Source organism: Methylobacterium sp. Leaf399, from assembly GCF_001424525.1.
Lineage (GTDB): Bacteria > Pseudomonadota > Alphaproteobacteria > Rhizobiales > Beijerinckiaceae > Methylobacterium.
In genome coordinates this window covers 278,392-333,150 of sequence record NZ_LMQK01000030.1, presented here as the reverse complement: position 1 = coordinate 333,150, position 54,759 = coordinate 278,392, and the positions used below count along the sequence as shown (strand labels likewise).

General features: G+C 69.0%; 55 protein-coding genes and 1 tRNA gene (1 of these 56 only partly in view). 32 read left to right on the top strand and 24 right to left on the bottom strand.

Features of this window, described 5'->3' with window-relative positions:
- Positions 1-273 precede the first annotated feature (273 nt).
- Both ASG40_RS14940 and ispG read right to left on the bottom strand, forming a co-directional pair.
- Complete coding sequence (locus tag ASG40_RS14940; protein WP_055887281.1) at positions 274-2,217, bottom strand: potassium transporter Kup; 1,944 nt, start codon at positions 2,215-2,217, stop codon at positions 274-276.
- A gap of 237 nt (positions 2,218-2,454) precedes the next feature.
- Positions 2,455-3,771: a flavodoxin-dependent (E)-4-hydroxy-3-methylbut-2-enyl-diphosphate synthase gene (ispG, locus tag ASG40_RS14935; protein ID WP_055887278.1), complete on the bottom strand. Its 1,317-nt coding sequence runs from the start codon at positions 3,769-3,771 to the stop codon at positions 2,455-2,457.
- A 456-nt stretch (positions 3,772-4,227) separates the two neighbouring features.
- On the opposite strand from ispG, the gene ASG40_RS14930 reads away from it, so the two are divergent.
- From ASG40_RS14930 to ASG40_RS14920, 3 genes are all read left to right on the top strand, one after another.
- The gene (locus tag ASG40_RS14930; protein WP_443136619.1) at positions 4,228-5,367 is read left to right on the top strand and encodes a patatin-like phospholipase family protein; all 1,140 of its coding nucleotides are present in this window, start codon (positions 4,228-4,230) and stop codon (positions 5,365-5,367) included.
- A 120-nt stretch (positions 5,368-5,487) separates the two neighbouring features.
- Positions 5,488-6,096: a sigma-70 family RNA polymerase sigma factor gene (locus ASG40_RS14925; RefSeq protein WP_055887276.1), complete on the top strand. Its 609-nt coding sequence runs from the start codon at positions 5,488-5,490 to the stop codon at positions 6,094-6,096.
- A gap of 107 nt (positions 6,097-6,203) precedes the next feature.
- Positions 6,204-6,995, top strand: coding sequence for an anti-sigma factor family protein (locus tag ASG40_RS14920; RefSeq protein WP_055887274.1), 792 nt, complete (start codon positions 6,204-6,206; stop codon positions 6,993-6,995).
- Between the two features lie 111 nt (positions 6,996-7,106).
- Here ASG40_RS14920 and ASG40_RS14915 read toward each other — a convergent pair whose 3' ends face one another.
- Positions 7,107-8,117 carry a bifunctional riboflavin kinase/FAD synthetase gene (locus ASG40_RS14915; RefSeq protein ID WP_055887271.1) on the bottom strand — a complete coding sequence of 337 codons (1,011 nt, stop codon included), beginning with the start codon at positions 8,115-8,117 and terminating at the stop codon, positions 7,107-7,109.
- Positions 8,118-8,408: 291 nt separating this feature from the next.
- On the opposite strand from ASG40_RS14915, the gene ASG40_RS14910 reads away from it, so the two are divergent.
- Both ASG40_RS14910 and ASG40_RS14905 read left to right on the top strand, forming a co-directional pair.
- Positions 8,409-8,792, top strand: a complete 384-nt coding sequence (locus tag ASG40_RS14910; protein WP_055887268.1) for a response regulator — start codon at positions 8,409-8,411, stop codon at positions 8,790-8,792.
- A 103-nt stretch (positions 8,793-8,895) separates the two neighbouring features.
- On the top strand, positions 8,896-9,435 hold the full coding sequence (locus ASG40_RS14905; RefSeq protein WP_055887468.1) for a protein phosphatase CheZ: 540 nt from the start codon (positions 8,896-8,898) through the stop codon (positions 9,433-9,435).
- Between the two features lie 47 nt (positions 9,436-9,482).
- Here ASG40_RS14905 and ASG40_RS14900 read toward each other — a convergent pair whose 3' ends face one another.
- Both ASG40_RS14900 and ASG40_RS14895 read right to left on the bottom strand, forming a co-directional pair.
- The gene (locus tag ASG40_RS14900) at positions 9,483-10,382 is read right to left on the bottom strand and encodes a TIGR01459 family HAD-type hydrolase (RefSeq protein WP_055887266.1); all 900 of its coding nucleotides are present in this window, start codon (positions 10,380-10,382) and stop codon (positions 9,483-9,485) included.
- Between the two features lie 118 nt (positions 10,383-10,500).
- A complete protein-coding gene (locus tag ASG40_RS14895; RefSeq protein ID WP_055887263.1) occupies positions 10,501-11,994 on the bottom strand; it encodes an EAL domain-containing protein in 1,494 nt (497 codons plus the stop codon).
- Between the two features lie 259 nt (positions 11,995-12,253).
- Here ASG40_RS14895 and ASG40_RS14890 point away from each other — a divergent pair, with 259 nt between their 5' ends.
- Both ASG40_RS14890 and ASG40_RS14885 read left to right on the top strand, forming a co-directional pair.
- Positions 12,254-12,475: a heavy-metal-associated domain-containing protein gene (locus ASG40_RS14890; protein ID WP_055887260.1), complete on the top strand. Its 222-nt coding sequence runs from the start codon at positions 12,254-12,256 to the stop codon at positions 12,473-12,475.
- A gap of 8 nt (positions 12,476-12,483) precedes the next feature.
- A complete protein-coding gene (locus ASG40_RS14885) occupies positions 12,484-13,848 on the top strand; it encodes an aspartate aminotransferase family protein (RefSeq protein ID WP_055887256.1) in 1,365 nt (454 codons plus the stop codon).
- Between the two features lie 30 nt (positions 13,849-13,878).
- Here ASG40_RS14885 and ASG40_RS14880 read toward each other — a convergent pair whose 3' ends face one another.
- Both ASG40_RS14880 and ASG40_RS14875 read right to left on the bottom strand, forming a co-directional pair.
- Entirely contained in the window at positions 13,879-14,307 is a 429-nt protein-coding gene (locus ASG40_RS14880; RefSeq protein WP_082524090.1) for a hypothetical protein, read from the bottom strand.
- A 20-nt stretch (positions 14,308-14,327) separates the two neighbouring features.
- Positions 14,328-14,582, bottom strand: a complete 255-nt coding sequence (locus ASG40_RS14875) for a hypothetical protein (RefSeq protein ID WP_055887250.1) — start codon at positions 14,580-14,582, stop codon at positions 14,328-14,330.
- Between the two features lie 290 nt (positions 14,583-14,872).
- On the opposite strand from ASG40_RS14875, the gene ASG40_RS14870 reads away from it, so the two are divergent.
- Together ASG40_RS14870 and ASG40_RS14865 are read left to right on the top strand one after the other, a co-directional pair.
- A complete protein-coding gene (locus ASG40_RS14870; protein ID WP_055887247.1) occupies positions 14,873-16,546 on the top strand; it encodes a formate--tetrahydrofolate ligase in 1,674 nt (557 codons plus the stop codon).
- A gap of 55 nt (positions 16,547-16,601) precedes the next feature.
- Positions 16,602-17,309 (top strand): spermidine synthase, encoded by a 708-nt coding sequence (locus tag ASG40_RS14865; RefSeq protein WP_055887244.1) that lies wholly within the window; start codon positions 16,602-16,604, stop codon positions 17,307-17,309.
- 25 nt (positions 17,310-17,334) lie between these two features.
- On the opposite strand, the gene ASG40_RS14860 is transcribed toward ASG40_RS14865, so the two are convergent.
- Positions 17,335-17,586, bottom strand: coding sequence for a hypothetical protein (locus ASG40_RS14860; RefSeq protein ID WP_055887241.1), 252 nt, complete (start codon positions 17,584-17,586; stop codon positions 17,335-17,337).
- A gap of 226 nt (positions 17,587-17,812) precedes the next feature.
- Positions 17,813-18,121, bottom strand: a complete 309-nt coding sequence (locus ASG40_RS14855) for a hypothetical protein (RefSeq protein WP_055887238.1) — start codon at positions 18,119-18,121, stop codon at positions 17,813-17,815.
- Between the two features lie 219 nt (positions 18,122-18,340).
- On the opposite strand from ASG40_RS14855, the gene zapE reads away from it, so the two are divergent.
- A complete protein-coding gene (gene zapE, locus ASG40_RS14850; protein ID WP_082494420.1) occupies positions 18,341-19,555 on the top strand; it encodes a cell division protein ZapE in 1,215 nt (404 codons plus the stop codon).
- Between the two features lie 124 nt (positions 19,556-19,679).
- Here the strand turns inward: zapE and ASG40_RS14845 are convergent, their stop codons facing one another.
- The gene (locus ASG40_RS14845; protein WP_055887233.1) at positions 19,680-20,162 is read right to left on the bottom strand and encodes a peroxiredoxin; all 483 of its coding nucleotides are present in this window, start codon (positions 20,160-20,162) and stop codon (positions 19,680-19,682) included.
- Positions 20,163-20,352: 190 nt separating this feature from the next.
- Between ASG40_RS14845 and ASG40_RS14840 the strand changes: the two genes are divergently transcribed.
- Entirely contained in the window at positions 20,353-20,961 is a 609-nt protein-coding gene (locus tag ASG40_RS14840) for a YqgE/AlgH family protein (protein WP_055887231.1), read from the top strand.
- 201 nt (positions 20,962-21,162) lie between these two features.
- Here ASG40_RS14840 and ASG40_RS14835 read toward each other — a convergent pair whose 3' ends face one another.
- Positions 21,163-21,819 (bottom strand): glutathione S-transferase family protein, encoded by a 657-nt coding sequence (locus tag ASG40_RS14835; RefSeq protein WP_055887221.1) that lies wholly within the window; start codon positions 21,817-21,819, stop codon positions 21,163-21,165.
- Between the two features lie 360 nt (positions 21,820-22,179).
- Between ASG40_RS14835 and ASG40_RS14830 the strand changes: the two genes are divergently transcribed.
- Together ASG40_RS14830 and rpsU are read left to right on the top strand one after the other, a co-directional pair.
- Positions 22,180-23,394, top strand: a complete 1,215-nt coding sequence (locus ASG40_RS14830) for a polyhydroxyalkanoate depolymerase (protein WP_055887218.1) — start codon at positions 22,180-22,182, stop codon at positions 23,392-23,394.
- A 248-nt stretch (positions 23,395-23,642) separates the two neighbouring features.
- Positions 23,643-23,969, top strand: a complete 327-nt coding sequence (rpsU, locus tag ASG40_RS14825) for a 30S ribosomal protein S21 (RefSeq protein ID WP_055887215.1) — start codon at positions 23,643-23,645, stop codon at positions 23,967-23,969.
- A 458-nt stretch (positions 23,970-24,427) separates the two neighbouring features.
- On the opposite strand, the gene ctrA is transcribed toward rpsU, so the two are convergent.
- On the bottom strand, positions 24,428-25,129 hold the full coding sequence (gene ctrA / locus ASG40_RS14820; RefSeq protein ID WP_055887213.1) for a response regulator transcription factor CtrA: 702 nt from the start codon (positions 25,127-25,129) through the stop codon (positions 24,428-24,430).
- Between the two features lie 484 nt (positions 25,130-25,613).
- Here ctrA and fliI point away from each other — a divergent pair, with 484 nt between their 5' ends.
- The 3 genes from fliI to ASG40_RS14805 all read left to right on the top strand — a co-directional run bounded on the left by fliI (position 25,614) and on the right by ASG40_RS14805 (position 28,684).
- A complete protein-coding gene (fliI, locus tag ASG40_RS14815) occupies positions 25,614-26,969 on the top strand; it encodes a flagellar protein export ATPase FliI (RefSeq protein WP_055887210.1) in 1,356 nt (451 codons plus the stop codon).
- An 84-nt stretch (positions 26,970-27,053) separates the two neighbouring features.
- The gene (gene fliJ / locus ASG40_RS14810; RefSeq protein WP_055887208.1) at positions 27,054-27,461 is read left to right on the top strand and encodes a flagellar export protein FliJ; all 408 of its coding nucleotides are present in this window, start codon (positions 27,054-27,056) and stop codon (positions 27,459-27,461) included.
- Positions 27,462-27,634: 173 nt separating this feature from the next.
- Complete coding sequence (locus ASG40_RS14805) at positions 27,635-28,684, top strand: lysylphosphatidylglycerol synthase domain-containing protein (protein ID WP_055887465.1); 1,050 nt, start codon at positions 27,635-27,637, stop codon at positions 28,682-28,684.
- Between the two features lie 142 nt (positions 28,685-28,826).
- Here the strand turns inward: ASG40_RS14805 and ASG40_RS14800 are convergent, their stop codons facing one another.
- From ASG40_RS14800 to flhA, 4 genes are all read right to left on the bottom strand, one after another.
- Entirely contained in the window at positions 28,827-29,408 is a 582-nt protein-coding gene (locus ASG40_RS14800) for a TadE/TadG family type IV pilus assembly protein (protein ID WP_156387739.1), read from the bottom strand.
- Positions 29,405-29,881, bottom strand: coding sequence for a TadE/TadG family type IV pilus assembly protein (locus ASG40_RS14795; protein ID WP_162243323.1), 477 nt, complete (start codon positions 29,879-29,881; stop codon positions 29,405-29,407). The genes ASG40_RS14800 and ASG40_RS14795 overlap by 4 nt, the downstream gene beginning before the upstream one ends.
- A 65-nt stretch (positions 29,882-29,946) precedes the next feature.
- Positions 29,947-30,987: a hypothetical protein gene (locus tag ASG40_RS21535; protein WP_210168795.1), complete on the bottom strand. Its 1,041-nt coding sequence runs from the start codon at positions 30,985-30,987 to the stop codon at positions 29,947-29,949.
- A gap of 207 nt (positions 30,988-31,194) precedes the next feature.
- Positions 31,195-33,333: a flagellar biosynthesis protein FlhA gene (gene flhA, locus ASG40_RS14785; RefSeq protein ID WP_055887197.1), complete on the bottom strand. Its 2,139-nt coding sequence runs from the start codon at positions 33,331-33,333 to the stop codon at positions 31,195-31,197.
- Between the two features lie 187 nt (positions 33,334-33,520).
- Here flhA and ASG40_RS21525 point away from each other — a divergent pair, with 187 nt between their 5' ends.
- Together ASG40_RS21525 and ASG40_RS14775 are read left to right on the top strand one after the other, a co-directional pair.
- Positions 33,521-33,901 carry a hypothetical protein gene (locus tag ASG40_RS21525; protein ID WP_055887188.1) on the top strand — a complete coding sequence of 127 codons (381 nt, stop codon included), beginning with the start codon at positions 33,521-33,523 and terminating at the stop codon, positions 33,899-33,901.
- A gap of 45 nt (positions 33,902-33,946) precedes the next feature.
- The gene (locus ASG40_RS14775; RefSeq protein WP_244472302.1) at positions 33,947-34,672 is read left to right on the top strand and encodes a hypothetical protein; all 726 of its coding nucleotides are present in this window, start codon (positions 33,947-33,949) and stop codon (positions 34,670-34,672) included.
- Positions 34,673-34,808: 136 nt separating this feature from the next.
- Here the strand turns inward: ASG40_RS14775 and ASG40_RS20710 are convergent, their stop codons facing one another.
- From ASG40_RS20710 to dnaK, 4 genes are all read right to left on the bottom strand, one after another.
- Positions 34,809-35,162, bottom strand: coding sequence for a hypothetical protein (locus ASG40_RS20710; RefSeq protein ID WP_156387736.1), 354 nt, complete (start codon positions 35,160-35,162; stop codon positions 34,809-34,811).
- A 185-nt stretch (positions 35,163-35,347) separates the two neighbouring features.
- Positions 35,348-35,998 (bottom strand): class I SAM-dependent methyltransferase, encoded by a 651-nt coding sequence (locus ASG40_RS14765; RefSeq protein WP_055887182.1) that lies wholly within the window; start codon positions 35,996-35,998, stop codon positions 35,348-35,350.
- A gap of 166 nt (positions 35,999-36,164) precedes the next feature.
- Positions 36,165-37,334 carry a molecular chaperone DnaJ gene (dnaJ, locus tag ASG40_RS14760; RefSeq protein ID WP_055887179.1) on the bottom strand — a complete coding sequence of 390 codons (1,170 nt, stop codon included), beginning with the start codon at positions 37,332-37,334 and terminating at the stop codon, positions 36,165-36,167.
- A gap of 130 nt (positions 37,335-37,464) precedes the next feature.
- Positions 37,465-39,381 (bottom strand): molecular chaperone DnaK, encoded by a 1,917-nt coding sequence (dnaK, locus tag ASG40_RS14755; protein WP_055887176.1) that lies wholly within the window; start codon positions 39,379-39,381, stop codon positions 37,465-37,467.
- 364 nt (positions 39,382-39,745) lie between these two features.
- Between dnaK and ASG40_RS14750 the strand changes: the two genes are divergently transcribed.
- Complete coding sequence (locus ASG40_RS14750) at positions 39,746-40,747, top strand: hypothetical protein (RefSeq protein ID WP_055887173.1); 1,002 nt, start codon at positions 39,746-39,748, stop codon at positions 40,745-40,747.
- A 135-nt stretch (positions 40,748-40,882) separates the two neighbouring features.
- Here ASG40_RS14750 and ASG40_RS14745 read toward each other — a convergent pair whose 3' ends face one another.
- A complete protein-coding gene (locus ASG40_RS14745; protein ID WP_055887171.1) occupies positions 40,883-41,602 on the bottom strand; it encodes a response regulator in 720 nt (239 codons plus the stop codon).
- A 248-nt stretch (positions 41,603-41,850) separates the two neighbouring features.
- On the opposite strand from ASG40_RS14745, the gene ASG40_RS14740 reads away from it, so the two are divergent.
- The 4 genes from ASG40_RS14740 (at position 41,851) to ASG40_RS14725 (ending at position 44,662) form a co-directional block, all read left to right on the top strand.
- Positions 41,851-42,132, top strand: coding sequence for an accessory factor UbiK family protein (locus ASG40_RS14740; RefSeq protein WP_055887168.1), 282 nt, complete (start codon positions 41,851-41,853; stop codon positions 42,130-42,132).
- A 301-nt stretch (positions 42,133-42,433) separates the two neighbouring features.
- The gene (locus ASG40_RS14735; RefSeq protein WP_055887166.1) at positions 42,434-42,937 is read left to right on the top strand and encodes a YbjN domain-containing protein; all 504 of its coding nucleotides are present in this window, start codon (positions 42,434-42,436) and stop codon (positions 42,935-42,937) included.
- An 8-nt stretch (positions 42,938-42,945) separates the two neighbouring features.
- Complete coding sequence (gene proC, locus ASG40_RS14730) at positions 42,946-43,749, top strand: pyrroline-5-carboxylate reductase (RefSeq protein ID WP_055887164.1); 804 nt, start codon at positions 42,946-42,948, stop codon at positions 43,747-43,749.
- 133 nt (positions 43,750-43,882) lie between these two features.
- Complete coding sequence (locus ASG40_RS14725; RefSeq protein ID WP_055887161.1) at positions 43,883-44,662, top strand: hypothetical protein; 780 nt, start codon at positions 43,883-43,885, stop codon at positions 44,660-44,662.
- Between the two features lie 14 nt (positions 44,663-44,676).
- Here the strand turns inward: ASG40_RS14725 and ASG40_RS14720 are convergent, their stop codons facing one another.
- Both ASG40_RS14720 and ASG40_RS14715 read right to left on the bottom strand, forming a co-directional pair.
- Positions 44,677-45,489, bottom strand: coding sequence for an AprI/Inh family metalloprotease inhibitor (locus ASG40_RS14720; RefSeq protein ID WP_082524087.1), 813 nt, complete (start codon positions 45,487-45,489; stop codon positions 44,677-44,679).
- Positions 45,486-46,475: a 2-hydroxyacid dehydrogenase gene (locus ASG40_RS14715; protein ID WP_156387735.1), complete on the bottom strand. Its 990-nt coding sequence runs from the start codon at positions 46,473-46,475 to the stop codon at positions 45,486-45,488. The genes ASG40_RS14720 and ASG40_RS14715 overlap by 4 nt, the downstream gene beginning before the upstream one ends.
- Positions 46,476-46,643: 168 nt before the next feature.
- Between ASG40_RS14715 and leuC the strand changes: the two genes are divergently transcribed.
- The 7 genes from leuC to ASG40_RS14685 all read left to right on the top strand — a co-directional run bounded on the left by leuC (position 46,644) and on the right by ASG40_RS14685 (position 52,819).
- The gene (leuC, locus tag ASG40_RS14710; RefSeq protein ID WP_055887158.1) at positions 46,644-48,056 is read left to right on the top strand and encodes a 3-isopropylmalate dehydratase large subunit; all 1,413 of its coding nucleotides are present in this window, start codon (positions 46,644-46,646) and stop codon (positions 48,054-48,056) included.
- An 82-nt stretch (positions 48,057-48,138) separates the two neighbouring features.
- Positions 48,139-48,223, top strand: a tRNA-Leu gene (locus tag ASG40_RS14705).
- A gap of 93 nt (positions 48,224-48,316) precedes the next feature.
- Positions 48,317-48,772, top strand: coding sequence for a DUF6538 domain-containing protein (locus ASG40_RS20705; protein ID WP_244480628.1), 456 nt, complete (start codon positions 48,317-48,319; stop codon positions 48,770-48,772).
- Between the two features lie 165 nt (positions 48,773-48,937).
- Positions 48,938-49,201 carry a hypothetical protein gene (locus ASG40_RS14700; RefSeq protein ID WP_055887155.1) on the top strand — a complete coding sequence of 88 codons (264 nt, stop codon included), beginning with the start codon at positions 48,938-48,940 and terminating at the stop codon, positions 49,199-49,201.
- Between the two features lie 261 nt (positions 49,202-49,462).
- The gene (locus ASG40_RS14695) at positions 49,463-50,353 is read left to right on the top strand and encodes an ImmA/IrrE family metallo-endopeptidase (protein ID WP_055887152.1); all 891 of its coding nucleotides are present in this window, start codon (positions 49,463-49,465) and stop codon (positions 50,351-50,353) included.
- Between the two features lie 110 nt (positions 50,354-50,463).
- On the top strand, positions 50,464-51,507 hold the full coding sequence (locus ASG40_RS14690; RefSeq protein ID WP_156387734.1) for a YihY/virulence factor BrkB family protein: 1,044 nt from the start codon (positions 50,464-50,466) through the stop codon (positions 51,505-51,507).
- A gap of 199 nt (positions 51,508-51,706) precedes the next feature.
- Complete coding sequence (locus tag ASG40_RS14685) at positions 51,707-52,819, top strand: hypothetical protein (protein WP_055887145.1); 1,113 nt, start codon at positions 51,707-51,709, stop codon at positions 52,817-52,819.
- A gap of 426 nt (positions 52,820-53,245) precedes the next feature.
- Here the strand turns inward: ASG40_RS14685 and ASG40_RS14680 are convergent, their stop codons facing one another.
- Positions 53,246-53,722, bottom strand: a complete 477-nt coding sequence (locus tag ASG40_RS14680; RefSeq protein ID WP_055887142.1) for a BLUF domain-containing protein — start codon at positions 53,720-53,722, stop codon at positions 53,246-53,248.
- 264 nt (positions 53,723-53,986) lie between these two features.
- On the opposite strand from ASG40_RS14680, the gene ASG40_RS14675 reads away from it, so the two are divergent.
- Together ASG40_RS14675 and ASG40_RS14670 are read left to right on the top strand one after the other, a co-directional pair.
- Positions 53,987-54,229, top strand: coding sequence for a hypothetical protein (locus ASG40_RS14675; RefSeq protein ID WP_200944268.1), 243 nt, complete (start codon positions 53,987-53,989; stop codon positions 54,227-54,229).
- Between the two features lie 20 nt (positions 54,230-54,249).
- On the top strand, positions 54,250-54,759 hold the 5' portion of the coding sequence (locus ASG40_RS14670) for a methyltransferase domain-containing protein (RefSeq protein WP_055887456.1). The gene runs 135 nt beyond the window's last position; 510 of the gene's 645 nt are visible here — the first part of the coding sequence; it begins with the start codon at positions 54,250-54,252; its stop codon lies off the right edge, out of view.

The following is a 54,759-nucleotide window of genomic DNA, read 5'->3' as shown; positions in this document are numbered from 1 at the left end:
CTCCAGGGATCGCCGCGGGTTCTGCCGCGCTTCGTATAGGCCTTCGCTTCGGGCTCGGCGCTCAGGATGAGGGGGGTGATACGGTGTCCGCTTGAATCAAGCGTGGAACCGTATCACCGAGCCCGCGCGGCGCCTGAGCAAAGCCCATGTCCGCATCACGACGTGATCAACCGGAAATGGTTTGAGCCAGCCGGGACGAGGTTCGGCGATGCGTGCCGGCGGACGTGTCCGACGCGAAGTGCTTTTCCCGAGGCGAAGTGCTTTCGCCCCCGCTCACACCGTCACCTGGGTTCCCACCTCCACCACCCGTCCGGTGGGGATCTGGAAGAAGTCCGTGGCATCGTTGGCGTTCTTGGCGAGCGTGATGAAGATCCGGTCCTGCCAGAGCGGCATGCCCGAGTGGGCGGCCGGGCGGATCGAGCGGCGCGACAGGAAGAACGACGTCGACATGATGTCGAACTTGAAGCCCTGCTTGCGCAGTTGCGCCAGCGCGCGGGGGATGTTGGGCGTCTCCATGTAGCCGAACTTCATGACGATCTTGGAGAAATGCGGCCCGATCGGCTCGATGCGGCTGCGGTCGGCCTCCCCCGAGCGGGGGGTGTCCACCGTCTGCACCGTGAGGATGACGTTCTTCTCGTGCAGAACCTTGTTGTGCTTGAGGTTGTGCAGCAGGGCGGCCGGGGCGATCTCGGGGTCGCTCGTGAGGAAGATCGCGGTGCCGCGGACATGGTGCGGCGGGCTCTTCTCCAGCATCGCCACGAGCTCGACCAGCGGCACGTCGGTCTTGCGGGTCTTCCTGACGAGGATGCCGACGCCGCGCACCCAGGTCCACATCACGATGATGAGCCCGGCCGCGAGCACCAGCGGGACGTAGCCGCCCTCGAACACCTTGAGCAGGTTCGAGAGCAGGAACAGGAACTCGATCACGATGAACGGCATGATCGCCGCCGCCGCCGCGATCGGCGACAGCTTCCAGACCTTCCACAGCACCACGTAGGCCATGCTCGCCGTGAGCAGCATCGTGCCGGTGACCGCGATGCCGTAGGCGGAGGCGAGCGCCGAGGAGGAGCGGAACAGCACGGCCAGGACCACGACCCCGAGCAGCAGCAGCAGGTTCACCTGCGGCAGGAAGATCTGGCCCGAATGCGATTCCGAGGTGTGGCGGATCTCGAGCCGGGGCAGGAGGCCGAGCTGGATCGCCTGGCGCGACAGCGAGAACGCGCCGGTGATCACCGCCTGGCTCGCCGTGACGGTGGCGAGCGTCGCCAGGATCACCATCGGGATCAGCCCCCATTCCGGGACGAGCTGATAGAACGGGTCGGCGGTGTCGGGCTTGGCCAGCACCAGGGCGGTCTGGCCGAGGTAGTTCAGGATCAGGCAGGGCCCCACGAGGCCGAGCCAGGCCACCTGGATCGGGCGGCGCCCGAAATGGCCGAGGTCGGCGAACAGCGCCTCCGCCCCCGTCACCGCCAGGAACACCGCGCCCAGCGCCACCAGCGCCCCGGTGCCGTGCCCGAGGAGGTAATGGACCGCGTACCAGGGATTGAAGGCGGCGAAGACGCCCGGGTTGGCCGCGATATGCGGTACGGCGGCGAGACCGAGCGCCAGGAACCACACCACCATGATCGGTCCGAAGAAGGCCGCCACCTTGCTGGTGCCCCGGCTCTGGACCAGGAACAGGGCGACGATGATCACGATGGTGATCGGCAGGACGTAATGCTCGAAGGCGGGGGTGATGAGCTTGATGCCCTCCACGGCCGAGAGCACCGAGATCGCCGGCGTGATGACCGCGTCGCCGTAGAACAGCGATGCGCCGAGCAGGCCCAGGACGAAGACCAGGGTCGACCCGCCGAGCGCCTTGCGGGCCAGCGCCATCAGCGAAAGGATGCCGCCCTCGCCGTTGTTGTCCATGCGCAGCAGGATGACGACGTATTTGATCGTCACGATCAGGACCAGCGCCCACAGGATCAGCGACGTGGTGCCGAGCACCTCCTCCTCCAGCAGGACGCCGTCGGCGCGGGCCGGGCCGAGGGCTTCGCGGAAGGCGTAGAGCGGGCTGGTGCCGATATCGCCGTAGACGACGCCGACCGAGCCGACGACGAGGGTCCAGAACGGCGTCGGCACGTGCTCGCGCTGCGTCTCCACCGGGTCGACGGCGCCGCGGCCCGCCGCGTCGGGGGGAGCGGCCGCTGGGCTCGGGGCGTCGGGTTGCGTCATGTTCGGAAATCCAGGCTCTGGCCTGCGAGAGATCGGCCCGCAGCACGTGCGTTCGCAGGACACGGGCTTGCAGGAAGTCGGCCGTCGACGGACCGGACCGACGCGGGTTCGTGTCGCGCACGAACGACCGCCGGCCGGGCGTGGCGTCGTCGGCCGGTAGATGCAGTCATGCGATGTGACGACCGAGGGGTCGGTGGCGCCGGAACGACAGGGTCGCGGATCGGCACGTCCGCTGCCCTATTCGGCCGCGCTCCGCGCACCGGAGCCGAACCGGCGTTCGATGTACTCGATCACCACGGTCTCGAAATCCTTGGCCAGCGTCGCCCCGCGCAGGGTCATCGCCTTCTTGCCGTCGATGAAGACCGGGGCGGTGGGGGTCTCGCCGGTGCCGGGCAGCGAGATGCCGATGTCGGCGTGCTTGGATTCGCCCGGTCCGTTGACGATGCAGCCCATCACCGCGACGTTGAGGCCCTCGACGCCCGGATAGCGCTTCTTCCACTCCGGCATCGAGGTGACGATCCAGTTCTGGATGTCGCGGGCGAGTTCCTGGAACGTCGTCGAGGTGGTGCGCCCGCAGCCCGGGCAGGCCGCCACCAGGGGCACGAAGGTGCGGAACCCCATGGTCTGCAGGAGTTCCTGGGACGCCTTGACCTCGACGGTCCGGTCGCCGCCCGGCTCCGGGGTGAGCGAATAGCGGATGGTGTCGCCGATGCCTTCCTGCAGCAGCACGCCGATGGCGGCCGAGGCCGCGACCAGGCCCTTCGAGCCCATGCCGGCCTCGGTCAGCCCGAGGTGGATGGCGTAGTCCGAGCGGCGGGCGACCTCGCGGTAGACGGCGATGAGGTCCTGCACCGCCGAGACCTTGGCCGAGAGGATGATGCGGTCCTTGGGCAGGCCGAGTTCCACGGCACGCTCGGCCGAGGTGAGGGCCGATTGCACCATCGCCTCGCGCATCACCGCGCGGGCGTCGATGGGCCGGGGCAGCTTGGCGTTCTCGTCCATGAGGTGCGTCAGCAGCGCTTCGTCGAGCGAGCCCCAGTTGGCGCCGATGCGCACCGTCTTCCCGTAGCGGATCGCCTGCTCGATGATCGTCGAGAACTGGACGTCCTTCTTCTCCTTGAACCCGACGTTGCCCGGGTTGATCCGGTACTTGGCCAGCGCCTCGGCGCAGGCGGGATGGTCGGACAGGAGCTTGTGGCCGATGTAATGGAAGTCGCCCACCAGCGGCACGTGGACGCCGATTCGGTCCAGGCGCTCGCGGATCTTGGGCACCGCCGCGGCGGCCTCGTCGCGGTCGACGGTGATGCGCACCAGCTCCGAGCCGGCGCGCGCCAGCTGCGCGACCTGGGCGACGGTGCCGTCGATGTCGGCGGTGTCGGTGTTGGTCATCGACTGGACGACGATGGGGGCGCCCCCGCCGACGGTGACCGCGCCTTCGCCCGTGCCGACGGTGACGCCGACGGTGCGGTGGCGCGGCGACGGGCCGGCGATCTCCGGCCCCGTCCCGGTGGGAAAAGTGCCTTCAGGCTGGGTCGTGACGGCCGAGGCTTCCATGGTCTGTCTCTCGGAGGCGTTCATCGTGGACCTTGGGAACGTGGTGAGACCCGCCGCTTCGGACCCTGCCGTTGCAGACAGGAGCCCCCCGGTGTCGCGGAAACCCCGAAATCCCTTCGCAGTGGCGAAGGGCGGTCGCGGTCCCACGCGCTCCCACGCGCTCCCACGGGTCAGCTGAGACGGCCGCGTCCCGGCGTCAAGCCATGGCCGCCCTCCGATGGGCGCATGCCAGGGTCGAGCGCGGTCGCGGCCCGCCGTGGCCGTCCCGTGGCGAAACCCATGTCGCATCCTTGGCGCGTTGTCGAGTTTGGCGTGTGGTCGAGGTTTCGCGGTGCCGTCGGGTGGTCGCCGCCCCCGCCCGCTCGCAGGGCAGGGCTGCGGAACCGCCATGGCGATCCCGTGTTGTCGCTGCGCAGCGAACGATTATGTTGCGGTGCAACATATGAGGGGTTCCGGATGGACGACGTCTCGCAGACCGATTTGCACGACCGCCAGACCGCGATGGCGATCTCCGATTCGATGGGCGACCTCATCACTGCACCCCGCGCGGGGACGCCGGCGACCGGGCCCGTCGAGGGTCTGCGCGGCCCGAAGGTCGAGAAGATGGTGTCCCTCGCCCTCCAGGGCGGCGGTGCCCACGGCGCCTTCACCTGGGGCGTGCTCGACGCCCTGATCGAGGACGGCCGCATCGGCTTCGAGGCCATGAGCGGGGCGAGCGCCGGTGCCATGAACGCCGTCGTCATGGTCGACGGCTGGCTCGAGGGTGGGCCCGACGGCGCGCGGGCGGCCCTCTCGCGGTTCTGGAACGAGGTGAGCCTCGACGGCGACCTGTGGCCGGTCCAGCGCGGGGTGGTCAACGGCTTCCTCGACCTGTGGAAGAACAACCCCGTGGTCGACTTCTGGACCCGGGCGCTGAGCACCAGCCCCTACGTCTCCAACCCCCTCAACGTGAACCCGCTGCGCAAGGCTCTGGCCAAGCACGTGGACTTCGAGCGGCTGCGCGGCGCGGCCACATCGGCCATCTACGTCTCGGCCACCAACGTCTGGACGGGCAAGCTCGCGGTGTTCGAGCGCGAGGTGCTCAGCCTCGACCACCTCATGGCGTCCGCCTGCCTGCCCACCGTGTTCCAGGCGGTGGAGATCGACGGTGTGCCGTATTGGGACGGCGGCTACCTCGGCAATCCGGCGATCTATCCCCTGTTCCAGGGCGCCGAGACCCGCGACGTCGTGCTGGTCCAGATCAACCCGGTGGAGCGGCGCGAGACGCCGCGGACCCGCGAGGAGATCCAGAACCGCCTCAACGAGATCACCTTCAACGCCAACCTGATGCGCGAATTGCGGGCGATCGATTTCGTCGACCGGCTGATCGACGACGGGGTGCTCGGCCGCAACGACTACAAGAGCGTGCTGGTGCATCGCATCGACGGGACGGGTGCCCTCGACGATTACACGGCCGCCTCGCGGCTCGACGCGCGCCTGAAGATGTTCGAGCGGCTGCGCGACACCGGCCGGGCCGCGGCCAAGGCCTGGCTCGCGGAGAGCTACGAGGGCGTCGGCCGCACCTGCACCCTGGACCTTCGCGCCACCTACCAGTGAGGCCGCCAGTGAGACCCGGTACCCGTCGGGCCGACGACGGGCACCGGGTCGGGGGTTGCGGGGATTCACCCAAGGTGGGGGATTAGGCCGGGACGGTCGCGCGTCTATATGGATATGCGCATGGGACCATCCGACCGTCAGCCCGATATCGTCGACCTGCTGGTGCCGATGCGGCGCTACGCCCGGGCGCTGACCCGCGACACGCTTAAGGCGGACGACCTCGTCCACGACGCCATGGTCCGCGCCCTGGAGGCGCGCCCGACCCTGAGGCCCGGCACCAACCTGCGCACCTGGATGATGACGGTGCTGCACAACGTCTTCATCGACGAGCAGCGCCGCAAGCGCGTGGAAGCCCGCCATGCCGATGTCCTCGTCCAGCTGACCGAGGAGGTCGCGCCGCCCGCCCAGGAAGGCCATGTCCGCCTCGCCCAGATCCGCCGGGCCTTCCAGACGCTGCCGGAGGAGCAGCGTGCCGCGCTCCATCTCGTGACCATCGAGGGCATGGCCTACGCCGACGCGGCGGTGGTCCTCGGTATTCCGATCGGCACCTTGATGTCGCGCCTCGGCCGCGGCCGGGCGGCGCTCAGGGCATTCGAGGCGGGCGAGGCGTCCGGTGCGGAGCCGGCGCCGCGACGGGCGCAGGCCGATGTGCCGCGATTGCGCCTCGTGCCGGCATCGGCGCCGGACGAGGCCTTGCCGTCCGGGCGGCGGGCGTCCGGCGAGGGCTGAGGCAGGCCGTCCAGTCAGTGTGGCGAGGACCGAGGACAGGGGCGCCGCCGGATTTCGAGACATCCGGCCGTGAGCGACCCGTCCACACCAGCGAGAGCGAGCAGACCATGACCGAGCCGTCGACCACCGATCCGATCACCGAGCAGGATCTCATCGCCTATGTGGACGGTGAGCTCGCGATCATGCGCCGCCTCGACGTGGAGGCGCATCTGGCACGCCACCCCGACGTCGCCGCCCGGGTGATGGCCGAGCTGCACGACCGCGACGCCCTGCGCGAGGCCTTCGCCCAGCCGCCGACGCCGGGGCCGCAGCGCAACCGCGAGGCGGCGCGCCGCCTCGACCGCTCCCTGGCCTGGGGGCGTTTCACCGACCGCCTGCGCCGCGCCGCCGCCATCGCGATGCTGGTGGGAGCGGGCTGGCTCGCCCATTCCGACGTCGGCGCCTTCGGCATCGCCGACACCCAGGCCTCGCCGATCGACCCGGCCCTGATGGCCGATGCGCAGCAGGCCCGCGAGGCCGCCCGCATCCGCGCGCGCATCGCGTCCCAGCGTCTCGCGCCGGCCTACGACCAAGCCGGGATCGAGGCCGCCACCGGCATCCTCCTGCCGGCGCTGCCGGCGGGATGGACAGTCAAGGACGTCCAGGTGTTCCCGTCGCGGACGGGGGCCGGGATCGAGGTGGCGATCGAGGCCGAGGATCTCGGCGAACTGGCGCTATTCGCCACCCACAGCCCGGACGGCGACGCCACGTCGGCCCCCGTGACCCGCTCGCAGGACGGCGGCACGGCCTATTGGACCGACGGACGCTCGGCCTATCTCCTGAGCGGCGCCGCCGACGGCGAGCGCCTGGGCAAGGCGGCCGCGCGCATGGCCGCCAAGGGCGACCGGCCGCAGCTCTGAGACGGTTTCCGCCTGGATAAAGTGAGAACCGTATCAACCGAGCCCGCGCGGCGCTCGATCGAAGCCCATGTCCGCATCACGACGCAGGTTCAGCACCCGTGACGCACCGCGTCACAGCATCGAGGGCAGCCTGTCCGCCGTGAGGCGAGACCGTGCCTCGGCCGCGTCGCGGTCCATGCGGGCGATCAGGGCCTCGGCGCTCGAAAACCGCTCTTCGCCACGCAGGTAGGCCACGAACTCCACCGTCATCTCCTGGCCGTAGAGGTCGCCGGAGAAGTCGAACAGGTTGACCTCGAGCAGGGGTGCGCCGTCGTCGAAGGTCGGGCGGCGGCCGTAGCTCGCGACCCCGTCGCACACCCGCCCGTCCCGGAGCTTGGCCCGGACCGCGTAGATGCCGTGGGCGAGCCCGCAGGGGCCCAGCGCCATGTTGGCGGTGGGATAGCCGAGGGTGCGCCCGCGCTTGTCGCCGTGGCGGACCTCGGCGGTGACGAACCAGCGATAGCCGAGCAGCGCGTTGGCCCGGGCGACGTCGCCGGAGGCCAGGGCCGTCCGGATCGCGCTGGAGGAGACCGGCACGGGATCCTCGGGCATCGCCACCGCCTCGATGATCCGGCAGCCGAGGCCGGCGGCGGCGCAGAGGGCGGCGAGAATCGCCGGTGTGCCCTCACGGCCACGGCCGAAATGGAAATCGTGCCCGATCACCACGCCCGAGAGGCCGAGGTCGCGCATCAGCAGGCCCTCGACGAAGGCCGCCGCCCCGGTTCCGGCCAGGGCGGCGTCGAACCGGCGCACGATCAGGCCATCGAGCCCGAGCCGGTCGAAGATCCGCTCCTTCGCCCGGCGGTCGCTGAGGTGGAACAGCGTCTCGCCGGGATTGAAGTAAACCCGCGGATGCGGCTCGAAGGTGAGGACGACGGCCGGGCGCCCGTCCACCGCCGCGGTCTCGCGCACCGCCGCGACGAGGGCCCGGTGCCCGCGATGGACACCGTCGAAATTGCCGATCGCCGCCACCGCCCCGCCGAGGCCGGCCGGCACCGGCTCGTCCTCGCGCACCACGAGGAAGGGCGCGCGCCGCATCGGTGCGCCGGGGGAGGGCGTGGCCGTCTCGTCGCCAGGCAACATCGGGTCCGGAAGGGGTAAGGGGGGTCGGCTGGCGCGGAACCTGTCGAAAACCCCCATGGGGGTCAAGCGCGGGACGCCCTCGCGGCGGCGGCGCGTTCGCCGCATCGGCCATGGGTGCGCCCGGAGCGGCCACCGCTCTGTTTTGGCGCGCCCGCGCCCGGAGCAGTTAACCGGTTCGCAATTCCGTCCTCGGTATTGTCGGTCACAAGAGGCGCCGTTGCGGTGCTTCCCCGAAACTCGTGACGGGGCGCGCGCCGCGCCGGCCCTCGTACTGACGGAGCAGAGCAGACCATGGCCCTCGATCTCGGCATGCCGATCCTCGTGGTGGACGACTATCAGACGATGGTCCGCATCATCCGCAACCTCCTCAAGCAGCTCGGCTTCGAAGAGGTCGACGATGCGTCCGACGGCACCGCGGCCCTGGCCCGCCTCAAGAACCGCAAGTACGGCCTCGTGATCTCCGACTGGAACATGGAGCCCATGACCGGCTACGAGCTGCTGCGCCACGTTCGCGCCGACGAGAACCTGCGCACCACCCCGTTCATCATGGTCACCGCCGAGTCGAAGACCGAGAACGTCATCGCCGCCAAGAAGGCCGGCGTGAACAACTACATCGTCAAGCCGTTCAACGCGGCCACGCTCAAGACCAAGATCGAAGCCGTCTGCGGCGCCTGATCCTCGTCGAGGATCGGTGGCGCGTTAAGACCGGACGACACACGACGGAATGGGAGCGGGGCCGATGGGGGGGGCAATCAACGCGAGGATGGCGGCTCCCGCCATGCCCAAAGCTGTGGGTGCCGCAACGACGAAGCCCGCGGCGACCTCGGCGAAGCCGTCGCTGATCCGCGAGCTCGTCGACATCGCGGACTACATCACCCACGTCCGCAACGAGATCGCCGCCCTGCGGGCGAACGAACTCACCCGCGACCGCCTGCCGATGGCTCACGAGGAGCTGGACAGCGTGGTCCAGGCGACCGCCGGCGCCACCAACTCCATCATGACGGCGGCGGAGGAGATCCTGTCGCTGCCCGACGACGGGAACTACCGCGCCAGCGTCGAGGCGCGGATGAACGACATCTTCGAGGCCTGCACCTTCCAGGACATCACCGGCCAGCGCATCCGCAAGGTCGTGGACGCCCTGCGTCAGCTCGAGACGCGGCTGTCGCGCTTCGCCACCGCGGTCAAGGCCCGCGACGAGGCCGGCATCGACCCGGCCGAGATGGAGCGCCGCATGCGCGACGAACTCCTCATCCTCAACGGCCCGCAGCTCAAGGGGCCGGCGACCCCGCAGGACGCCATCGACGCCCTGTTCGATTGAGCGGCGGCCAAGCCTGCGAGACGAGCAAGTCTACCAGACCAGCAAGCCTACCAGACCAATTTGTCGATGACCGCGTCCGGCCGCACGCTCTGGGCGGCCAGCCAGCCGGCGATGTCGCCGAGGGTGTGGTGCTCGGCGGTGACCCCCAGCTCCTCGGCGTGGATGCCGCGCGCCACCAGGAGGTTCGGGATGCCGAACCGCGCCGCGCCGTCGATGTCCGTGCGCAGCGCGTCGCCCACGGCCAGCACCCGGCCCAGGTCCGGCGGCGGCAGGCCGTCGAGGGCGGCGGCCTTGGCCAGCGCCTCCTCGTAGACCGGCCGATACGGCTTGCCGGCATAGGTGACCGCGCCGCCGATCTCGGCATAGGCGGCGGCGATGAGCCCGGCACAGGGGATCAGCACCTTGTCGCGCTCGACCACGAGGTCGGGGTTGGCGCAGATCATCGGCACGTCCCGCGCCCGCAGGGCCGCCAGCACCGCGCGATAATCCTCCGCCGTCTCGGTGGCATCGTCGAACAGGCCGGTGCAGACCACCGCCTCGGCCTCCTGCGGCCCCACCAGCGACAGGTCGAGCCCGGAGAAGATCGTCAGGTCCCGCTCGGGTCCGAGGTGGTGGATGCGGATGCCGGGCGTGCGCGCCAGCAGGCTGCAGGTGAGGTCGCCCGAGGTCAGGATGGCGTCGTAGGCCTCGCGCGGCACGCCGTAGCCGTCGAGGATCGCCTGGACGCCGGGCCAGGGCCGCGGCGCGTTCGAGACCAGCACCACCCGGCGCGGCCGGCCGGCGGCGGGCAGCGCGCGGAACCGGATCAGGGCCTCGCCGGCCCCGCGGTGCGCCTTGGTGCCGTCGTGCAGCACGCCCCAGACGTCGCACAGGATGAGGTCGACGCCCTCGGCGATGCCGGCGATGCCCGCCAGGATCGGGATAGGCGGCGGGACGGTCTGGGACATGGGATGAGGCCATCGAACGGATCGGGGCACGGATCCGTTCGGGCGGGTCGAACCGACCGGACGCCCCGCGCCCCGCAGCGGTTAAGCCGCCGGTCCGGCGAAATCAACGTCGCCCGGTTCAGCCGGCCCGGCGCAGGAAGTCCCGGAACGGGCGCCGCTGCGGCGCCGGCTCGCCGTCGGGCGCGGGCGGCTGCGGCGCGGCGGCCGTTGCCAGCACCTCGGCCCGCACCGCCCGGGCCGGGGCGAACAGGGCTCCCTGCGCCAGGGGAATGCCGAGGTCGATGAGGTCGGGCACGTCGGCCTCCCGCTCGACGCCGTCCGCCACCACGCGCACGCCGGCCCGGCCGAGCGAGGTGACGAGGTCTTCGAGGGCGATGTCCGGCATCGCCTGGCGGCTACCCGGACGCAGGATCATCTCGGCGGGGATCTTGATCTGGCCGATGCCGCGGTCGGCCAGGGCCAGGGGATCGAAGCGCATGTCCACCGGCCGGTCGAGGGTGAAGCCGAGCTGGCCACGCAGGGCGAGGAGCGCGGCCGACTGCTCGGCATCGAGGTTGCGCCAGCTCTCCTGCGGCAGCGACACCACGAGCCGCCCGGCGAGGCTCGGCCCGTCGCTCACGAGGCGGGTCAGCGAGCGCAGGAAGCCCGGCTCGTACAATGAGAACGGCGACAGGGCATAGGCCACCGCCGCGTTGCTGCCGCGCCCGCCGAGATGGCGGCCGATGGTGGCCACTTTCTGGATCATCCGCCGGTCGAGGTCGGTGGTGCGGCCGTGGCGTTCGAGCACCGGCAGGAACAGGTCCGGCGCCAGCACCTCGCCCGAGACGCGCAGGCGCGCCACCGCCTCGTAGGAGACGACCTTGCGCTGGGGCAGGCTGACCAGGGGCTGCAGGTGGACCTCGAGCCCGTCGCCCTCGAAGGCCGCGATCAGGGCGGTCTCGCGCTGGCGCTGCTCGCCCGAGCGGTCCGGCGGGGGCGGGTCCGCGGGTTCGCCGCCGCCGCGTGCTTCGACGGTGTCGAGGGGACGGGGCGCCCAGGGCGCGCGCGACGGCGCCGCCGTCGCGGCGGCCGGACCGCGGGGCGGTACCACGATCTCCTGGGAGACGGACGGGGCCGGCGCCGGCTGCGCCCTGGCGGACGTCACCGCGGTCGGCACCGGTACGGGGCGGGGCTCTGCCTTCAGCTTGGCGAGGTCGCTGTCCTGGGCGGCGACGATGGCGGCGAGTTCGCGCACGATACCGCTGAGGAGGCCGATCTCCGCCGTGACCTCCTCCACGTTGGCCGAGAGGTCCGCCGTGCCCTCGGCCCGGCCCGTCCGGGCCCTCGCCGTCTCGGCTCTTGCTACCTCGGCGGCCTTCGCCGCATCGCCCGTCCTGCCCGCCTCGAGGGCGAGGAGGCGCTTGGACAGGACGTCGATCTCGCCCGAGAGCTTGTCGCAGCGCTGGGCGAGGGTGCCGGCGCGCCGCTGCAGGATCAGGCCGATCGCCACGGCGACGGCCGCGAGGGCGAAGGCGCCGGCCAGCGGCACGAACACCGCCAGCGGCGGCAGGACGAGCAGCCCCAGCAGCATCCAGACCCAGGGGCCACCGCGCCGGCCGACGAACCTGGCCATGGATTGTTCAACCTCGAACGCGAACGACGTGCAAACGACGCGATGGAAACGGGCCGCGAATCGCGGATCGGCCAGTCTTGTCGGCGGACCGGCGCCCCCACAAGGGTATCGTCGGCGGTCCTGGGTCGATTTTTGCTAGGTGTGGCGCAAAGTGTGGCGCAAAGCTGGCTCGGCACCCGCGTCCGGGACGCCTGCGTCGTCCGTCGCGGCGACGGCGGACGCGGGCGGTAATCGAGGACATGCCGGGAGGGCTCAGCAGATGGACGCGATGCGGACGGACCTTCTCATGCGGGTCGAGGGCATGACCTGCGACGGCTGCGCCGCCGCGGTGACCCGGGCGATCCGCCGGCTCGACCCGCAGGCCGACGTCGCGGTGGACCGCGACCACGGCCGCGTCGCGGTGACGACCCTGGCCCGCGCCGACGGTATCGCCGAGGCGCTGACCCTGGCCGGCTACACCGCCACCCCGATGGAGCCCTGATTCTCGACATGAATCTCGACATGAACCCCGCCATGAATCCTGACGTGCGCGCCGCCCCTGTCGGGCCCAACGACCTCGACGCCTGGTGGATGCCCTTCACCGCCAACCGCGCCTTCAAGGCGGCGCCGCGGATGATCGTGGGCGCCAGGGACATGCACTACCGCAGCGGCGACGGGCGCCGGATCCTCGACGGCATCGCCGGACTGTGGTGCTGCAACGCCGGCCACGGCCGCGACGCCATCACGGCGGCGATCCAGGCCCAGGCGGCGACCCTCGACTACGCGCCCCCGTTCCAGTTCGGGCACGACGGCGCCTTCACCCTAGCCTCGCGGCTGGCGCATCTGGCGCCGGGGGACCTCGACCACGTGTTCTTCTGCAATTCCGGATCGGAATCGGTCGATACCGCCCTCAAGATCGCGCTTGCCTATTGGGGCGCTAGGGGCGAGGGCCGACGCACCCGCCTGATCGGGCGCGAGCGCGGCTACCACGGCGTCGGCTTCGGCGGCATCTCGGTGGGCGGCATCGTCACCAACCGGCGCGCCTTCGGCCTCGGCCTGCCCGGCGTCGACCACCTGCCCCACACCTATTCGCGCGAGCATCAGGCCTTCACCATCGGCGAGCCCGCATGGGGGGCGCATCTGGCCGACGATCTCGAGCGGATCGTCGCCCTCCACGACCCCTCCACCGTCGCCGCCGTCATCGTCGAGCCGATGGCCGGCTCCACCGGCGTGCTGCCGCCGCCCAAGGGCTACCTCGAACGCCTGCGGGCGATCTGCGACCGCTACGGCATCCTCCTGATCTTCGACGAGGTCATCACCGGCTTCGGCCGCCTCGGGGCCGCCTTCGCCGCCGAACGCTACGGCGTCACACCGGACATGATCACCTTCGCCAAGGGCGTGAACTCGGGCACCGTCCCGATGGGCGGCGTCATCGCCAGCGCGCGCATCCACGACGCGCTGATGACCGGCCCGCCCGGCACCATCGAGCTGTTCCACGGCTACACCTATTCCGGCCATCCCCTGGCCTGCGCGGCGGCGCTCGCCACCCTCGACATCTACCGCGACGAGGACCTGTTCGGACGGGCGAGGCGGCTGGAGCCGGCCTTCGGCGAGGCGGTGATGTCCCTCAAGGACCATCCCGGCGTCCTTGACATCCGCACCGTCGGGCTGGCGGCCGCCATCGACCTCGCGCCCCGGCCCGACGCGCCGGGCGCCCGCGCCTACGCGGCCATGGTCGCCGGGTTCGAGGACTTCGACATCGTCGTGCGCGCCGCCGGCGACACCCTGGCCCTGACCCCGCCGCTGATCGTGAGCGCCGACCAGATCGGGGAGATCGTGGACAAGGTCGGCCGGGTGATCCGGGCGGTGGCTTGAAGAGCGACCCGGCTCTCAGGGGCTCCGACGCTACCGAGCGACGACCGTTGTCCGCTTGGCACGGATCAGGGTCTGAAGTTGCGTCAGCACATCGACGAAGAGCGACCTCGGAATCCGTCCGTAGATCACCGATGGCGGCTGTGCGTCTGGAACCGGGCGTAGATCGGGGCCCGGCCACACGAACCGGTTACCTTCCGAAATGATGATCCACTGCCGGCGATCGTCCAGACCGAGCGTCATGCGCACCGCGGCCGGAACCTCGATGCCGACCGTCCGCCCCTCGGGTTCGCGATGGGTGATGGGAACGACGATGCAGCTTCCCCGCTCGGCGTCCTTCGAGATAACGAGGACGGCGGGCCGGTCCTTTCGTCCCCCCACCTCACCCTGCTCGTCTTCGTTCGACCACAGGAATGAAAATCGAACGACCGTGCCCGCAATGGGCGGCTGTGTCGGGATCAACCGGCGAAATCCCGTCGTCGTCAGTCTTTCAGTTCGTCCGGAACGTCAGCGGCCAGAATTTCGTCGGCGATGTCGTCGGGGATGTCGTCGACCGTGAACGATTGCCGGTCCCGGTCGCGCAGGCGGATGAACTCCTCATAGGAAATCAGGACCGTCTTCGGGCGGCCGTTCTTCTTGATCCGGACCGGAGACCGGATGGCCTCGTCCTGGTAGAAGCCCGCCTTCTTGGCGAGGTCGGTCGCGTCGATGTCTACGAACGTGAAAAGGTTCATCATTCACCAGCCGCGGGGGTCTGTTCCGCCTTGGATATGATCCGCAGAATGCGGATCACCCGTAGCTTTAGCAAGGGCGGTCACATGTCGCGAGAGGCCTCGGCCCTCACAGCGGACGCCGTCGGCAAAGGTCGATCGCCGACGGCACGATTTTTTGTGCGTCGCCTCAAAAAAATCCGAGCCGATCAGCGCTTGCCCCGTCGCACCCTGTGATGCCATCGGTCTAGGCTGGACACATCGCCAAGACGGCCGCACGGCTCAACGCCGGCGGGGACGGAACCCGGGAGAGAAGCATGCCCTCAGACATCGAGATCGCCCGCGCGGCGACCCTCAAGCCCATCGCCGAAGTGGCAGCCCGGATCGGCATCCCCGACGAGGCCCTTCACAACTACGGCCGCAGCATCGCCAAGATCGACCACGGCTTCATCAAGTCGCTGGAAGGCAAGCCCGAGGGCAAGCTCGTCCTGGTCACCGCCATCAGCCCGACGCCGGCCGGCGAGGGCAAGACCACCACCACGGTGGGCCTCAGCGACGGCCTCAACCGCATCGGCAAGAAGACCGTGGCCTGCCTGCGCGAGCCCTCGCTCGGCCCCTGCTTCGGCATGAAGGGCGGGGCGGCCGGCGGCGGCAAGTCGCAGGTGGTGCCGATGGAGCAGATCAACCTGCACTTCACCGGCGACTTCCACGCCATCACCTCGGCCCACAGCCTCGCGGCCGCGCTGATCGACAACCACGTCTACTGGGCCAACGAGCTCAACATCGACGTCCGCCGCATCGCCTGGCGCCGGGTGGTCGACATGAACGACCGCTCGCTGCGCGCGATCACCTCGAGCCTGGGCGGCGTCGCCAACGGCTTCCCGCGCGAGGACGGGTTCGACATCACCGTCGCCTCGGAGGTCATGGCGGTGTTCTGCCTCGCCAAGGATCTCGACGACCTCGAGGCGCGTCTCGGCCGCATCGTCATCGCCGAGACCCGCGACCGCAAGCCGGTGACCCTGAAGGACGTCAAGGCCACGGGCGCGATGACCGTGCTCCTCAAGGACGCGCTCCAGCCCAACCTCGTCCAGACCCTGGAGGGCAACCCCGCGCTCATCCACGGCGGCCCCTTCGCCAACATCGCCCACGGCTGCAACTCGGTGATCGCCACCCGCGCCGGGCTCAAGCTCGGCGACTACGTGGTGACGGAGGCCGGCTTCGGCGCCGATCTCGGCGCGGAGAAGTTCATCGACATCAAGTGCCGCCAGGCGGGCCTCAAGCCCTCGGCGGTGGTGATCGTCGCCACCGTGCGCGCCCTCAAGATGCACGGCGGCGTCGGCAAGAAGGATCTTTCGGGCGAGAACCTCGAGGCCCTGGAGAAGGGGTTCGCGAACCTCGCCCGCCACGTCGAGAACGTGCGCGGCTTCGGCCTGCCGGTGGTGGTGGGTGTCAACCACTTCTTCGCCGACACCGACGCCGAGCACGCCAAGCTCAAGGAGCTCTGCCGCGACAGGCTCCAGGTCGAGGCGATCACCTGCAAGCATTGGGCGGACGGTGGTGCCGGTGCAGAGGAACTGGCCCATGCGGTGGTCAAGCTGGCCGAGGGCGAGCAGAAGCCCCTGACCTTCGCCTACGAGGTCGAGACCAAGCTCGCCGACAAGGTCCGCACCATCGCCACCAAGCTCTACGGGGCGCAAGGGATCTCCATCGACGCCAAGGCCGCCACCAAGCTCGCCCAGTTCGAGAAGGAGGGCTACGGCAACCTGCCGGTGTGCATGGCCAAGACCCAGTACTCGTTCTCCACCGATCCGGCGCTGATGGGGGCTCCCACCGGCCACACCATCGCGGTGCGCGACGTGCGGCTCTCGGCCGGTGCCGGCTTCGTCGTGGTGATCTGCGGTGAGATCATGACGATGCCGGGCCTGCCGAAGGTCCCGGCGTCGGAGGGCATCCACCTCGACGCCAACGGCCAGATCGAAGGGCTGTTCTAACCTCGCCGCCCGGCCCTTCCGGTGACGGGAGGGCCGGCTCGCCAGAGGATTTCACGTGAAACCCTGGGTGCTTCTGGATACGGCCGCGATCCCCGGGAGCACCGAGGTGCTGCGCCTGCTGCAGCGCGGATCGGAGTTCTCGATCCAGCTCGGCCACAACGAACTCATGAACAGCCGCCTCAGCGGTTCGGAGGAGGCGCTGGCAGACCTCGCCTGCGCCCGCATCGGCGCCAGGGCCGGCGCGCGGCTCCTCGTCGGCGGGCTCGGCATGGGGTTCACCCTGGCCGCCGCCCTCGTCGCCCTGAGGCCCGATGCGGAGGTGGTGGTCGCCGAACTGGTGCCGCAGGTGGTGTCCTGGGCCCGGGGACCGCTGGCGGCGATCTGCGGCCCCGGTCCCGACGATCCCCGCGTCCGCCTCCGCCAGGACGACGTCGCCCGGGTGATCCGCGAGCGCCCGCTCGCCTACGACGCCATCCTGCTCGACGTCGACAACGGGCCCGACGGCCTGACGCGACCGGCCAACGACCGGCTGTACGACGGCGAGGGCCTGGCGGCGGCCCTGGCCGCTTTGCGCCCCGGCGGCGTCCTGGCGGTGTGGTCGGCGGCCCCGGACGGATCGTTCACGCAGCGTCTGCGCCGGATCGGCTTTGCGGTGGAGGAAGTCGGCGTAAGGGCCAACGGCAAGGGTGGCGGCGCCCGCCACACGATCTGGCTCGCGACCCGACCGCTGCGCGCCACCTCGTCCGCCCGCCGATCGGCCTGATCGGACGGGGTCGGGCGCGGGTCGCTCAGGCCGAGGCCCGCGGCCGGGCGTCGCTCTGCTCCTGTCGGCGTCTCAGGCGCGTCAGGCCGTAGACTGCGGCGAGATTGCGCCGGGCCGCCTGCACCGGGGCGGCGTCGCGCTCGTGCCGTGCCGTCGCGATGAGGTCGAGGGCGAACGCCACCGATCGCTCGAGCCGCACGACTTCGGCCGACGTACCCTGTCCCGCTTCGCCCGCCTCGCTGCGGACGATGGGGGCTGCCTCGCCGATGGACGCCATCTGCCTGTCCCTCTCGACGGCTCGAAGCGGAGCCGTACTGACGGCCTCGGACATGCGCGAGCGACGGGGCCTCAAGATGGCAGCTTGACCGTAGGCGGGCGAAACCCGACCTCGGACGGTGTGATATCGTTTCCGCTTGAATCAAGCGGGAACCGCATCACCGAGCCCGGACGGCGCCTGAGCGAAGCTCATTTCCGCATCACGAAGTGATCAATCGGAAATGGCGTCAGTCGCGGCCGATGCCTTCGTTGAACTTGTCCTGGCAGGTGTAGCCGACGAAGCATTGCGGATCGTCGAGGGTGCGCTCGAACGCCGGCTTGGGCCCTTCCGGCAGCGGGCAGAAGCCGCCGTCGCGCACGAGTCGCGCATAGGTGATGGGTCCGGTGGTCATCACGACGGCGCCGGCCCGCGCGACGAAATCCCTCGCGGCGGCGCAGGCCATCGCGGTGGTGGCCGGGCGCCCCTGGGCCGCGATCGGGGAGGGGGAGCCGAGGACGGCGCAACCGGCCAGCACGAGGCGAACGGATCGGACCATGGCGTGACCTCCTGTGCGCTCGGGGCCGCCGGTCGCGACGTGACGGCCGCGGAGCCTCGATGGCGTGGAGCTTACGCTCCGGGCAGAGGCGGGTCGATGCCCTGACGACCAGGGCGCGGTGTCGCTGGCCGGGGTTGATCCCGGCGGAGTGTCGCGGCAGAGCGAAGCCGGTCGACCCGTCGTCGTCGCCCATCCCGCGCACCCGCGAGGTCGTCCGCCGTGAGTGTCCCGCCCCGCCATACCGGCGCCGACGCGCCCCCCGCCGGGCCGGTGGCGGCGCGCTATTCCGCCCTCGTCGCCTCGGGCGTCATCGAGCGCGATGCCGCGCAGGTGCGCCTCGTCACGGCCCTCGACGACCTTCTGCAGGTGCTGGAGCGGCGCCGGCGCGCCAAGAAGGGCAGCGCGCTCGGCTGGCTGTTCGGCCGCCGCGACGATGCCGACGGGCCGCCCAAGGGGCTCTACATCTGGGGATCGGTGGGCCGCGGCAAGACCATGCTGATGGACCTGTTCTACGAGGCGGCCTCAGGCACCAAGCGCCGGGTGCATTTCCACGGCTTCCTCGCCGATGCGCACGAGCGCATCCACGCCCACCGCCAGGCCCTCAAGGCCGGCACCGCCAAGGGCGACGACCCGATCCCGGTGGTGGCCGAGGCCCTGGCCGGCGAGGCGGCGCTGCTGTGCTTCGACGAGTTCACGGTCACCGATATCGCCGATGCGATGCTGCTCGGGCGGCTGTTCGCGGCCCTGTTCCGGCACGGCGTCACGGTGGTGGCGACATCCAACGTCGAGCCCGACCGGCTCTACGAGGGCGGCCTCAACCGCGCCCTGTTCCTGCCCTTCGTGGCCGAACTCAAGACCCGCGTGTCGGTGTTGCGCCTCGACAGCCGCACCGACTTCCGCCTGGAGAAACTCGGCGGCGCCTCGGTCTACCACGTGCCGGCCGACGAAGCCGCCGGCGCCGCCCTCGACCTCGCCTTCCGCAGCCTCACCGGCAAGGCCCGGGGCCGCCCGGCCACGATCCGCGTCAAGGGCCGACAGGTGGCGGTACCCGAGGAGGCCGCCGGCGTCGCCCGCTTCACCTTCGCCGACCTCTGCGCGACACCGCTGGGCGCGTCGGACTACATGGCGCTGGCCCACACCTTCCACACGCTCATCGTCTCCGACATCCCGGTGATGGGGCCGGACAACCGCAACGAGGCCAAGCGCTTCATCACCCTCGTCGACACCCTCTACGACGGCCACGTGAAGCTCGTGGCGTCGGCGGCGGCCGAGGCGCAGGCTCTCTACACCGCCACCGAGGGCCGCGAGGCCTTCGAGTTCGACCGCACGGTGTCGCGCCTCATCGAGATGCGCTCGGCCGAATACCTCGGCCTGCCGCACGGCCGGGGCGATTCGGAAGCCTCGGGCGCCAGCACCGGCCTCGTCGAGACGTGAGGCGGGGACGGGCGCCTGCGCCACCCTGTTTTGACGTCGCGTCTCGCCGGTATCCGCCGACGGATCACGCCGAGCGGGTCCCCAAGACGGGCGGCGGACGTGCGAACGCGTCCGCCGATCCCGCTCAGATGACCTTGAGCAGCGCTTCGGCGCCCGAGATCTCGGTCTTGACCGGGACTTCCTCGAGGTTGAGGACGCGCACGACGCCGTCGTCGACCAGCATGGAATAGCGCTTCGAGCGCGGCCCGAGGCCGAAGCCGGTGCCGTCCATGTCGAGGCCGGTCGCCTTGGCGAATTCGGCATTGCCGTCGGCCAGGAAGTCGATGCCCTCGGCGCCGCTGGCCTTCTGCCAGGCGTCGAGCACGAACACGTCGTTGACCGAGGTCACCGCCACGGCGTCGACGCCCCGGCCCTTGATCTCGTCGAGCTTGGCGACGAAGCCGGGCAGGTGGTTGCGGTGGCAGCTCGGGGTGAAGGCTCCGGGCACGCCGACGAGGACGACGCGGCGGCCCTTGAACAGGTCGTCGGTGGTCTTGGCCACGGGCCCGTCGGGTCCGTTCACCCGGAAGGTCACCTGCGGCAGGTGCTGGCCAACCTCGATGGTCATCGCGTGTTTCCTCAGGTCTTTCAGGGCCGGCGGCGGTCGCCGCATGGGGATGCCGTTCGTCTAGCGCGGAAGGCTCGGCAGTGTCGAGCTTGAGCCTCGATCTTGGGCGCCTCGACCTCGGGCGCCTCGCCGTCTGGTGCGCTGCACATTGCGCGCTGGACAACGCGGGCCGGACCGCTAGCATCGCGCCATGCAGACCCCAACCACCGCCACCGAGTCCTCCGGCTACCTCGACGGACAGTTCCTCGTGGCCATGCCCGGGCTGCTGGACGAACGCTTCGCGCGCTCGGTGATCTACCTGTGCGCGCATTCCGCCGACGGGGCGATGGGCATCATCCTCAACAAGGCGGTGGACGACCTCAACATGCCCGACCTGCTGGTGCAGCTCGACATCGCCACCGAGGACGACGCGATCCGCCTGCGCGAGCGGATCGGCCACATGCCGGTGCTGATGGGCGGTCCGGTCGACGCCAAGCGCGGCTTCGTGCTGCACAGCGACGATTTCCACATCGCCCAGTCGACCCTGATCATCGACGACGGCATCTGCCTCACCGCCACCGTGGAGATCCTGCGGGCCATCGCCACCGGCGACGGGCCGGCCAACGCGGTGCTGGCGCTCGGCTACGCCGGCTGGCAGCCGGGCCAGCTCGAGACCGAGATCATGGCCAACGGCTGGCTGACCTGCCCGGCCGATCCGGACCTGATCTTCCACACGGCGCTCGACGCGAAATACGAGCGGACGCTGCGCTCGAACGGGATCGACCCGGCGATGCTCTCCCTCACCGCCGGACGGGCGTGACGGGTCTCGTACGACATCCGCTCGATGGCTTCGCCCCGCGGATTTCGGCGTCGCCCGGGCGCCGCGCGGGCTCGGTGATACGGGTCCCGCCTTATCCAAGCGGGAACCGTATCGGTGGCCGCCGATGTCGCGGGCCCTAGCGAATGAAACCCGAGCGTGCATCCTTTGGGTTCGATGCGCGCTCGGACAGCGGTTTTCTACTCAGAACTCCATGTCGAGTTCGTCGATGTCCTCGGGTTCGGCCAGGGCCTGCTCGGCCCATTCCGCCATCAGCGGCCAGGCGAGGATGCGGTCGCGGTAGTCCGCGATCCGGGGCGGCAGCGGGACGTCGTAGGTCTGGAAGCGGGTGCAGACCGGGGCGTACATGGCGTCGGCCAGCGTCGGGGCCTCGCCGAAGAGGTAGGCACCGTCGTAGCGGGCCAGGCAATCCTCGACGATCGTCACGATGCGGTCGATGTCGCCCGCGGCACCGTTGAAGACCTTGAAGTCGGCGTGCCGGGCCTTGAGGTTCATCGGCAGCGCCGAACGCAGGTTGATGAAGCCGCCGTGCATCTCGCCGGAGATGGAGCGGCAATGGGCGCGTGCGGCGATGTCCTCGGGCAGCAGGCCCGACCCGGGCAGGATCTCGTGGAGGTACTGCGCGATGGACAGGGTATCCCACACCGCCACGCTCCCGTGCTGCAGCCGCGGCACCAGGAAGGACGGCGACAGGTGCAGCAGCTCGGCGCGGGTGGACGCGTCGGTCCCCGTCAGGAGCTCGGTCTCGAACGCGAGCCCCGACATCTTGCAGATCAGCCAGCCGCGCAGCGACCACGACGAATAGTTGCGGCTCGAAATCGTGAGCGTCGCGGCTGACATCGGCGTTTCCTCGAAGGTGGTCCGTTGGGTACGGCAATGCGATCCGGGACTCGGCGATCCGGGACCGGATCTCGGCGATCCAAGACTCGTGCCGTATCGGCGGCATCCGGGACGAATGCGTCGCGCGGCCGGCACGGGCATTGCAGACCGGGCGCCGGCCCCGGACGGATGGGCCGGCACGGACCTTACCTGATGCAGGGGCACCACAACACGGCGGGATCGTATTTCGCCCCCGTTGCCTTCCGTTCCGGAGTGGCCCAGCCTGCCGTCATGGGACGGCTGAACGAACGGTATGAGCTTTCCTGCCCGGTCAGGGCGGATGTTTCGGCGTCCGATCGTTCGCGTAGAGGTCCCGGCGCCATGCTGTACGATGCCTTCGAGGTCCAGTCGGACATCGCCAAGCAGACCCGCACCTGGGGGCGGATGGTCAACGAGGCCCTGGCCCCGTGGCGGAGCGCGGGCTACCGCGAACCGCTGAACTGGTTCACCGCCAGCGCCCGCATGATGATGCGCGCCGGCCTCACCTTCGCGCGCCCCGCCTACGGCATCGACGCGGTGACGGTGGGCAACCGCCAGGTGCCGGTGACCGAGGAGGCGGTGCTGGTGACGCCCTTCGGCACCCTGCTCCGGTTCCGGAAGGACATCGACAGCGTGCAGCCCCGCGTTCTCGTGGTGGCGCCGCTCTCGGGCCATTTCGCGACGCTCCTGCGCGGCACCGTCAAGACGATGCTGCCCGACCACGACGTCTATATCACCGACTGGCACAACGCCCGCGACGTGCCGCTTTCGGCGGGCACCTTCGGGTTCGACGACTATGTCGACCACCTCGTCCAGTTCCTCGAGGCGATGGGGGACGGCGCCCATATCGTGGCCGTGTGCCAGCCCGCGGTGCAGACCCTCGTGGCCGCCGCCGTGATGGCCCAGTCGCGCAACGCCGCCCACCCGCGCAGCATGACCCTGATGGCCGGCCCGGTGGATTGCCGGATCAGCCCGACCTCGGTGAACAAGCTCGCTACCTCGAAGCCGCTGGCGTGGTTCGAGAAGAACCTGATCGCCACGGTGCCCTCGCGCCATGCCGGCGCCGGTCGCCGCGTCTACCCGGGCTTCATGCAGGTCTCGGCGTTCCTCTCGATGAACGCCAAGCGCCACATCCAGCAGCACGCCGACCTGTTCTGGCACATCGCCAACGACGAGACCGACAAGGCCAACGGGATCGAGACGTTCTACGACGAGTATTTCGCCGTGCTCGACCTCGACGCGGCGTTCTATCTCGAGACCGTCAAGACCGTGTTCCAGGAGTACACCCTGGCCAAGAACGAGCTGACGTACCGCGGCAACCCCATGGACATGCGCAGCATCCGCAAGACCGCCCTGATGACCGTCGAGGGCGAGCGCGACGACATCTGCGCCGTCGGCCAGACCATGGCGGCGCACGACCTCTGTACCGGCCTGGCGCCGCACATGAAGAGCCACCACCTCCAGGCCGGCGTCGGCCACTACGGCGTGTTCTCTGGCCGCAAGTGGGAGAACCAGACCTATCCGCTGGTGCGCAACTTCATCCAGTCGCACAATTGAGCCACAGGCGGCACCCGCCGGGCCCAACCCGTTCGGCCGGCTGTTGGAATGTGTCCCGCCTTGGTGTATGAGCCTGCCCCAAGTGCAGTTTCTGCGTCGATTCGAGTGTGTCTGACGGGCGTCCCTCCCGGGCTATTCCGGGCAAGGGGCGTTTTTTCAGTTTTCCCGCGAGGGGCTCGGGGCCGGCGCCGGTTCGTCCAAGACCATCATCGCTCCAAAACCATCACCGTCCTAGAGGATCTAGACCGTTGCAGGTACTCGTTCGCGACAACAACGTCGATCAGGCTCTCCGCGTCCTGAAGAAGAAGATGCAGCGTGAAGGCATCTTCCGGGAAATGAAGCAGCGCAAGGCCTACGAGAAGCCGTCCGTGCGCAAGGCGCGCGAGAAGGCCGAGGCGGTGCGCCGGGCCCGCAAGCAGGCGCGCAAGACCGCGATCCGCGAAGGCCTGATCGCGGCTCCCAAGCCCAAGCCCCGTTTCGGCGCCGGTGCTCCCCGTCGCCCCGGCGGCTCGCCGTTCGCCCCGACCGCTCCGGCGATCGGACCCGCGGCCGGCTCCGGCCCCGGCGCCGCCTGAAGCGAGGCGGGGGCCTCTGGCCCTCACCCCCGTGCCGCCCTGCGGCACGGGTTGCCCGGCGCGGCGGATCGTGTCGTTTGGACTCTAAGGAAGCGGGCCACCGGTGCGGTGGGCCCGCTTTTTTCTTTGGTACGACAGGCCGGTCGTATCGAGCCGCGGACGCGGCGCTCGCCCGGGTTTCCCAGGATCACGCTCCAGGCGTCCCAGGAAAGGCCGAACGGATCCGCCGGCAAAGGCGGCAGGCGTCGCGAGCCGTCGCGCACGGAGGTGCCGGCGGCCCTGCGGATGATACCGTTTCCACTTGGCTCAAGCGGGAGCGGTATCACCGAGCCTGCGCGGCGCCGGAGCGAAGCCCATGTCCCCATCACGAAGTGATCAACCGGAAATGGGATGAGGGCACAAAAAAGGCCCCGCCGAAGCGGGGCCGTTGATCGGTCCGACTGGCCTTGGGGCCGGGATCAGACCGCGATGCGCTCCTCGCCGTCCATCGGCTCGCGCAGGACGTAGCCGCGCCCCCAGACGGTCTCGATGTAGTTCTTGCCCGACGAGGCATTAGCGAGCTTCTTGCGCAGCTTGCAGATGAACACGTCGATGATCTTGAGTTCCGGCTCGTCCATGCCACCGTAGAGATGGTTCAGGAACATCTCCTTGGTCAGGGTCGTGCCCTTCCGCAGGGAGAGGAGTTCCAGCATCTGGTACTCCTTGCCGGTGAGATGGACGCGGGAGCCCGCGACCTCCACGGTCTTCTGGTCGAGGTTGACCACGAGGTCGCCCGTGGTGATCACCGACTGGGCGTGGCCCTTCGAGCGGCGCACGATGGCATGGATGCGCGCGACGAGCTCGTCCTTGTGGAAGGGCTTGGTGAGGTAGTCGTCGGCCCCGAAGCCGAGGCCCTTCACCTTGTCCTCGATGCCGGCCATGCCGGAGAGGATCAGGATCGGCGTCTTGACCTTGGCGACGCGCAGGTTTCTCAGCACCTCGTAGCCCGACATGTCGGGCAGGTTCAGGTCGAGCAGGATGATGTCGTAGTCATAGAGCTTGCCGAGGTCGATGCCCTCCTCGCCAAGGTCCGTCGTATAAGTATTGAAGTTCTCGGACTTGAGCATCAACTCGATGCTCTGCGCGGTTGCGCTGTCGTCCTCGATCAGAAGTACCCGCATCGTCGGTCCCCAGCACAGCCGGCCGTGCTCAGCGTCTGGGCAAGCCCCCGCTGTTCGCCCGCCACCGGCCCGTGGCGGACGTTCCCTCGTCCTGGACGTCAAACGCTAATCGTTAATCGTTAACAAAACCTGATTCTCCGTGGCAAGCCCTGAATTCGGGGCCGGCCATCCGTTCGTCGATCCGTTGTCGGTCTGTTCCGATCCAAGACCTGAAAAGAACCGACAGCCGGGCCGAGAAAAAGCACCGAGGCGTCTGTTATCGAAAGCGTTTCACGTGGCACGTCACCGGAAGGCCACGGTGGTCGTACCAATCCGACGACCGCGATGGCGAGCCTCGTCGAAGGACCCGTCCACCGCTGCCGTCGCGATGAGGGCAGTGTTAAGGAGGGAGGTAAACGAACCGTTGCCAGCCTCGCACAAGATTGCGCGACGGGGCGCGGCGGAGCCGTCGGCGGCGGAGGAAACGATGGCGGCGGAGGAAACGATGGCGGATCGCGGTGCCGGCCGGCTCGGATTGTCGGCGGCGATGAGGGCGCTCGACGCGATCGCACCCCTCGAGACCTACGGCCGGGTGGTGGCCATCCGCGGGCTGCTCGTGGAGGTGGCGGGCCCGGTCTCGGCGATGCGCCTGGGCGGGCGGCTCGACATCAGCGTGGAAGGCGCCGGCGGCGCGGCGAGCGTGCCCTGCGAGATCATCGGGTTCCAGGGCGACCGGGCGCTGGCGATGCCGTTCGGCTCGCTGGAGGGCGTGCGCCGCGGCTGCCCGGCCATCGTCCGCGACGAAGCGGCGGGCGCGATCCGGCCCTCGACGGCCTGGCTCGGCCGCACGATCGATGCCCTCGGCCGGCCGATCGACGGGCTCGGCCCCCTCGTCCACGGCCCGGCGATCTATCCCCTGCGGGCGGATCCGCCGCCCGCGCACGCCCGCAAGCGCGTCGGGCCGCCGCTGGATCTCGGCATCCGCTGCATCAACACCTTCCTGACCATGTGCGCGGGCCAGCGCATGGGCATCTTCGCGGGTTCGGGCGTCGGCAAGTCGGTGCTGCTGTCGATGCTCGCCCGCTACACCGCCGCCGACGTGGCGGTGATAGGCCTCGTGGGCGAGCGCGGGCGCGAGGTGCAGGAGTTCCTGCAGGACGATCTCGGCCCTTCCGGCCTCGCCCGCTCGGTGGTGGTGGTGGCCACCTCCGACGAGCCGGCCCTGATGCGGCGCAACGCGGCCTACGTCACCCTGGCGGTCGCCGAGTACTTTCGCGACCAGGGCAAGCAGGTGCTGTGCATGATCGATTCGATCACGCGCTTCGCCATGGCCCAGCGCGACATCGGCCTGGCCGCCGGGGAGCCGCCCACCGCCAAGGGCTACACCCCCACCGTCTTCAGCGAGCTGCCGCGCCTGCTCGAACGGGCCGGCCCTGGCGTCGGGGCAGGGGCGATCTCGGGCCTGTTCACGGTGCTCGTGGAGGGCGACGACCACAACGAGCCGGTGGCGGATGCGGTGCGCGGCATCCTCGACGGGCACATCGTGATGGAGCGGGGCATCGCCGAGCGCGGGCGCTATCCGGCCATCAACGTGCTGCGGTCGGTGTCGCGCACCATGCCGAAGGCCTGCGACCCGGCCCATCTGCCCACCGTGCGGCGCGCCAGGCGGCTCTTATCCACCTATGCCGACATGGAGGAACTGATTCGCCTCGGCGCCTATCGCTCGGGCGCCTCGCCCGAAGTGGACGAGGCGATCGGCCTGATGCCGGCAATGGAGGCTTTTCTGGGTCAGGGTAAGGAAGAAGCAACTTCGATCGGGGATGGTTACCTGCGGCTGGCGGAGATCGTGGGCGGTCCATGACGGACCCGCCCGCGCTCGGCGCGAGCCGTACCGAGGACGCCCCGGCGTCGCTCGGCCGAGTTGCGTAACAGTGGAACGGTCACCATGAAATCGCGAGACACGCTGATCCGGCTCCGCCGCTTCCAGGTGGACGAGAAACGTCGCCGCGTGACCCAGATCGAGATGATGATGGCCGACTTCAACCGCATGGCGCTGGAGCTCGACCGCGAGGTCGCCCATGAGGAAAGCCGGGCCGGCATCTCCGACGTCACGCATTTCGCCTACCCGACCTACGCCCGCGCCGCCGCGGGCCGCCGCGACAACATGCGCCAGTCGGCCGCCGCCCTCGAAGGGCAGCTCGCCGAGGCCAAGGCCGAGCTCGGCGAGGCGTTCGAGGACCTCAAGAAGGTCGAGATCCTCGACGACCGCGAGCGCAGCGCCGAACGCGCCGCCGAGGCGATCCGCGACCAGGCCGCCATGGACGGGATCGGCCTGTCGCGCATCCGCGCCTGACGCCGGCGCCAGCCCGCCGCACGGGCCGGGCTGGCACGAAAGCGTCATGATCGCGTGACATCAGCCGGGGCGTGCCGGCTTTCTCCCGAGGTTCGCCCGCTCCCGGTCGTGCTTGCGATGCCGGGCACGGTCGTGCAGGGAGGGCCCGCGTGAGGGGGCTCGACCTGTCGATCATGAAGAAGATCAGCGATTTCATCTGGCCAATCGTCGGCCTCGCCGCCGTCGTCGTCTCGGGCTACCTGCTCTATCGCGAGCTCGCCGGCATCTCGGTGGCCGAGATCAAGAGCAGCTTCGCCGAGATCCCGGTCCACCGCTTCCTGCTGGCCGGGCTCGCGACCCTCGTCGCCTATGCGGCGCTGGCCTGGTACGACCGCATCGCCCTGCTGCATCTGGGCGTGCGCCACATCTCGTGGTTCTTCGTCTCGGTCTGCTCGTTCACCACCTACGCCCTCTCCCACAACATCGGCGCCTCGGTGTTCTCCGGCGCGGTGGTGCGCTACCGGGCCTATACCGCCAAGGGCCTGTCGGCGGCCCAGGTCGCGGTGCTGGTGGCCCTGTGCTCCTTCACCTTCGGCCTCGGCACGATCCTGCTCGGCGGCCTCGTGCTCGTGGCCCTGCCCGACACCCTCACGCGCCTCAACGGCTACATGCCGTCGATGCTGACCGACCCGGCCACCGCCCGCATCCTCGGCGCGGGCCTGCTCGGTTTCGTCGCCCTCTACGTCATCGGCTCGCTCCTGCGCCTCAAGCCCATGACCATCCGGTCGTTCAAGCTCGAATACCCGCGCCCGCAGATCATGGCTCGCCAGATCGTCGCCGCGCCCCTGGAGCTGCTGGGGGCCGCCGGCATCATCTACTTCGCCCTGCCGGAGGCCGGGAATCCGGGCTTCCTCGTGGTGCTGGCGGTGTTCCTCGCCTCGTTCTCGGCGGCCCTGGTGTCGAACGCGCCCGGCGGCCTCGGGGTGTTCGAGCTGGTCTTCGTGGTGGCGATGCCGGACGTGGCGCGCCCGTCGATCATCGCCGCCCTCCTGGTGTTCCGGCTGTTCTACTTCTGGATCCCGTTCCTGATCTCCGTCGTCGTCGTGCTGCTCTACGAGCGCAATCGCCTGGCCAAGGCCATCAAGGGCGACCCCGCCGTGGAGACGGCACCCGCCCCGCCGCTGACCGCGCCGGGCCTCGATCCGAAGGCGATCGACGCACGCATCCGCAAGACGCCGGTCTGATACGGTTTCCGCTTGGATCAAGCGGGAACCGTATCACCGAGCCCGCGCGGCGCCTGAGCGAAGCCCATTTCCACATCACGAAGTGATCAACTGGAAATGGTCTGAGGCGGCGGCGCTCGCATCTCGGGACGAAGGCCGGGCTTCAGCAGCTCGCCGAGCCGGTGGAGGTCCGCACCGCCGAGGTCTGCGAGGTGAAGACGGCGCCCTTGCCGGTGACGTTCTCGACGGTGGCCGTCGACAGCGTCATCAGCGCCCCCGTGTAGGGGACGAAGGCGAGGTAGGCGACCTCCACCACCACGATGAAACCCTCGTCGTTCTCGGCGAACACCGGCGACGCCTTGGCCGCCACCGAGGGATCGATGAAGGTCACCCTCCCGGTGCAGGGCAGCATGGTGCCGCCGACCTTTTTGGCCTGGATCAGGGTCACCTTGGCCTGCGGGTATTGCACGAGGGCGTTGACCTTGCGGTCGTAATACCAATCGATCGTCTTCGTGGCGCAATCTCCCGAGGGGCAGCTGGCCAGCAGCGACGCGATCTGCGTCGAGGACCGTTCGACGTCGCGGCTGATCCCGGCCATCATGCTGAGGTCGACGACCATGGCCAGCAGCCCGAGGAGAATGGTGGCGGTCATCGCGAACTCGATCACCACCGCGCCGCCGGTCTCCCGGCCGAACGACCGCAGCAGGCGGGACAACGGGTGAGCCGGCGCAGGTGAGACGCTCATGGCTTCCTGAACACCACGGACGACTTGGCGGTCATCACCGGAATGAACGGGACGAACTGCGTCACCGGCAGCGCGGCGCGCAGCACGATCGCCTGCTGGCTCGTGCCCGAGGAGAAGGTCGTGCCGGTGATCGGCGTCGCCGTCGTCGCGACGGAGTCGAGCCGCGCCATCTCGACGACGACCGTCGCGACGCAGCTCGCGCGCGCCATGATGACGATCCTGTCGCACAGGTCGCCCTTGAAGAGGGACTGGTCGCTCGCCAGCACGGAAGCGGGGGGCCTTGCCGCGCTGTCGTAGAGGCCGTTGCTCAGGAGGCTCTGGGTGTACTGGAACACGACGAGCTGGAGGATGCCCACGAGCAGCATCGTCAGCGGCATGGCGACGAGCCCCAGTTCCAGGGCGGCGATCCCCTTCTCGCAGCGCGCGAAGGCCGCCGCGGACAGCCGGTTCCGGATCGAACCCCTACGGGACATCGCGGCGTCTCCCGCCTCCTGCATCGCCACATCCCCGCGCCGATCCCCACACATCGGACAGGACCTCAGCCGGGGCAGCCGTTCTTGCAGATCCGGAGGTAGTCGATCAGCCCCCCGAACGAATCTTCCTTGCCGGCCGCGCGCCAGGTGATCTTGTAGTTCGCCTCCACGGGCACCGTGAAATCGATCACCCGCTCGACCCATTTGTCGGCCTGCACGCAGACGTCGACCATGTTGTTGGCGTTGAAGGTGTAGTCGCCCTCCTTCTCGACGAACAACTCGATCCGGTTGGTCTGGCCGTTGACCTGATAGTAGGAGACATCGCTGCTCGTCTTGCCGCAGATCACCTGACCCGGACGCGATGCATCGCGCTCACGCGCGATATACCAGTATCGGACCTGGTACGATCCTGTCGTGAGCCTGAGAAGGCGCGACATCGCCGAGTTCGTGCGGCAGTTGCTCACGCCCGCGTTGACGGACGTCTTGCAGTCGCTGTCGAGCTCGGCGAAGAAATCGCCGAAGCGGATCGAGTTGCTGGCCAGTTCGCGCAGGCCGTTGATCTCGATGCCGGCATTCTGGACCTTCCAGCCGTTCCACTCGCTGCTCGCGTTCTTGAGAACGGTCCAGCTGTTGGGAGCGACCGTGTGGGAGGGCTGCTCGAAGGATTCGGAGATCAGCAGGGTCGAGGGGTTGCGATCGGCGAAGGCGACCGCCGTCGAATTGACCGCGCAGTCCCGCGCGACGGTGAAGCTCATGGAGGCCTGGCCGAAGGCGCCGCTGAAGATCAGCGGCATGACGCCGGTCGCCGTGACGTTGATGTTGGTGTCGGTGCTCGTGGCGCGCGCCGCCGGGGCGACGTCCTCCATCGCCTTGGCGGCGAAGTTGTTGTTCTTGATCCGCTCGAGATCGGAATCGTAGGTCTTGGTGCCGTTCGCGCTCGTCACGTCGAGCCGCTTGTGTCCGTTCACGAACGCCTGCCCCTGCGTGCACGACAGTTCGACCGCGCTCGCCAGGCGCTGCCGGTAAGCAATTCCGCGGGACGTCTCGACCACACCGCCAACGCCGAAGATCAACGCCGGCAGAGCCAGCGCCAGGATCATGATCACGGCACCTTTCTCGTCCCGCAAGAACATCGAACACGTGCCCCGTCGACCACCCTGGCCCGCTGTCGACCATCAGGCGCCGCGAAACACTAACGTCGGGTGACTCCGACACGTCGATTACCCAGCGACACCTTAGCGAGCCAGGGTTGCGAACCGAACCCTGCATCAGGGTTAGCGAACTCCTGATGCGACCTGTGGTCCGGCGCTCGCTCAGACCGATCCCACCGTCCGCAACCGTGCCCGCGGGTGGATCTCGGCCTGGCTCAGCACGGCGGTCTCGCGGCGGAAACGCTCGATGATCGAGCGCACGAAGGGCCTCGCCTGCACCGAGGTGACGAGGACCGGCATCTCGCCCATGCGCGCGGCCGTCTCGAAGCGGTCGCGCACGGTGTTGACGAACTCGGTGAGCTTCGACGGCTGCATCGCGAGGTAGCGCTCGTCGCGCTCCCCGGCGATGGCGTCGAGAAAGGCCTGCTCCCAGGCCGGCGACAGGGTGATGATCGGCAGCGTCCCCTGCCCGTCCTGGTACTGCGCGCAGATCTGGCGGCCCAGCCGCGCACGGACGTGCTCGACGATGTCGCGCGGGTTCTTCACGCTGCCCGACACCTCGGCGATTCCCTCGACGATGGCGCCGAGATCGCGGATCGAGACCCGCTCGGCGAGCAGGAACTGCAGCACCCGCTGGATCCCCGTCGTGCCGATCTGGCTCGGCACCACCTCCTTCAGGAGGTCGGCGTGGTCCTTCGAGAGTTCGCGCAGCAGCTTCTGCACCTCGACGTGGTTAAGGAGTTCCGAGACGTGCGCCTTGATGATCTCGGTCAGATGCGTCGAGACCACGGTGGCGGCATCCACCACGGTGTAGCCCTTCATCTGGGCCTGATCGCGCAGGGATGCGTCGATCCAGGTGGCGGGCAGGCCGAAGGTGGGCTCCAGCATGTGCTGGCCGGGGAGCTGCACCTGGCCGCCCATCGGGTCCATCGCCATGAACTGGCCGGGGAAGATCTGGCCGGTGCCGGCCTCGATCTCCTTGACGCGCACCACGTAGGCGTTGGCGTCGAGCTGGACGTTGTCGAGGATGCGGACCGAGGGCATCACGAAGCCGAGTTCGCCGGCGAGCTGGCGGCGCAAGGCTTTGATCTGGTCCGTCAGCCGGTCTTGGCCCTCGGGACCGTTGACCATGGCCAGCAGGGCGTAGCCCATCTCCAGCTTGAGGTCGTCGAGCTTGAGGAGGTCGGTGACCGTCTCCTCCTTGGCGGCCTGGGCGGCGGCCACCGCGCCCGCATCCATCGGCGCGCCGTCGGCGTCCAGCGGCGGCGCCTCGCGGGCGACCTTGGCGATCTTCCAGGCGGCGTAGCCCGAGGCGCCGGCGAGCCCCAGGAACGGCAGCATCGGCATGCCCGGCAGGAGCGCGATCAGCACCATGACGCCGGCCGACATGCCGAGCGCCTTGGGGTAGTTGGCGAGCTGCTTGCCGAGCGCCTTGTCGGCCGAGCCCTTCACGCCCGCCTTCGAGACGAGGATGCCGGCCGCGGTGGAGACGATGAGCGCGGGCACCTGGCTGGCGAGCCCGTCGCCGATGGTGAGCAGGGTATAGGTCTTGGCCGCCTGCATGAACGGCATGCCCTGCTGGGCGACGCCGATGATGATGCCGCCGATGACGTTGATGAAGGTGATGAGCAGCGCGGCCACCGCGTCTCCGCGCACGAACTTCGAGGCACCGTCCATGGCGCCGAAGAACGAGGATTCCTCTTCCAGGGCGGCGCGGCGGGACTTGGCGACCTTCTCGTCGATGAGCCCGGCCGAGAGGTCGGCGTCGATGGCCATCTGCTTGCCGGGCATGGCGTCGAGGGTGAAGCGGGCGGCGACCTCGGCGATGCGGCCCGAGCCCTTCGTGATGACGACGAAGTTCACGATGATCAGGATCGCGAACACGATGATCCCGATGACGAAGTTGCCCCCCATCACGAAGTTGCCGAACGCCTCGATGACGTGGCCGGCCGCCGCCGTGCCCTCGTGGCCGTGCCCGAGGATGAGCCGCGTCGAAGCGAGGTTGAGAGCGAGCCTGAGCAGGGTCGCCACCAGCAGCAGCGTCGGGAAGACCGTGAACTCGAGCGGGTTGTCGATGAACAGGCCGGTCATCATGATCAGCACAGAAATGATGATCGAGACCGCCAGGAGCAGGTCGAGCAGGAACGCCGGCAGCGGGAAGATCAGCACCGTCAGGATGCCCATCACCGCGGTGGCGAAGAACAGGTCGGTGCGCTTGGAGAAGGCGTTAAGGTTCTCGCGCGTCGGCATCGCCAGGCGGGTGAACTCGCCGACCCGGGCGGGGGGTGCCGCTTCGCTCATCGTGGCTCCTGAGGATCCGGCACCCGCGCTGCGCGGGATTCGGACCCGGCAAGATTTGCCGGGTTCAGGGTTAGCGGACCGTTAACGGCCGCCCTCCGAGCCGCCCCCGGCGGGGCCGGACAAGGAACCAAGACTCCTCCGAACTGCTTGAACAGACAGCAACCTGCATCGATCCGAGGAGCTTTCCATGCGCTTGTCCCTTCTCACTGCCGCTTTTCTCATCACCACCGGGGCCGCCTTCGCACAGGCACCCGATGCCAAGCCGATGGAGACCAAGCCCGCAGAGACCAAGCCCGCAGAGATCAAGCCCATGACGGCGCCGGCCGCGACCCCGGCGACCAAGGACGGCGCCCCCCATGCCGCCACCGGCAGCGTCGGGCAGCCGCTCGAATCGGGCGCCAACAGCTTCACCGAAGCCCAGGTAAAGGAGCGCTTCGCCAAGATGGGCTTCGGCACCGTCAAGGATCTGCGCAAGGACGACGCCGGCATCTGGCGCGGCACCGCCGAGCATGCCGGCAAGCCGGTGACCATCGGCATGGACTTCAAGGGCAACGTCGCCGCGCAGTAGCGCCGGCAGCCGTCCCCTTTTCCCCAGCGAGAGAGAGTTGATCCCATGGCAACCCGTACCCTGACAGGCCTATTCGACGATTATGCCGCCGCCGCCCGTGCGGTGGACGCCATCGAGGCGGCCGGTGTCCCCAACGGCGACATCAGCATCGTCGCCAACAACACCGACGACCGGCATTCCGGTCTCCCCGGCACCACGAACCACACCACCGGCACCACCCACAAGGCCGTCGCCGACGAGGGCGATGCCACGGATGGGGCGGGAACCGGCGCGACCCTCGGCACCGTGCTGGGCGGCGGCGCGGGCCTGCTGACGGGCCTCGGCCTGATGGCGATCCCCGGCGTGGGCCCCGTCGTCGCGGCCGGCTGGCTGGTGGCGACCCTGACCGGTGCCGGCGTCGGCGCGGCGGCCGGCGGTCTGCTCGGCGCCCTGACCGGCGCCGGCTTGAGCGACTCGGAAGCCGAGCATTATGCCGAGGGCGTGCGCCGCGGCGGCACCCTCGTCACGGTCCGGACCGAGGAGGCCCATGTCGCGCGCGTCACGGCGCTCCTGTCCGAGCACGGTGCGATCGACCTCGATACCCGGGCGGAGAACTGGCGGGCCGAAGGTTGGACCGGCGGTACCCTGACCGAGACGCGCACGGGCTCCCACGACGTCGGCACGACGCGCCCCGGTGCGCCGGCCGCCGGCCTCGGCACCGAGACCGGACGGACCCTGCTCGGGTCGGAGCCGACCGCCGCCGAGCGCGAGAAGCGCGGGATCGTCGGCTGACGCATTCCCGGCCGGACCGGTCTGGTCCGGTCTGCGAAAACGAAAACACCCGCGTCGGGAAACCGACGCGGGTGTTTTCGTCTCTAAAGGCTACTCTGGCCCTCCGTCCGCGAGAGCCGCTCAGACAGTCTGGCGCTCAATAGTAGTCGCGGCGGCGGCCGTAGCCATAGCCGTCGTGGCCGCGGTGGTGATGGTGGCCGCGCCAGCCGCCGTGGTGCCCACCCCAGCCGCGTCCGCGATGGCCGCCCCAGCCGTCACCGCGATGACCGCCGCCCCAGCCGTAGCCGCGATGGTGGTGGTGATGGCGATGTCCGCCGCCCCAACCATACTGAACCGGGACCACGTCGGGCTGCGCATCCTGAACCAGGGCCGATGCCGGCGCCAACGGCGCAGCCTCGGCGCCGACGGACGCTGCGCCGGACACACCGAGCGCGATCGCGGCGGCCAGCATCCATGTTTGCGATCGGGTCGTCAGGTCACGAAAGGCCATGCCGGTCTCCATCGGGTCGGTTCACCGGGACGATCCCGGTGTGTGCGACGGACCCTAGGGAGCGGCGACTGAACCGATGCTGATGCCCGGCTTCAGGATCCGTTCGGCAACGGGCGTGGATGGTACGCAGGCCGGGGCGTCGTCCGGGGCGTTTCTCGGTCCGCGACGGTCCGAACCTTCGTCCCTCACGGGCGGCGATAGACCCAGACGCGGGCGGGGGGCAGGTTCAGCCAGACCTTGTTGGACCGGCTCGCCATGTAGCTGCCGGCGTCGCAACGCTTGGGGATCGGCGGCACGAGGGCGTAGGTGAACTGGACGAAGGGCGCGTCGGGCCGCATCAGATCGTGCGCCGCGTTGAGGAGGCCGAGGCGCTGCTCCAGGGGCTTGGTGAACAGCGGCAGGCTGGACACGGTGGCGGCGGCCTTGCCGGCCAGGAGCGGCCCCGCCGTCTCGGCGATCGCATAGGCGTCGCCCTGGACGATGGTGGCGCGGGGAAACCGCCGCCGCAGCAACGCGCAGAAGTCGGGGTTGTACTCGATCAGGATGAGCCGTTCCTGGGCGACGCCGCGGCGGACCAGGGCGTCGGTGACCGGACCGGTGCCGGGACCGAGTTCGATCACCGGGCCGTCGAGGCGCGGATCGACGTAGGACGCCATGGTGCGGGCAAGCATCTTGCCCGAGGGCGTCACCGATCCGGTGACGAGGGGCCGCTCGAACCAGGATCGGAGGAACCGGGCCTCGTCCTCCAGCGGATCGCGCTTCTCGCGGCCGGCTTGCGCCGCGGCGAAGCGCTTGTCGGTCGAGGATTTGGCACCGGAAGGGCGAAGCGACGGCAAGACCCAACGTCCTCACATGACGAACGACAAAGAAAGGCTAGACGACGAAAGACACGCTACAGTCAAGCTGCTGTCGGCCGGGCAAGGCCCGGGCCGGCGCGCCATCCCGATGGCATCGGTGCCGCTGCCATAACCGTGGCAGGCGGCGATTTGATCCGGCCCCTCGTCACGTGCGTGCGGTGCCGCCGAGACCGCCCAGGAAATCGCGCATCTTGGAGAAGAATCCCGCGCTTTCCGGGTGAGTGGCATCGGAGGCCGACTGGTCGAATTCCTGGAGGAGTTCGCGCTGGCGCTTGGTCAGGCTCTGGGGCGTTTCGACGAAGACCTGGATGTAGAGATCGCCGACGTCGCGCGAGCGCAGCACCGGCATGCCCTTGCCCTTGATGCGGAACTGTTTGGCGGTCTGGGTCCCGGCCGGGATGCGGACCTGGGTCTGGGTGCCGTCGATCACCGGCACGGTGATGTCGCCCGACAGGGCCGCCGTCACCATGGAGATCGGCACGCGGCAGAACAGGTCGGCGCCGTCGCGCTGGAAGAAGGTGTGCGGCTTGATCGAGAGGAACACGTAGAGGTCGCCGGCCGGACCGCCGCGCTGGCCGGTCTCGCCCTCTCCGGCGAGGCGAATACGCAGGCCGTCGTCGACGCCCGCGGGCACGTTGATCGAGAGGGTGCGCTCGCGGGTGACGCGACCGGCGCCGGAACAGGAGGCGCAGGGGTCGTCGACGATCTCGCCGCGTCCGTGGCAGTTCGGGCAGGTCCGCTCGATCGCGAAGAACCCCTGTGCCGCCCGCACCCGGCCGTAGCCGCCGCAGGTGGTGCAGGGGCGCGGCTTCGAGCCGGGCTTGGCGCCGGTGCCGCCGCAGGGCTCGCAGGTGATGGCGGTGGGGATCGTGATCGTCTCCGCCTTGCCCGCGTAGGCCTCCTCCAGGGAGATCTCGAGGTTGTAGCGCAGGTCGGCCCCGCGCTCTCGGCCCGGCTGGGCGCGGCCACGCCCGCCCCCGGCCGCGGCACCCGGCCCGGCCCGGCCGTCGCCGAAGAAATTGTCGAAGATGTCCGACATGAAGTCGCCGAACTCGTTGCCGAATCCGGGGCCGCCCGGCGCGCCGCCCTGGCTGAAGGCGGCGTGGCCGAAGCGGTCGTAGGCGGCGCGCTTCTGCCCGTCGGAGAGGCACTGGTAGGCCTCGTTGAGCTCCTTGAACTTGAGCTCCGCCTCCTTGTCGCCCGGGTTGCGGTCCGGGTGGTGGACCATGGCGAGCTTGCGGAAGGCCACCTTCAGTTCGCCGTCGGACGCGGTCTTGGAGACGCCCAGAATCTCGTAATAGTCCCGCTTCGACATGCCTGCCCTCAGGTCCGCACAGGCCGATCCCCGGGCCGTGGAGCCCAGGGATCAAAGCCGTCATCGCTCAACGATATGATCGAGAAGAGCGGGGCCGGCCAGACGGCCGGTCCCGCGCCAGGACGTGGGCTCACGCCCGCTTCTTCTGGTCCTTGTCGTCGACTTCCGAGAAGTCGGCGTCGATCACGTCGTCCTTCTTCGCTTCGGCGCCGGCCGCGGCCTCCGGGCCGCCCTCCGGCGTCTGGCTGGCCGCGTACATGGCCTCGCCGAGCTTCATCGAGGCCTGCATCAGGTCGGTGGTGCGTGCCTTAATGGTCTCGACGTCCTCGCCTTCGAGGGCCGTGCGCAGCGCCGTCATCGCCGTCTCGATCCCGGCCTTGTCCTCGGCCGAGACCTTGTCGCCGTACTCCTTCACCGACTTCTCGGTGGCATGGATCAGGCTCTCGCCCTGGTTCTTCACCTCGACGACTTCGCGGCGCTTCTTGTCGGCCTCGGCGTTGGCCTCGGCGTCCTTGACCATCTTCTCGATGTCCGCATCCGAAAGGCCGCCCGAGGCCTGGATGCGGATCTGGTGCTCCTTGTTCGTCGCCTTGTCCTTGGCCGTCACGTTGACGATGCCGTTGGCGTCGATGTCAAAGGTCACCTCGATCTGCGGCAGGCCGCGGGGTGCCGGGGGAATGCCCATCAGGTCGAACTGACCGAGCATCTTGTTGTCGGCCGCCATCTCGCGCTCACCCTGGAAGACCCGGATGGTGACCGCGTTCTGGTTGTCCTCGGCCGTCGAGAAGGTCTGCGACTTCTTCGTCGGGATGGTGGTGTTGCGGTCGATGAGCCGGGTGAACACGCCGCCCAGGGTCTCGATGCCGAGCGACAGCGGGGTCACGTCGAGGAGCAGCACGTCCTTGACGTCGCCCTGGAGCACGCCGGCCTGGACCGCCGCGCCGATGGCCACGACCTCGTCGGGGTTGACGCCCTTGTGGGGCTCCTTGCCGAAGAAGGCCTTCACGACCTCCTGGATCTTGGGCATGCGGATCATGCCGCCAACGAGCACGACCTCGTCGATCTCGGAGGCCGAGACGCCGGCGTCCTTGAGGGCCTTGCGGCAGGGCTCGATCGTGCGCTGGACGAGGTCGTCGACCAGGCTCTCGAACTTGGCGCGGCTGAGCTTGAGCGCGAGGTGCTTCGGACCCGTCGCATCGGCGGTGATGTAGGGCAGGTTGATCTCGGTCTGGGTGGCCGAGGACAGCTCGATCTTGGCCTTCTCGGCGGCCTCCTTGAGGCGCTGGAGGGCGAGCTTGTCCTTGGTGAGGTCGATACCCTGCTCGCGCTTGAACTCGGTGGTCAGGTATTCGACCACGCGGTTGTCGAAGTCCTCGCCGCCGAGGAAGGTGTCGCCGTTGGTGGACTTCACCTCGAACACGCCGTCACCGATCTCGAGGATCGAGACGTCGAAGGTGCCGCCGCCGAGATCGTAGACCGCGATGGTGCCGGCCTTCTTCTTGTCGAGGCCGTAGGCCAGCGCCGCGGCGGTGGGCTCGTTGATGATGCGCAGCACCTCGAGGCCGGCGATCTTGCCGGCGTCCTTGGTGGCCTGGCGCTGGGCGTCGTTGAAGTAGGCGGGCACGGTGATGACGGCCTGCGTCACCGGCTGGCCGAGATGCGCCTCGGCGGTCTCCTTCATCTTCTGCAGGGTGAAGGCGGAGATCTGCGAGGGCGAATACTTCTTGCCGTCGGCCTCGACCCAGGCGTCGCCGTTGTCGCCGCGCGCGATGGTGTAGGGCACGAGGCCCTTGTCCTTCTGGGTCATCGGGTCGTCGTAGGTGCGACCGACGAGACGCTTAATCGCGAAGAAGGTGCGCTCGGGGTTGGTGACCGCCTGGCGCTTGGCCGGCTGGCCGACCAGGCGCTCGCCGTCGTCGGTGAAGGCAACGATGGAAGGCGTGGTGCGCGCGCCTTCCGCATTCTCGATGACCTTGGGCTGCGTGCCTTCCATGACGGCCACGCAGGAATTGGTGGTGCCCAAGTCGATGCCGATAACTTTACCCATGGTGGGATCCCTCTCGTGATGCTCTGCAAGCAGACCGCCGAGCCCCGGAGCAGCTCGGCCCATGGCGGTGCAAACTGAATGTCGTAAGACCGGAGTCGGGCCCGGATCGCAGGGCCGAAACGGCCCGATCCGGGTCTTAATCCCGCGCCCCGCCGGATATAAGAAGGTGGATGCGGAGCCGCAAGACGACGGCCCGCCGATGTTCCGGCGTCGCCTCCCCGGCGATCCTGTAGAAGTCGAAGACGAACCACGTCTTCGTCCGACGGATCGACCTGTTGCGGGAACGCCACGTTCGGCCAGCCGACGACGTGTTAGTCTGTCGCCGACATTTCAAGTCTCGACGGCCGGCGGCCGGAAAGTTTCGATGCGTTCCACCCGCGTTCTCCTCCTGGCGGCCCTGATGCCGGCGAGCCTCGTCCCCGCGGGCCTGGCCGCCCTGCCGCGGACGGCGGTGGCGCAATCGTTCTTCGAGGAGCTATTCGGGATCGGCAAGGCCGCCAAGCCGCCGGTGCCGCCGCGCGGGGTGCCGACCGCGCCGCCGGCCCAGGCGCCGGCCGGCGACCCCTCACCGGCGGGCGCGCCGGGGGAACCCGGCACCGATGCGCCCCGGCCCGCGCCCGCTCCCCTGAAGCCGGTCATGCTCAAGGTCCCGGCGGAGGACAACGTCTTCGGCCAGGAGCTGATGCGCAACGGCTCGGGCGGCAGCCTCAAGCTCGAACGCTCGGGCTCCGCCATCGTGGTGCGCGCGACCCTTCCGGGCACGAAGGTCTCTCAGGCGGCCGAGACCTGCAAGGTGCCCCTGAACGACGGCGCTCCGGTCACCCTCACCCCCGAGGCCAGGACCGACGGCATCGCCCGGTTCGAGGTGGCGGGCGGCGAATGCCCCCTGCGCTTCGAGGTGCTGGATGGCGCGGTCCTGGTGACGCCGCTGTCGGGCGGCCCGGTCTGCACCTTCGCGGCGGCCGATTGCGCGACCACGCCTGGGGGCCTGTGGGGGCCGGGAGCCGCGAGTCTGATCCCGCGCTCGAGCGAATTCGACACCGCCCGCGGCGTCGCCGACAAGGCGGTGCGCGACAACTACAAGGTGATGACGCAGCGCGCGCGCGGCCAGGACGTCCGGCCCATCGTCACCGAGCAGGCGGCGTTCTCCTCCGACCGCGAGCAGATCTGCCGCAACTACGCCCGCGAGGGCAGCCACGGCTTCTGCCACGTCCGGATCTCGGAAGGCCGGGCCATCGCCCTGGCGACCCGCCTGGGCGTCAGCCCGGCCACCGCCGCGGCCCCGAGCGCCAGCGCCACCCCGCGTCCGCGCCGGCCCAAGCCCGCGGTGGAGGGGCTGAACCCCGACGGTGGATTTGCGGATTGATACGGTTTCCATCTGGATGAAGCGGGACCCGGATCACCGAGCCCCTGCGGCGCCAGAGCCAAGCCCATGTCCGCATCACGAAGTGATCGACCGGACAAGGTGTGAGCCGGGAGATGTCCGAATTCGACCTCGGGCTCAGGTGCGCTCGACCTCCGGTGTGAACAGGTAGCCGCCCGAGCGGATCGTGCGGATGATCTCGGGGTTGCGCGGATCACCCTCGATCTTCTGCCGGATCCGGCTGATCAGGACGTCGATGCTGCGCTCGTAGGGGCCGGCGGCGCGCCCCTGTGTCAGGTCGAGGAGCTGGTCGCGGGACAGGACGCGGCCCGGGCGCAGGCACAGGGCTTGGAGCAGGTCGAATTCCGCCCCCGTGATCGCCACCCGCGCCTGCTCCGGGCTCAGGAGCTGGCGCAGGGAGACGTCGAGGGTCCAGCCGAGGAAGCTCAGGCGCCGCACGCCCTCCTCGGTGGTCTCGCCGGCCGATCCGCGGCGCAGGATGGCGCGGATCCGCGCCAGGAGTTCGCGCGGGTTGAACGGCTTGCCGAGATAGTCATCCGCGCCGATCTCGAGGCCGATGATGCGGTCGATCTCCTCGGCCTTGGCGGTCAGCATCAGGATCGGCACCGCCGACTCCCGGCGGATGCGCCGACACAGGCACAGGCCGTCCTCCCCCGGCAGCATCAGGTCGAGGACCACGAGGTCGACCCGCGAATCCGCCAGGCGCCGGTCCATCTCGCGCCCGTCGCCGGCCAGGGTCACCCGGCAGTCGTTGGCGCGCAGGTAGCGGGCGACGAGGGCGCTGATCTCGCGGTCGTCCTCGACTACGAGGATGTGGGGGGTGGCGGTGGCGTTCATGGGGTGGCCGGGGCGTATCCTGACGATCGGAACCTCGAGGTTATGCCGCGAGCCGCCCGGCTGTCGAAGGCCAAGGACCCGGCGAAATTGTAAGCGTGTGTGTCTCGCCTGGCCCCGCCTGGACGATCCCGGCGGAATGCCCGGCGCGCATTGCCCTGCGTGCCCGCGATTCTTATGTCGGGCCTGACGCCGATTCCGATGCCGCCTTCCTGGCCCGGTGCGGTTCCTCGACCCGACAGGAGACGACGATGCCGCCCTCAAACCGCCTCTTCGACGAGTTCGCCCGTCTCGCCACCGATGCCGCCGGGGCCGCGCAGGGCGTGCGCCGGGAGGCCGAGACGGTGTTCAAGGCCCAGGTCGAGCGCCTGATCCGCGACATGGACATCGCCTCGCGCGAAGAGGTCGACGTCCTGCGCGACCTCGTGGCCGCCCTGCGCAGCCAGAACGACGCCCTGGCCGCCCGCGTCGCCGCCCTGGAAGGCGCGTCGGCGCCGGTCCGCACGGCGCCCGGAGCCACCGAGTCACTGTGACGCAAGGCCCCGTCGCGGGGTGAACTGGCGCAGGCGCTTGTGCACAGGAAGGAACGGTGGACCGTCGCTTTCCTGTTCATGCGCCGCGCCGACCGCTTTGAAACGGGAGTCCGGCCCGGTCTATAGTCGGGAACGCACTGATTCGCCGACCCCGACCGCCACCGCCGTGACCGTCTAAGCTTTGGTTTTGTCGCCCTAAATCTTGCGCTGCAGTGTCAGGCTGCGGTGCAGGACGGCGATGCCGTCGCCGCTGGTCTCAACACGTCTCGACGATCCCGCCGGATCGCCAAACTGGACCGCCATGACCCTCCTGCATATCGAAGCTCACGACCGTAACGAGCACCCCCTCGACACCGTCGAGCGGCTCGCCTCCCTGCGCGACTGGATCTTCGACCGTGCCGAGACCGACGAGATGTCGGTGGCCGTCTCCGGGCGCTGGGCCGATTACCACGTCGCCTTCACCTGGATCGAGGACGTCGAGGCCCTGCACGTGGCCTCCGCCTTCGACATCAAGGTCCCCGAGCGTCGGCGGACCGAGGTGCTCAACCTCGTCTCCCTCATCAACGAGCAGCTCTGGATCGGGCATTTCGACCTGTGGTCCACCGACAGCGTCGTGATGTTCCGCCACTCCCTGCTGCTGACGGGGGGCGCCGTGCCGACCCAGGCCCAATGCGCGATGATGCTCAAGTCGGCCGTGGACGCCTGCGAGCGCCACTACCAGGCCTTCCAGTTCGTGATCTGGGCCGGCAAGCCGGCGCGCGAGGCCCTCGACGCCGTCCTGTTCGAGACCGAGGGCGAGGCCTGACCGTCGCGATGCTGCCCGCCTCCCTCACCCTCGTCGGCGCCGGCAAGATGGGTGGCGCGATGCTGGCAGGCTGGCTGCGCGCCGGCCTCGATCCGGCCCGCACCGTGGTGATCGATCCCTCGCCTTCGCCCGAGGCGACCGCCCTGTGCGCCGAGCACGGTCTCGCCCTCAATCCCGCCTCTTCGGCGCCGGCCGATGTCCTGGTGCTGGCCGTCAAGCCGCAGGGGCTGGCCGAGGCGGCTCCCGGGCTGGCGCCGCTGCTGGGGCCGCGGACGCTGGTCCTCTCGATCCTGGCGGGCAAGACCATCGCCGACCTCATGGCGCGGCTGCCCACCGATGCGGTGGTGCGGGCGATGCCGAACCTGCCCGCCAGCGTCGGGCGCGGCGCCACCGGCGCGGTCGCCGGTGCCGGGGTCACCGCCCTGCAGCGGGCCCAGGCCGATGCGCTCCTCGCCTGCGTCGGCCTCGTAGAATGGCTTGAGGCGGAGGCGCTGATCGATGCGCTCACCGCCGTCTCGGGTTCGGGCCCGGCCTATGTGTTCCACCTCGTCGAGGCTTTGGCGGAGGCCGGATGCGCCGCGGGCCTGCCGCAGGACATGGCCCGGCGCCTGGCGCGCGCCACCGTGGCGGGGGCGGGCGCCCTCCTCGATGCCGATCCGCGCGAGGCCTCGCAGCTGCGCCGCGACGTGACCTCGCCCGGCGGCACCACCGCCGAGGCCCTGGCGGTCCTGATGCGCGAGGACGGCCTCACCGCCCTGATGCGCGAGGCGGTGGCCGCGGCCGCGCGCCGGGCCGGCGAGCTGTCGGGCTGACGACCGCTCCGCCGGATTCGCGGCGCTGACCGCCCGTCCGCGTTCGATCGCGGGCCAAAGCGGCGTCGCAGCCCTCTAACCCAAACCGGTCCCGTGCCTTAGATGAGGGGCGTTGGAAGAGGACCGGACAGCCATGGACGACAACGACGCCTCGCCCCGCCAGAACGGCACGGACCTCACGTCTGCCGGTCCCGCGACCGCCGCGACAGCGAAGGCGGCCAAGCGCGATGCCGGAAAACCGAAGTCTCCCAAGCGCGAGGAGGCCGTCGAGGCGTTGATGCGGCTCGCCGCCGAGCAGCCCTGGAACGACATCGAGATCGGCGACATCGCCCGGGAAGCCGGGATGACCCTCGCCGAGTTGCGCGACCTGTTCCCCTCCAAGGGCGCAGTGCTCGGCGGCCTCTCGCGGATGATCGACCACGTGGTCCTCGACGCGGACACCTCGGACCTGGCCGAGGAGCCGACCCGCGAGCGCCTGTTCGACGTGCTGATGCGCCGCCTCGACGCGATGACCCCCTACAAGCCGGCCCTGCGCCGGATCGCCTATGCTCTACGCGGCGACCCGCTCTCGATGCTGGCCCTCAACGGCGTCGCCCTCAACTCCCACCGCTACATGCTGGCGGCGGCCGGCATCAACACCGAGGGGCCGCTCGGTCGCCTCAAGCTCCAGGGCGTGGTCATCGCCTTCGCCCGCACCGTCGAGACCTGGTTCGACGACGAGGACCCGGCGCTCGCCCGCACCATGGCGCGCCTCGACAAGGAGATCCGCGGCGGCGAACGGCTGATGGAACGGGCCGAGGATGCCCGCCGCCTCACCGCGCCCCTGCGTGCGATCGGGCGCTCGCTCCTCGACCGCCGTCCCCGCCGCAGCGATCGTGACCGGACGGATGCCGATCCGGCCGCGATGATCTGAGGCTTGGGATCGGCTTAGGGCTCGACCCGGCGCAGCACGAAGGTGGTGCCGACGTCCGGGTCGCGCCGCCAGCGGCCCTCACCGACCGGGACGAGCTCGACCGTGTGGCCGCGCTTGGCCCGCAGGGTCATGCGGCCTTGACCCGCCTGCCACAGCACCGGATCGAACACCGCGATCCCGGTGTCGCGGCAACCTTCGACGAGCCGCACCGGGGCGGGCTTGGCCGCCTCTCCCGCCAGCAGTTCGACGCGGCAGACATCCTGTTCCTTGAACCGGTCTAGGGCGTAGAGGCCCGGCGCCGGATCCGGCCCGCCGGCTCCGGCAGGCCGCGCCAGGGGATCGCGCGGGCCGTCCTGCGGCGCGGCCGCCGGCATCGCGGCGGCCTCCGCCGCACCGGTGGCCGCGATCTGCAGGGGCACCAGGCTGTAGGCCTCGCCGTCCTCCAGGCCGGCGCCGTAGCTGCGCGCGTCCGACCGGCGCTTGAAGGCGAGGACCGGGCGCACGTCCTTGTCCACCAGCCGGATCGCATCCTCGGTGAACAGCCAGCCGGCCACCCGGTTGAGCACCGGCAGCGCCCGCCGGCAGCCGGCCGGGAAGGTGAGCCGGCGCCCGGCCTCGCCGCTGGCGGCCGACAACGTGAGCACGCAGCGGCGGGTGCTGGCGTCGCGCGACAGGTCCCAGGTTCCCGGCACGCCGGCCAGGGTCTGGGGCAGGCTCGGAACGAAGGCGGGCGCCCCGGCTTCCGCCGGTGCCGTTGCGTCCTGCGCATGGAGCGGGCCGGCGAGCGCGAGGCCCGCCGCCAGGACGGTGGCGCCGATGCGGATCATGGACGTGTCCTCACGGTGGTCTCGCTCCACGGCGTCTCGGGAACCGGGGTGAGGGGGCCGCCCCCGTCGAACCAGGAGCGCAGGTTGTCGACGACGAGCCGGCCCATCGCCGCGCGGGTATGGTCGGTGCCCGAACCCACATGGGGCAGCAGCACCACCTGATCGAGGGCGACGAGGGCCGCCGGCACCTGCGGCTCCCTGGCATAGACGTCGAGGCCGGCGCTGCGGATCGTCCCCGCCGTCAGGGCCGCGACCAGGGCGTCCTCGTCGACCACGCTGCCGCGGGCGACGTTCACGAGGATGCCCTCGGGGCCCAGGGCCGCCAGGACCGCCGCGTCCACCATTCCCCGGGTCGCCGGGCCGCCGGGGGCGACGACAATCAGCACGTCGACGGCCTGCGCCAGGCCGAGGAGGGAGGGGTGATAGTCGTAGGCGACGCCTGCCTGCCGGTTGCGGCCGTGATAGGCGATCGCGACGCCGAAACCCTCGAGGCGCCGTGCCACCGCCCGGCCGATCCGGCCGAGGCCGAGGATGCCGATCCGGCGCCCGCGCAGGGTCGCGGTGAGGGGAAACGAGCGCTGCGGCCAGTGTCCCGCGCGCAGGTGGCGGTCGGCCTGCGGGATCTGCCGGACGGTGGCGAGCAGGAGCCCCAATGTGAGGTCCGCCACCTCCTCGTCGAGCACATCGGGGGTATGGGTGACGACGATGCCCCGCCCCGCGGCGGTGCGCACGTCGATGGTGTCGTAGCCGACCCCGAAGCTCGCCACGATCTCGATCGCCGGCAGTTTCGCCAGCAACGCGGCGTCGACGGGGGCCTGCGCGCCCACCGCGAGTCCTCGGATGCGAGGGCCGATTTCGGCGAGGAATGCCGCGCCGTCCGCGGCGAGGTCGAGGCGATGGAGGGTGAAGCGGGCGGCCAGGGCCTCCATCACGCTCGGCTGCATCGCCTTGAGGAGCAGGAGATCGATGGATCGGGCTGCCGTCACGGTTGCTCTCGCACGTTTCCCGTCCCGTCCCTGCCGGCCCCGCCTGTCGGGGCCGCAGGCCAGCCATAGCCCGGCTCCATCCGTGCGGCCACTTCCGAAACCGCATCGGAGACACTACTAAGGAACCTCGATCCCATTCCGGCACGCAACACGGCTTTCGCAACGATCATGACGGCCCCGCGCACCCTCTACGACAAGATCTGGGACGACCACGTCGTCGACGTCGAACCCGACGGCACCACCCTGCTCTACATCGATCGCCACCTCGTCCACGAGGTCACCAGCCCGCAGGCCTTCGAGGGGCTGCGCGTGGCCGGCCGCAGGGTGCGCCATCCCGAAAAGACCCTCGCGGTGGTCGATCACAACGTCCAGACCTCGGACCGCAGCTTCGGGATCGAGGATCCGGAGAGCCGCATCCAGCTGGAAGCGCTGGCCGAGAACGTGCGCGACTTCGGCATCGAGTTCTACGATGCGCTCGACCGGCGCCAGGGCATCGTCCACGTCATCGGCCCCGAGCAGGGCTTCACCCTGCCCGGCCAGACCATCGTCTGCGGCGACAGCCACACCTCGACCCACGGCGCCTTCGGGGCGCTGGCGCACGGCATCGGTACCTCGGAGGTCGAGCACGTGCTCGCCACCCAGACCCTGCTGCAGCGCAAGGCCAAGAATATGCGCGTGACCGTGGACGGCACCCTGCCGCCCGGCGTGACCGCCAAGGACATCATCCTGGCCATCATCGGCGAGATCGGCACCGCCGGCGGCACAGGCTATGTCATCGAATACGCCGGCGAGGCGATCCGCGCCCTCTCGATGGAGGGGCGGATGACGATCTGCAACATGTCGATCGAAGGCGGCGCGCGGGCCGGCCTCGTGGCGCCCGACGCCACCACCTACGCTTACGTGAAGGGCCGCCCGAAGGCGCCCCGCGGCGCGCTGTTCGACCGGGCCCAGGCCTATTGGGAAAGCCTCGTCACCGACGAAGGCGCCCATTTCGACCGCGAGGTCCGCCTCGACGCCGCCGCCCTGCCGCCGATCGTGAGCTGGGGAACGAGCCCCGAGGACGTGGTCTCGGTCCTGGGCGCCGTGCCCGACCCGGCGGCGATCCCCGACGAGAACAAGCGCCAATCGAAGGAGAAGGCCCTCGACTACATGGGCCTCACGCCCGGCACCCGGATCACCGACATCACCCTCGACCGGGTCTTTATCGGCTCCTGCACCAACGGCCGCATCGAGGACCTGCGCACGGTCGCCCGGATGGTGGAGGGCCGCAAGGTCCACCCGAGCGTCTCGGCCATGGTGGTGCCGGGCTCGGGCCTCGTGAAGGCGCAGGCCGAGGCCGAGGGCATCGACCGCATCCTCAAGGAGGCGGGGTTCGACTGGCGCGAGCCGGGCTGCTCCATGTGCCTCGGCATGAACGCCGACCGGCTGAGCCCGTTCGAGCGCTGCGCGTCGACCTCGAACCGCAATTTCGAGGGCCGCCAGGGCCACCGCGGCCGCACGCACCTGGTTTCCCCCGCGATGGCGGCGGCGGCGGCGGTGGCCGGCCGCTTCGTCGACATCCGCGACTGGACCGGTCGCTGAGGCAAAACCCCGAAATCCCGATTGACGTCGTGGGCCGCCCCGCCTAAACGACCCACGACGGCAGCCGCGATGCGGCTGACGGGCCCAGGTGGCGGAATTGGTAGACGCGCTGGTTTCAGGTACCAGTCTTGCAAGAGGTGAAGGTTCGAGTCCTTTCCTGGGCACCATCAGCCGGCTAAGCCGCTGATCCGCAGAACGAAATAGCAAAATCAGGGACTTACACTGCCCGGTTGGTACAAACGGGTGGTACAATGACGTTGATGACGACGCGTCCCTGGAAGCATCCCAAGACCGCCTCCTACTACCTGCGCCGTGCCGTGCCGCTCGAACTGCGCGCACTCGTCGGCAAGCGCGAGGAGAAGGTCAGTCTCGGCACCAAAGATCCTATTGAGGCGAAGCGCCTGCACGCCGTCGCCCTCATGGAACTGGAGCAGCGTTGGGCGGCGTTGAGGGTGGGACCACGCCGCCTGAGCGAGCGTGAGGCGCATGAACTGCTGCCCTCCTCTACGAGCGCTGGATCGGCCACTATCGAGAGGAGCCGAGCCGGCAGACCTTCTGGCGCATCGAACTGGGCGACAAGCTGTGGCCGCGCAGATGCGATCATCGGCCACTCGCACCGGTCGATTGGAGATCAGTATGGCGAGTATGATGTGTCAGCGATGAAGAGAGAGCTGGAAAAAATACCAGCTGTTGCAGAGAGCTTTTCGCATGCGTGAAGGGTTCGAAGTCCTGCGTTGCTAGAAGTAAATTTGAAAAGGCCTATCATCGATGCGATGTAAGTATACGATTTCGCTGCTACGAGGAGACGCGTTTCGGGCCTATCTTCGAAGCAGTTCAGACGAAGGGGGCGGTTAATTTAGAATTAACGGGAGTGATCGGCGATGGTAGGGACTGACGATTACCTCCGAACGCTCCTCGATCAGGCGGCGGCAGAGGAAGCGTTCCTCGATTGCCTGCGCCAAGCTGAGGATGCCCGGCCGAACGGTGTCGCTGTTTCGCTTGCGTCAACTCCTCTCGTGTCTTTGATGATTACGAACCAGCAACGGGCGAAGTTACGGGAGCTTGGCTTCTCAGAGGAAGCCATTCGGATGATGACGCCCGCCGAGGCGCACGCGCAGCTCGGGCTAGGCAAGCCGAGCCTCTGAGCACGATGTCACCGGCCCATGCTGTCGGGAAAAGCTGTTCGGCCTAGCGTTCGCCGCCCTGCCAGCTTGGCAAGCGCGGCAGCAATTTCAGTTTACCCCAAGCCGTTGGATGATACGGACCGCCCTTCACGTCGGCATGGCCTTTACTGGCGATGGCGCAGTTGGGTGAGCGCCCGCACGAACTGCCTGCAGTCCGGTCTCGGGATCGCGGGTGCGTGGTAGCCCTATGAATCGGCTCAGGGACGGGAAGGGGCTGCGCGGATGCCGATCAGCAGGATAGACCTCACGGGCGCGGGCTCGCCGGAGGCGCTCGTCAAAGGCATCCTAAAGGCCGAGCCGAACCTTCCGGTGCCCGTGCCGATCCAGGAGCTGTGCACGCGCCTCGGCATCCTAAGGATCGAGGACTTCGACACCAACGAGTTCGAGGGCGTCCTCCTGACCGACGCGAAGCGGTCCGAAGGATCCATCCTCGCCAAGCGCGGGGGCGAACCGCGTCGCCGCTTCACCATTGCGCACGAACTCGGCCACTTTCTCATGGGGCACCACGTCCCGGATCAGCCCGGCCGGTTCGAGTGCAAGAGTTCTGACCTGCTACGCGTCAACGCGAAAGAGGGCGATCAGCGGCAGCGCAGGGAGGTCGAGGCCAACCGCTTCGCCACCCTCATCTTGATGCCCCCGCACCTGCTACGGGGCGCCATGGCAGGCTTTCGCGAGCCCGATCTTCAACACGTTCTTGCGCTCGCGCGCGACTTCTCGGTCGGCAAGGAGACGGCGGCTCGGTCCTACGTACAGTACCATCCCGCGCGGATCGCCATTGTCGTGGCGGGCAACGGCCGGGTGCAACGCTGCTACCGCAGCCTCTCCTTTCCAGCCATCATCTGCGCAGTCGGCAGCCCGGTCCCGACAAGCTCGCTCTATCACAGCGGTTCGCATCGGCCGAACATCGCGAGCGACAGGGCCGCGTGCAGTCCCGATCTCTGGATCGATGTAAGGCGCGACCTTCGCGCGCCGTCCCTCTACGAGCAGGTGTACCTACAGCAGAATGGCTTCGCGATGATCCTCCTGCGTCTGGAACCCGTCCCGGAGGAGAGCGCGGAGGAGCGCAGGCTGGAGGAGGGCTGGCGTTACCGCTTCCATTCAGGGCGACGCTAGGCGACACTTCCGCAGGCTCGGATACGAAGCGCCGCTCCGACTTCGGCTGAACCGATGTCGTCAGGATCACGTCGCAATCATTCGTACCGATGCCCCACAGGGTCGTAGCCGTGGTTCAGGACGTTGATGAAGGCGACGACTGGCGCTCGGTCGCCACGCGTCCCCAGGATGCAGCGACCCTCGAAACGGCACGCCAGCGCGCGCGGGAACCTGATCGGGGCCGCGATGCGAGCCGCCCCTCCGAGATTCCGAAGGCAGGATGGAAGGACATCCTGTGGCGCGCCTTGTGGGCTCTACCGAAGGATCGTGTGCTCACCACCGCCGGCGGCGTCGCCTTCTTCACCCTGCTTGCCGTGTTTCCCGGTCTCGTCGCCGTGGTCTCGATCTACGGGTTGTTTTCCGATCCCAACGTGATCAGCCAGCATGTCGGCCTCCTGACCTACATACTTCCTGCCGCCGCGCTCGAACTGCTCTCCGAGCAACTCGTGCGGATCGCGGCTCGCAGCACCGGGTCGCTGAGCCTCACATCGACGATCAGCCTGCTCATCGCCCTATGGAGTGCAAACTCTGGCGTCAGCGCCCTCTTCGATGCCCTCAACGTCATCTACCGGGAACGGGAGGATCGGACCCTGGTCCGGTTCTACGCCACGACCTTCCTATTCACCCTCGGCGGCGCCGCGTTTCTCCTCCTGACGATCAGCGTGGTGGTCGTCCTTCCGGCGATCATGGAGCGCTTCGGGTTCGGGGGGGTGGCCGATACCATCCTGTCCGTGGCCCGGTGGCCAGTGATTTTGGTCGTGGTCAGCCTGAGCCTGACGCTGATTTATCGCTACGGCCCGAGCAGGCGCCGAGCGAAATGGCGTTGGGTGACCTGGGGCAGCGCGCTGGCCGCGTTTCTCTGGGTTTGCACGTCCGGAATGTTCTCCTGGTACGTGGCGAGCTTCGATAGCTACAACCGTATCTACGGGTCTCTTGGCGCTGGCATTGGCTTGATGTCCTGGATCTGGCTTTCCATTGTCGTCGTCCTGCTCGGCGCCGAGATCAATTCAGAAATGGAACGCCAGACCGCCCGCGACAGCACCGAGGGATGGCCCAAACCCCTTGGCGTCCGGGACGCCTTCGCTGCCGACAATGTTGGACCAAGCCAGGAATAAATCGCTGGAGTAGCGCCATCGCCGCTTTGTCAAAGGGCTGAAAATGGCGCAAGGCGAACATCAGCCTAGTGTGAACGGGCTGGTAAAAACAATGCGGCCGAAAGCTAAAGCTGGGGAACTGGACGAAACCTATCTATGGGTGCCCTATGGGCCGAGACAAAGCGATCACGCCAGAAACAAGATCGCCGGAGGAACCCGCATGCTGCGTTGCCTTGCGGCCGTTGTCGCCGTCGTTCTCGCTCTGCCAGTCCATGCAGAGGAGCCCCTCCGCTTTGAGGTCGATCCGGCTTGGCCTAAACGTCTGCCGAACGATTGGATCATGGGGCAGGCCGCCGGCGTCGCCGTCGACGCGGCGGACAATGTCTGGGTCGTGCAGCGGCCGCGGACACTCACCGACGACGAGAAGGCAGCAAGCCTCGATCCACCGCGGACCCGGTGCTGCAAGCCGGCACCGCCCGTCCTCGTCTTCGATCAAGCCGGGACGCTGCTGAAGTCCTGGGGTGGCCCTGGCCAGGGTTACGACTGGCCCACGAACGAGCATGGCATCCACATCGACCATAAGGGCTTTGTCTGGCTGGCTGGCAATGGCGACACCGACGGCCAGATCCTGAAGTTCACCCAGGAGGGACGGTTCGTCCTGCAGATCGGCAAGGCGGGTCAGCAGACCGATAGCCAGGATACCGCGCGGCTTGGCAAGCCCGCAGCGATGCAGGTCGATCCCGAGACCAACGAACTCTACGTCGCGGATGGCTACTACAACCATCGGATCATCGTGTTCGATGCCGAGACGGGCGCGTTCAAGCGCATGTGGGGCGCCTACGGTAAGCCGCCGACCGACGAGAAGCTCGGTCCCTACGATCCCGATGCTGCGCCGGCCGCGCAGTTCCGCAATCCGGTGCACTGCGTCCAGATCGCCCGGGATGGGCTAGTCTATGTCTGCGACCGCACCAACAACCGCATCCAGGTCTTCCACAAGGACGGCAGCTTCGTGAAGGAGATGTTCGTCGAGCGCGGCACGCGGGCCAACGGCGCGGTGTGGGAGCTCGCCTTATGGCCGGACGAGCGCGAGACCTACCTCATCAACGCAGACGGAGCGAACAACGAAGTCCGCACTCTCAGCCGCGACACCGGCGAGGTGCTCGGCCGTTTCGGGCGCAACGGCCGGCAGGCAGGCGACTTCCACTGGGTCCACAATCTTGCGGTGGACTCGAAGGGCAACGTGTTCACCACCGAGGTAGACACCGGCAAACGTGCCCAGAAGTTTCTGTTCCGAGGCGACTTGGTTCTGCGCAAACGCATTGCTGCACCGTGAGGACCACGCGATGATCACCGCCGACCCCGATCTGAATATGCTGGCCACGTGTGCCTGTTGCCTTCCGCACCGCGGCTTCCTGGGCGGCCGCGTTGGTCGCTGACTGAGCCAGGCTATGTCGCAGTCTCAGCGTGGACTTCCTCGGGGGCGCACGTGCCCACCGCATGGCTGAGCGCACCTACCTTGAAGAAACTACGGCAGCGGTCTCGCATGAGGCGATGCTTCTCTACGAGAACGGCCGTCCGATGGTGTAGGCTATGGGGCGAGTCGATTTTTGTCGCGAAGTACCGCCGCGCGCCAATGAGCGCAGCGTTCTTCGAGATGTCTAAAACCTCCTTCGTAAGCTTCCGGGTGCTCTCGCCTGGAGCGGGCATTCGTCCTTAGCCTCCGGCTTTCATTCGCCGCTTGACACCTCGCTGGGCCCGATCAGCTTCGCCCAAACGAAGCTAGCGTCCCCGAATTGAGTTGATCGAGCATCCGAGTCAGTGCCGCGACATTGTTCTTGTCGTCAGCGCTTTCGAGCGCGTCCTGCAATACCGGGCGGATGTCCTCGGCTTCGACCTTCTCCATGTCCCAGTTCGGATAAAGGCGCTCTCGCCTTTCCTCGCTCTGGCTCAGCGCGACGATATCGTAATGGCGCGGATCGCCATGCAGGCTCGCGATCAGCTTGTGTATCTGGACGGCCGGCCCCTCGATCCACTGGAAAAAAACGCCGCTGCCGAAAACCAGCACCCCGGTGATGCCGCGAGCGGGATTGTGTCGCTGGGCCGACTCGACGATGCGGCCGACCTCGGCATCGTCGACGCCGTCGGCGGCACGGCTGCAGTAGACAAAATGATAGAGCGGGGGCAGCGCGGCTTCGTCCAACTCAGTGCCGCGGTGAAAACCGTACTCGTCAAACATGGTTAGGCCCGCTCCGTTTACGCCAGGCAGGGCGTTCCGCCCGGTGCGTGAGCGGCAGGATAGCGTAACTGGCCGAATTTGAAATTGAACGTAGCGGCCCAGGCCGTCGCGCGGACACCGAAGGTGCTGCTACTCGCCGGACGCACTAGCGGACGGGCGGGCGAGAAAGTCTCCTGACCGGCGCCATGCCCCGGAACAGTCCGATGCGGCATCATGGCGACAGGGTATGCCGAACCCTACTCCGCATCGGCCGGTTGAACCGTCATGACCGAGAAATCATCTGATCCCACCGTGCAAATCGTCGATGCCCGACGCCGTGAGATGGCTATCGAGCACCTGCTCTTCGGGACCATCCGCTTTGTCTCGCAGCACCACCCTGAGCTCCTCGATCAACTCGATGCCAGCCTCGACCATCTATGGGATAAGGGGCCAGATGGTGAGCGTGACGACGAGGCTGTGCGGGAGGTCGCGCGCCGCTTCGTCGGGAGCCTGCGTGCGGAGCGGTGACTCGGCCGATGGAGCCCATCATGAGCGACCTCCCCAACTTTCCTCCCGAAGCCTTCGCCAAGCAGGATCGCACGCCGGACGGGCTGTTCTACGCGCAGGCCCGCTTCGTCACGCATATCGACGACGCGGCTATCGACGCCGTGACCGACCTTTACCGCACGCTACTACCGCCCGGTGGCCGCATCCTCGACCTGATGTCGAGTTGGGTCAGCCACCTGCCTGCAGAGGTCGCCTACGGGGGTGTAATTGGCCATGGCCTCAACGCTGAAGAACTCGCCGCCAACGCACGCCTGACGCAGCACTTTGTGCAGGACCTCAACGCCGACCCCATCCTGCCGTTCGACGACGCCAGTATCGATGCTGCCCTGATCTGCGTCGGGGTGCAGTACCTACAAGATCCTGTGTCCGTCCTGCGCGAGGTCGCACGTGTGCTGGTGCCGGGCGCACCCGTGGTCATCACCTTCTCGAACCGCTGTTTCCCCACGAAGGCGGTGGCCATTTGGCGGGCCATCGGCGGGGATGATCATGCT

Excerpts from the sequence above, each read along its gene's own strand:
- ASG40_RS14940 (WP_055887281.1), bottom strand. The coding sequence starts at position 2,217 with ATGACGCAACCCGACGCCCCGAGCCCAGCGGCCGCTCCCCCCGACGCG.
- ispG (WP_055887278.1), bottom strand. The coding sequence starts at position 3,771 with ATGGAAGCCTCGGCCGTCACGACCCAGCCTGAAGGCACTTTTCCCACC.
- ASG40_RS14930 (WP_443136619.1), top strand. The coding sequence starts at position 4,228 with ATGGACGACGTCTCGCAGACCGATTTGCACGACCGCCAGACCGCGATG.
- ASG40_RS14925 (WP_055887276.1), top strand. The coding sequence starts at position 5,488 with ATGGGACCATCCGACCGTCAGCCCGATATCGTCGACCTGCTGGTGCCG.
- ASG40_RS14920 (WP_055887274.1), top strand. The coding sequence starts at position 6,204 with ATGACCGAGCCGTCGACCACCGATCCGATCACCGAGCAGGATCTCATC.
- ASG40_RS14915 (WP_055887271.1), bottom strand. The coding sequence starts at position 8,117 with ATGTTGCCTGGCGACGAGACGGCCACGCCCTCCCCCGGCGCACCGATG.
- ASG40_RS14910 (WP_055887268.1), top strand. The coding sequence starts at position 8,409 with ATGGCCCTCGATCTCGGCATGCCGATCCTCGTGGTGGACGACTATCAG.
- ASG40_RS14905 (WP_055887468.1), top strand. The coding sequence starts at position 8,896 with ATGCCCAAAGCTGTGGGTGCCGCAACGACGAAGCCCGCGGCGACCTCG.
- ASG40_RS14900 (WP_055887266.1), bottom strand. The coding sequence starts at position 10,382 with ATGTCCCAGACCGTCCCGCCGCCTATCCCGATCCTGGCGGGCATCGCC.
- ASG40_RS14895 (WP_055887263.1), bottom strand. The coding sequence starts at position 11,994 with ATGGCCAGGTTCGTCGGCCGGCGCGGTGGCCCCTGGGTCTGGATGCTG.
- ASG40_RS14890 (WP_055887260.1), top strand. The coding sequence starts at position 12,254 with ATGGACGCGATGCGGACGGACCTTCTCATGCGGGTCGAGGGCATGACC.
- ASG40_RS14885 (WP_055887256.1), top strand. The coding sequence starts at position 12,484 with ATGAATCTCGACATGAACCCCGCCATGAATCCTGACGTGCGCGCCGCC.
- ASG40_RS14875 (WP_055887250.1), bottom strand. The coding sequence starts at position 14,582 with ATGATGAACCTTTTCACGTTCGTAGACATCGACGCGACCGACCTCGCC.
- ASG40_RS14870 (WP_055887247.1), top strand. The coding sequence starts at position 14,873 with ATGCCCTCAGACATCGAGATCGCCCGCGCGGCGACCCTCAAGCCCATC.
- ASG40_RS14860 (WP_055887241.1), bottom strand. The coding sequence starts at position 17,586 with ATGGCGTCCATCGGCGAGGCAGCCCCCATCGTCCGCAGCGAGGCGGGC.
- ASG40_RS14855 (WP_055887238.1), bottom strand. The coding sequence starts at position 18,121 with ATGGTCCGATCCGTTCGCCTCGTGCTGGCCGGTTGCGCCGTCCTCGGC.
- ASG40_RS14845 (WP_055887233.1), bottom strand. The coding sequence starts at position 20,162 with ATGACCATCGAGGTTGGCCAGCACCTGCCGCAGGTGACCTTCCGGGTG.
- ASG40_RS14840 (WP_055887231.1), top strand. The coding sequence starts at position 20,353 with ATGCAGACCCCAACCACCGCCACCGAGTCCTCCGGCTACCTCGACGGA.
- ASG40_RS14835 (WP_055887221.1), bottom strand. The coding sequence starts at position 21,819 with ATGTCAGCCGCGACGCTCACGATTTCGAGCCGCAACTATTCGTCGTGG.
- ASG40_RS14830 (WP_055887218.1), top strand. The coding sequence starts at position 22,180 with ATGCTGTACGATGCCTTCGAGGTCCAGTCGGACATCGCCAAGCAGACC.
- ctrA (WP_055887213.1), bottom strand. The coding sequence starts at position 25,129 with ATGCGGGTACTTCTGATCGAGGACGACAGCGCAACCGCGCAGAGCATC.
- fliI (WP_055887210.1), top strand. The coding sequence starts at position 25,614 with ATGGCGGATCGCGGTGCCGGCCGGCTCGGATTGTCGGCGGCGATGAGG.
- fliJ (WP_055887208.1), top strand. The coding sequence starts at position 27,054 with ATGAAATCGCGAGACACGCTGATCCGGCTCCGCCGCTTCCAGGTGGAC.
- ASG40_RS14805 (WP_055887465.1), top strand. The coding sequence starts at position 27,635 with ATGAAGAAGATCAGCGATTTCATCTGGCCAATCGTCGGCCTCGCCGCC.
- ASG40_RS14800 (WP_156387739.1), bottom strand. The coding sequence starts at position 29,408 with ATGAGCGTCTCACCTGCGCCGGCTCACCCGTTGTCCCGCCTGCTGCGG.
- ASG40_RS14795 (WP_162243323.1), bottom strand. The coding sequence starts at position 29,881 with ATGTCCCGTAGGGGTTCGATCCGGAACCGGCTGTCCGCGGCGGCCTTC.
- flhA (WP_055887197.1), bottom strand. The coding sequence starts at position 33,333 with ATGAGCGAAGCGGCACCCCCCGCCCGGGTCGGCGAGTTCACCCGCCTG.
- ASG40_RS21525 (WP_055887188.1), top strand. The coding sequence starts at position 33,521 with ATGCGCTTGTCCCTTCTCACTGCCGCTTTTCTCATCACCACCGGGGCC.
- ASG40_RS14775 (WP_244472302.1), top strand. The coding sequence starts at position 33,947 with ATGGCAACCCGTACCCTGACAGGCCTATTCGACGATTATGCCGCCGCC.
- ASG40_RS20710 (WP_156387736.1), bottom strand. The coding sequence starts at position 35,162 with ATGGCCTTTCGTGACCTGACGACCCGATCGCAAACATGGATGCTGGCC.
- dnaJ (WP_055887179.1), bottom strand. The coding sequence starts at position 37,334 with ATGTCGAAGCGGGACTATTACGAGATTCTGGGCGTCTCCAAGACCGCG.
- dnaK (WP_055887176.1), bottom strand. The coding sequence starts at position 39,381 with ATGGGTAAAGTTATCGGCATCGACTTGGGCACCACCAATTCCTGCGTG.
- ASG40_RS14750 (WP_055887173.1), top strand. The coding sequence starts at position 39,746 with ATGCGTTCCACCCGCGTTCTCCTCCTGGCGGCCCTGATGCCGGCGAGC.
- ASG40_RS14745 (WP_055887171.1), bottom strand. The coding sequence starts at position 41,602 with ATGAACGCCACCGCCACCCCCCACATCCTCGTAGTCGAGGACGACCGC.
- ASG40_RS14740 (WP_055887168.1), top strand. The coding sequence starts at position 41,851 with ATGCCGCCCTCAAACCGCCTCTTCGACGAGTTCGCCCGTCTCGCCACC.
- ASG40_RS14735 (WP_055887166.1), top strand. The coding sequence starts at position 42,434 with ATGACCCTCCTGCATATCGAAGCTCACGACCGTAACGAGCACCCCCTC.
- proC (WP_055887164.1), top strand. The coding sequence starts at position 42,946 with ATGCTGCCCGCCTCCCTCACCCTCGTCGGCGCCGGCAAGATGGGTGGC.
- ASG40_RS14725 (WP_055887161.1), top strand. The coding sequence starts at position 43,883 with ATGGACGACAACGACGCCTCGCCCCGCCAGAACGGCACGGACCTCACG.
- ASG40_RS14720 (WP_082524087.1), bottom strand. The coding sequence starts at position 45,489 with ATGATCCGCATCGGCGCCACCGTCCTGGCGGCGGGCCTCGCGCTCGCC.
- leuC (WP_055887158.1), top strand. The coding sequence starts at position 46,644 with ATGACGGCCCCGCGCACCCTCTACGACAAGATCTGGGACGACCACGTC.
- ASG40_RS20705 (WP_244480628.1), top strand. The coding sequence starts at position 48,317 with ATGACGACGCGTCCCTGGAAGCATCCCAAGACCGCCTCCTACTACCTG.
- ASG40_RS14700 (WP_055887155.1), top strand. The coding sequence starts at position 48,938 with ATGGTAGGGACTGACGATTACCTCCGAACGCTCCTCGATCAGGCGGCG.
- ASG40_RS14695 (WP_055887152.1), top strand. The coding sequence starts at position 49,463 with ATGCCGATCAGCAGGATAGACCTCACGGGCGCGGGCTCGCCGGAGGCG.
- ASG40_RS14685 (WP_055887145.1), top strand. The coding sequence starts at position 51,707 with ATGCTGCGTTGCCTTGCGGCCGTTGTCGCCGTCGTTCTCGCTCTGCCA.
- ASG40_RS14680 (WP_055887142.1), bottom strand. The coding sequence starts at position 53,722 with ATGTTTGACGAGTACGGTTTTCACCGCGGCACTGAGTTGGACGAAGCC.
- ASG40_RS14675 (WP_200944268.1), top strand. The coding sequence starts at position 53,987 with ATGACCGAGAAATCATCTGATCCCACCGTGCAAATCGTCGATGCCCGA.